This is a genomic window from Polaromonas sp. 39-63-25 (assembly GCF_002278925.1).
Taxonomy (GTDB): Bacteria; Pseudomonadota; Gammaproteobacteria; order Burkholderiales; family Burkholderiaceae_C; genus Polaromonas.
Map to the genome: position 1 here is coordinate 52,064 of NZ_NCJH01000012.1, position 54,170 is coordinate 106,233.

Genomic DNA, 54,170 nt, shown 5'->3' on the forward strand with positions numbered 1-54,170 from the left:
CGAGGACCGCATGCCCGGCCCGCGCGACGTCAAGGTGCTGAAGAACAGCGCGCGTTACGGCCAGCGCCCCGAAGTGAAAACCCTGCGTGTGCTGGGCAACCAGCGCCTGACGCCGGGCGGCACCGTGAAACGGGCGAAACCGAAAAAGCAGCAAAGCGCCAAGAAACGCGCCCAGGGCTGAGCCGGCGGCGGCGTGATCCGACCGGTCCTTGGCCGGCCAGCGAGGCATTTTCCTTTTTTGTCTGGCGCTTCCCCCTTTAGATCGGGTGCCTGCGCCCACAACTGATGGACATGACCACCTTGACCACATTGAACGCATCCAATCCGCTTCTCGATTTCTCCAGCCTTCCCCTGTTTGACCGCATCGCGCCCGAGCATGTGGGCCCTGCGGTCGATGTGTTGCTGGCACAGGCCGAAACTGCGCTGGAACGTGTCACCACGCCGGAGTTTCCAGCGCGCTGGGCGGACATTGCCGGCGTGCTGGACGTGGCCACCGAAAACCTGGGCCGGGCCTGGGGTGCGGTCAGCCACCTCAACAGCGTGGCGGACAGCCCTGAGCTGCGCGCCGCCTACAACGCTGCCCTGCCGCGCGTCACCGAGTTCTGGACCCGACTGGGCGCAGACGAACGGCTTTACGCCAAATACAAGGCCATCGATGTGGCGTCGCTGAACCCCGAACAGCGCCAGGCCCATAAAAATGCCGTGCGCAACTTCGTGCTGTCGGGCGCTGAACTCGTGGGCGCAGCCAAGGAACGGTTTGCCGCCATCCAGGAGCGCCAGGCCGAACTGAGTCAGAAATTCAGCGAAAACGCGCTCGACGCCACCGACGCTTACGCCTACTACGCCAGGGAAGACGAACTCGCCGGCGTGCCGGCCGACGTGGTCCAGACGGCGCGCGCGCAGGCCGAAGCCGAGGGCAAGGAGGGTTACAAGCTCACGCTCAAGATGCCCTGCTACCTGCCGGTCATGCAGTTTGCCGACAGTTCCTCCTTGCGTGAAACCCTTTACAAGGCCTACAGCACGCGCGCCAGCGACCAGTCACCGCCGGAGTTCAGCCGCTTCGACAACAGCGCCGTGATGCAGGAAATCCTCGCGCTGCGGCGCGAGGAGGCGCAACTGCTCGGCTACCGCAATTTCGGCGAGGTCTCGGTGGTCCCCAAGATGGCCGATTCGCCCGAGCAGGTGATCAGCTTCCTGCGCGACCTCGGCCAGCGTGCCAAGCCCTACGGCCTCAAGGACGTGGCCGACCTGCGCACCTTTGCCGCGGAAAAGCTGGGCTTGAAAGACCCGCAGCCCTGGGACTTCACCTGGATTGGCGAAAAACTCAAGGAAGCGCGTTATGCCTTCAGCGAACAGGAAGTCAAACAGTACTTCACCGCCCCCAAGGTGCTGGCCGGCCTGTTCAGGATTGTCGAGACGCTGTTCGAGGTGGCGATCCATCCCGACACCGCGCCTGTGTGGAATCCCGGGGTCGAGTTCTACCGCATCGAGCGCGACGGTCAGCTGGTAGGGCAGTTCTATCTGGACCGTCCGGCGCGCACCGGCAAACGCGGCGGCGCCTGGATGGACGATGTGCGTGCCCGCTGGCTGCGCCCCGACACCGGCACGCTGCAGACCCCGGTGGCCCACCTGGTCTGCAACTTTGCCGACGGCGTGGGCGGCAAGCCCGCCCTGCTGACGCACGACGACGTGACCACGCTGTTCCACGAGTTCGGTCACGGCCTGCACCACATGTTGACCCAGGTGAACGAGCGCGATGTCTCCGGCATCAGCGGCGTCGAATGGGACGCGGTCGAGCTGCCCAGCCAGTTCATGGAAAACTTCTGCTGGGAGTGGGATGTGCTCAAACACATGACCGCCCATGTGGACACCGGTGAGCCGCTGCCGCGCGCCCTGTTCGAGCGGATGCTGGCGGCCAAAAACTTCCAGAGCGGCATGCAGACCCTGCGCCAGATCGAGTTTTCGCTGTTCGACATGCTGCTGCACACCGAGTGGCAACCGGGCGGCGACGTGATGGCGCTGCTGGCCGGCGTGCGCGAGGAATACGCCGTGATCACCCCGCCGCCCTACAGCCGCACCGCGCATACATTCAGTCACATTTTTTCCGGCGGTTATGCGGCCGGGTATTACAGCTACAAATGGGCCGAAGTTCTCTCGGCAGACGCCTATGCGGCCTTCGAGGAAAGTGCACAAAGCGCCACACCTGCAGGTATAAACACCGACGTCGAAGCCCCGTCCAGCCCCGTTAGTCTGGAAACTGGCAGAAAATATCGCCAGGCCATTCTGGAGGCAGGCGGCAGCCGCCCGGCGATGGAATCGTTCAAGGCCTTCCGTGGCCGCGAGCCTTCCATCGACGCGCTGCTGCGGCACCAGGGCATGGCATGAGTGACCTCAAACGGAGCGATGTATGACCTCGAACGCTATCAAATTTGCAGCGATTAGCGCAGTGCTGGTGCTGGCTGCCGGCACATTCTCTTCTCTTTCCCAGGCCCAGCCGGTGTACCGCATCGTCGGCCCGGACGGCAAGGTGACCTTTTCCGACAAGCCGCCCCCAGCCGCGAGCAATGCCAAGGTGACAGCGGCTGGTGCCGACGGTGCCCGCGGCGTCGCCACAGCGTCGCTGCCGTTTGAATTGCGCAAGGTGGTGGGCCAGTACCCGGTCACCCTGTATTCGGGCGAGAACTGCGGCCCCTGCGCCTCGGCGCGTTCGCTGCTGACCACGCGCGGTGTGCCGTTTGCAGAAAAAACCATCGCGACCAACGAAGACGCGCAGGCGCTGCAGCGCATCAGCGGCGACAACTCCCTCCCCTTTCTGACCATAGGCAGCCAGCAACTCAAGGGTTTCTCGGATGCGGAATGGACGCAGTTCCTCGATGCGGCGGGTTACCCCAAATCGTCGGTGCTGCCTGCCAGCTACCGCCAGGCCCCGGCCACCCCCCTGGTGACGGTGGCGCCGACGCCCGCACCGGCCACCACCGCGGCAGCGCGGCCCGGCACGCCGGTCGCACCGTCCACCCCGGTGACGCCCCCGCCGAGCAATCCTGCTGGCATCCGCTTTTAAGAAACCGCGCCGGTGGCGCTCAGCGTGGCAGCCAGCCCAAGCCTGCCGACGTGCCGTCGGGCTGTCCGCCCTTTTTCGGCCTGTATTCGCAGCCGATCCAGCCATCCCAGCCGCAGGCCGCGGACACCTCGTCGATCACACTGAACAGATACGGGTAATTGACCTCCCCGATGTCGGGCTCGTGCCGCTCGGGCACACCGGCAATCTGGAAATGGCCGACGGCCCCCGTCGGCAGGTAGTGGCGGATCTTGGTGGCCACATCCCCTTCGACGATCTGGCAGTGGTACAGGTCCATCTGCACCTTGAGGTTGGACGCGCCGACCTCGGTCACGATCTCGTGCGCATGGTCCTGCCGGTTCAAAAAGAAACACGGCACATCGCGCGTGTTGATCGGCTCGATCAACACGTCGCGCCCGTGTTTCGCCGCTTCGGCCGCCGCCCAGCGCAGGTTGGCCACATAGACCGGCCGCAGGTCCTCGCGCTCCCGCCCTGCGGCGACCAGGCCGGCCATCAGGTGAATACGCGGGCAATCCAGCGCCTCGGCATAGGCCAGGGCCAGCAACACACCGGCGCGGAACTCCGCCTCGCGGCCCGGCACGGCGGCCGTGCCCTTGTCGCCGGCCTGGTCCCAGGCCTGGGCGATGGATGCTGCATCGGTGCCGCCCGGTGGCGCGTTGAACAGCACCTGCTGCAGGCCGTTGCCCTTGAGGCGCGCGGCCAGTTCATCCTTGCTGTAGGCATAAGGAAAAAGAAACTCCACGGCCTTGAAACCGTCTTTCGCGGCCGCCTCGAAGCGGTCCAGAAACGGCAACTCGGGGTACATCATGGACAGGTTGGCGGCGAATTTAGGCATGGTGGTGTTTTAAAATACTATGAAATAGATAGCTGCCAGCGCTTATGAATAAAGGGCTACAGGCCAATTTGACAATAAAAAGCCTACCAGCGGGCGCCGAAGGTCTGGCGCAGTTCGTCGATCTGCGCAGCGCTTAAAGCTTGCACCGGGGCGTCGTCCAGGCACAGCAGCCGGGCGGTTTCCTCGAGTTCTTCCAGCACGGCCATGGCCGCCGCCGGACTGTGGTGCCAGACATTGGGCCCCAGCCGCGCCAGCATCACCGCGCGTAGCGGCGTGCCCTGCCGGCCGTAGCGCGTGATGGCCTGGGCCACCAGCGCCGCCGCCGCCGGGTCGCCCGGGCGGTGGTAGTCGATGACCGGCACATGGCCAACCTTCATGACGAAATAAGGCGTGAGCGCCGGCAGCAACTCCTCGCCCGTGGCGCGCAGGCTCAGCGCCACGCAATGGGTGCTGTGGGTGTGGATCACGCAGCGCGTCGCCGGGTCAAAGACGGAGGCTGCCGCGTAAATGCCGGCATGCAGCGCGATGGTCTTGCTCGCGGTGTCGCCGCTGAGCTGCTTTGCATCGGCGTCCAGTCGCGCCAGCCGCGCCGGGTCCAGAAAACCCAGGCAGGCATCGGTCGGCGTGATCAGGAAACCACCGCCCTCGGAAGCGTCGAGCCGCACGCTGATGTTGCCGGCGGTGGCGTGTACATAACCACGCTCGAACAGGCTTTTGCCGACGCGGCAGATCTCTTCCCGGGCCTGGTTTTCGGTCAATGCAGTCATGCCAGCATCGTAAAGGCTTTGGTGAAGAAGTCGTCGGTGCCGAAGTTGCCGGATTTCAGGGTCAGGTGCAAACCATCGCTGCCTGTGATTTCAGGCAGTGCATGACACCAGGGCACACCAGGATCGATCTGCGGGCCGATCTGCATCTGCGTGATGCCCAGTGCCTGCACGCAGGCGCCCGAGGTTTCACCGCCGGCCACCACCAGTTGCCGCACACCCAGCTGCACCAGACCGCGCGCCACTGCGGCCAGTGTGGCTTCGACCATGGCGCCGGCTTCTTCCACCCCGAGCCTGCCCTGCACGGCCTTCACATCGCCGCTGTCGGCGGTGGAATACACCAGCACCGGCCCCTGCGCCAGCAGCGGCCGGGCCCAGGCCAGCACCTCGGCCGCCACATCGGCACCCGAGGCAATGCGCAGCGGATCAATCGCCAGCGCCGGATGGCCCTGCTTCATGAAGTCCAGCACCTGCCGATTCGTCGCCAGCGAGCAGCTGCCCGACACCACCGCCTGCAGGCCGCCGGCGGCCGGCAAACGGCTGGCCTGCAGCGACGGCGTGATGCCGAAGTTGGCCGGCAGGCCAATGGCCACGCCGGAACCGGCAGTCACCAGTGGCATGCCCTTGAGCGCAGGGCCCAGGCGCAGCAGGTCCTCGTTGGACACCGCGTCCACAACCGCCACGCCCACCCCTTCTGCCTGCAGTTGCGCCATGCGCTCGCGCACCGCCGCCGCGCCGCGCGCCACGACCTTGTGGTCGATCAGGCCGACACGCCGCTCCGTCTGCGACTGCAGCACCCGCACCAGATTCGCGTCGACCATCGGCGTCAGCGGGTGGTTCTGCATGCCGCTTTCGCTCAGCAGCACGTCGCCCACAAACAGATAACCCTTGAACACCGTGCGCTGGTTGTCGGGAAAGGCCGGTGTGGCGATCGTGAAGCCGGTGTTCAGCGCGTCCATCAGCGCCTCGGTCACCGGGCCAATGTTGCCGCGGGCCGTGCTGTCGAAGGTCGAGCAGTACTTGAAATAAATCTGCTGCGCGCCCTGCGCCTGCAGCCAGGCCAGGGCGGCCAGCGATTCGGCAATGGCCTGGACTGCCGACACAGTGCGTGATTTGAGTGCGACCACCACGGCGTCGACCTCGGCGCCCAGCGGCCCGGAGGGCACGCCAATCGTCTGCACCACACGCATGCCGGCGCGCACGAGGTTGTTGGCCAGATCGGTCGCACCGGTGAAATCGTCGGCAATACATCCGAGGCTGATCTTGCTCATGGCTTTTTCGGCAGCTCGATGCCCGGGAAAATTTTGATCACCGCGCTGTCGTCCTCTTTCGCAAAACCGGCCGTCGAGGCCTGCATGAACATCTGGTGCGCCGTCGAGGACAGTGGCAAAGGAAACTTGCTGGCGCGCGCCATGTCGAGCACGATGCCGAGGTCCTTCACGAAAATGTCGACCGCCGACAGCGGCGTGTAGTCGGCCGCCAGCACATGAGCCATGCGGTTTTCGAACATCCAGCTGTTGCCGGCGCTGTGCGTGATGACCTCGTAGAGCGCGGCCGGGTCCACCCCTTCACGCAGGCCCAGCGCCATGGCTTCGGCAGCCGCGGCAATGTGTACGCCCGCCAGCAGCTGGTTGATGATCTTGACCTTGCTGCCGGCGCCCGCCGCTTCACCGAGCTTGTAGACCTTGGCAGCCATGGCGTTGAGCACAGGTTCGGCCTTCGCATACGCTGCCGGCGCACCGGAGGTCATCATGGTCATCTCGCCGCTGGCGGCTTTGGCGGCACCACCGGAAATCGGGGCATCGATGTAAAGCAGGCCCAGGTCGGCCAGGCGTTTTTCCTGGGCCATGGACCAGTTCGCGTCCACCGTGGAGCACATCACAAACACGCTGCCGGGTTTCATGGCCGCCGCACAACCGCCGGGGCCGTACAACACGGACTCGGTCTGCGCCGCATTGACCACCACCGACACGATCACGTCACAGGCCGCCGCCAGCTCGGCCAGCGAGGCGCAGGCCACACCGCCACCTTCGGCAAAAGCCTGCGCCACCCCGGGCCGCACGTCAAACACAAACACCCGATAACCGGCGCGGCGCAGCGATTGCGCCATGCCGCTGCCCATGGCACCGAGACCGATCACACCTGCTACAAGACTCATCCCCTTGCTCCTTCAGCCCAGGTCATTTTTTTGAAATCCGCCACACCCATTCACGTCGCCACGCCGGCCGCCATCAAGCAGCCCATGGCTTGCAGATGCCATAAGGCCGACATGACCCAGAATGAACGACTTATTTATATGGTCATCATACAACTTGCACACCATCCATCACCTCAGGTTTTCCCGAATCGAGACAAGGCGAACGGCTCAGTGCCGGATGGCGTCGGAAAGAAGGGCACTGGCCAGCTGCACACCCTCCTGCTGCCAGAAAGCCGGGTCGGCCTGCTCGATGCGCCGGATCGCGTTGTCCATGTGGCGGGCGGCAGCCTGGCGCGCCAGCAGGGCGTCGCCGGCCTCGATGGCCTGGGTGATGGCTTCGTGCTCCTCGCGCACCTGCCCGGCAAAGTCGGCGCGGCGCGCCTCGTTGGCGCGGGTGACCCGCGTGACGCCGCGCAGGAACTGGCGCAGGTAGTCCAGCGTGCTGATCAGAAACGGGTTTTGCGCCGCGTCGGCAATCGCGCGGTGGTAGTTCACGTCTTCGTCGGCACCGTCGCCGCCGGCCTTGACCGCCTTGTCGAGCGCGGACATCGCCTGGCGGATGCACTTGATATCGGCCGCCGTGCGGCGCTGCGCGGCCAACGCGGCGACCTCGGCCTCCAGCGCGCGGCGCACCTCCACCATCTGGATGACCGCCTGCATGGACGCGGCAGAACGGGTGTCGAAATTCAGCGGCGCAAAGGCGGCCCGCTTCACGAACACCCCGCTGCCCTGGCGCGACTCCACCAGGCCCAGCGACTTCAGGCGGGAGACAGCCTCGCGCACCACCGTGCGGCTGACCGCGAACTGCTCGACCAGCGCGGCCTCGGTCGGCAGCTTGTCGCCCGCCGCCGGCCGGCCGGCGCGGATTTCAGCCGACAGGGCCTCGGCCACCTGTTCCGAGAGGTGAACGCCGGGCGTGATGGACTGGAAGCGGTGGCTCATGATGATCCGGAAAATTTGTCGTACAACTCTACAACATCCGGCAGCCGCTTCCGGGGGTTAAAACACCAGGGTCTTGACGCCGACGTCCGTGCCCAGCAGGCAGACATCCGCCTTCTGGAAGGCAAACACCCCGACCGTCACCACGCCGGGCCACTGGTTGACCTCGGACTCGAAGGCCAGCGGCTCGCTGATCTTCAGGCCGGTCACGTCCAGAATGTGCTGGCCGTTGTCGGTGACCAGCGGCGCACCGTTTTTCAGGCGCAGGGTCGCCGTGCCGCCGAGGGCTTCAAACTGGCGACGGATGCGCTGCGCCGCCATCGGAATGACTTCCACCGGCAAGGGGAACTGGCCCAGCACCTGCACCAGCTTGGACTCGTCGGCGATGCAGACAAACTTGCGTGACTGGGCGGCCACGATTTTTTCGCGCGTCAGCGCTGCGCCGCCACCCTTGATCATGTAGCCCGCGTGGTCGATCTCGTCGGCGCCGTCGATGTAGACCGCCAGTTCCTCGACATCGGCCGCCTCAAACACCGTGATGCCTAGCGCTTTCAGGCGCTCGGTGGAGGCCACCGAGCTCGACACCGCGCCGGCAATCGTGTCCTTGATGCCGGCCAGCGCGTCGATGAACTTGTTGACGGTGGAGCCGGTGCCGACACCGACAATGCTGCCGGGTTCGACATAGGCCAGGGCAGCCTGGCCAACCAGTGTTTTGAGTTCGTCTTGGGTCATGTCGGTCCGCAATGAAAGGGGGTGGATGGGGTTTGCGACAATGGGCTGTCGCACAGAACAACTAGGGCCTGTTTACACTATTTATACAAGATGCGTTGCGAGTCAAAAAGGTCATGCGTGAGGCGCAAAATGCAGCCGGGCTGGAGCCCGGCAAGGCTTTGCAACGCTACGCATGGCCTTTTTGGCCGCAACCCGGAGGGAAGGTGGTGAAAACAACGCCACTCGTTGTTGCACTCCTAGCCCAGCCCGCCAGGCTGAGCGTCGTCGCGCGCCTAGATTGGCGCTGTTTTCACCACCTTCGCACTTGCATAAATAGTGCAAACAGGCCCTGAATTATCCAATGTCCCTGCTCCCCTACGCCCTCGCCCGCCCCTTTTTATTTGGTCTGGACCCGGAAACCGCCCATGAACTGACCATGGCCTCGCTGGCCGGCACGCAGCGCACGCCGCTGGCACTGGCCTACTGTTCGGGCCGGGTGGACGATCCCGTCACGCTGGCCGGCCTGACATTTCCCAACCGTGTCGGACTGGCGGCCGGGCTCGACAAAAACGCACGCTGCATCGACGGGCTGGCCGCCATGGGTTTCGGCTTTGTCGAAGTCGGCACCGTCACGCCGAAAGCACAGCCGGGCAACCCCAAGCCGCGCATGTTCCGCCTGCCGCAGGCCAACGCACTGATCAACCGGCTCGGCTTCAACAACGACGGGCTGGACGCCTTCCTCACCAATGTGCAGAAGTCCGGTTTTCGCAAGCAGAAGGTCAAGCACCCTCTGCTGCTGGGCCTGAACATCGGCAAGAATGCCGCCACACCGATCGAGAACGCGGTGGACGACTACCTGATCTGCCTCGATGGCGTGTACCCGCATGCCGACTACGTGACGGTCAACATCTCCAGCCCCAACACCAAGAACCTGCGTGCGCTGCAAAGCGACGAGGCGCTGGACGCCTTGCTGGGCCGCATTGCCGAACGCCGCGAAACCCTCGCCCGGCAGCATGGCAAACACGTGCCGATTTTTGTGAAGATTGCGCCCGACCTCGACGAGGCGCAGGTCGGGGTGATTGCCGCCACCCTGAAACGCCACGGCATGGACGGTGTGGTCGCCACCAACACGACGCTGAGCCGGGAGGCCGTCAAGGGCATGCCGCACGCCGAAGAAGCCGGCGGCCTCAGCGGTGCGCCGGTGCTGGCCGCCAGCAACCGCGTCATCAGCCAGCTGCGCGCGGCGCTCGGCAAAAGTTTTCCCATCATCGGCGTGGGCGGCATCATGAGCGGCCGGGACGCCGTCTCCAAGATCAAGGCCGGCGCCGACGTGGTGCAGATCTACACCGGACTGATCTACAAGGGGCCTGACCTGGTGACCGAGGCTGCGCTGGCGATCAAGAAAGGCCGCTAGGGCCTGTTCACACTTGCATAAACAGTGTGAACAGGCCCCAGCCCAACAGGGATGGGCGCAACACGCTCATGAATTGATAGCGTCTAGTCCGGCAAACCATCCAGGATTTTTGCCGCTTCGAGCTTGCCCATTTTCCGGAGCCTCGCAATCGCCGGCAGCTGGCTGGCGCGGGGACGGGTCTTGCCGTCTTCCCACTTGTAGACGGACTGCACCGACACGTTGAGAAGTTTTGCGGTCGCGGCAGCGGTCAGCCCGAGCCGGCGCCGCTGGGCGGCCAGTCCCTTGGCGCTGAAGCGCAATCCGCTGCCGGCGCCCTCTTCGGCTTCCTCGGGTGCAGCCGCCTTCCTGCCGGACTTGAGCACACGGCTCAGTTGCTTCTCCAGGGCCAGCACACGCCTTTTCAGGGCGGCGATATCGCTGCGGTATTGCGACGAAGCTTTTTTCAGCGGCTGGGTTTCCGCGCGGGCGTCCTTGCGGGCAACCCGGGATATTTCGGCTTTGAGAACAGTAGCGATATTGGGCACGTCGGGAATCTCCTTGCTGGATGGACGATGACTTCTCCTCCGATTGTAGGAGGCCCGAAAAACCAGCCGTATTGTGGGCTATCCCCCGGACCAGGTGGGGACAGGCGCCCGGGCACCGCAGCGGCCGCTTGCCAGCCTCAGCCGGCGTGCGGGGCGACGGGCTGGCGGCTGCATGATCGCTATATATTCGATAGCTGCCTGCGACCGTCCACCATGGGCTTAAGAGCAATTCGATCATGAAGGACGATACCACCACAGCCAACGCGCAAGGCTGGCGGCTTACCTTCAGCAGGCGCTGCGGCGCGTAGATAGCTGTTCCATCCACCGTCCCCGGCGTGCGTCTGCGCCCGACTCAATCGGGCACAAACTGTTGCTTGAACCGCAACTCGTCCTCGGGCAATTCCAGCGTGACCAACTGGCCCATCTTGTTGTCGGACGTCCGGCAGGCCGCGAACAGGCTGGCCTTGCCCATGAAGTTGTAGCTGTCCATGTCGATCAGCATGTAGGGGTAAGGCACAAACACCTGATGCAGGAAGATGCTGCGGTGCCGGTTGCGCGGCGACGGAAAAAGCTTGTAGTCGTCGGTGGTGATGCTTTTTGCGGTGGCCATGCGGTGTGTTTCAGTAGTGCGGTGGCAGCTCGTCGCCGGCGCGGGTCAGGGTGGTGGCGCCGGCCTCGGGCAGTTGCTGGCGCAGCTGGCTGACTTCGCGCATCAGCAGGTCGATCTGCTGCTGCTGGCGGACGATGACCTGGTTGAGTTCGTCGAGCAGGTCTTCGCCGAAGCTGGCCTTGATCTCCAGATCGGTCAGTCGTTTTTCAATCTCGGTGGCGGTTTGCATACCCCCTATTGGACACGAGTTCGGGGCCCGAATAGCAGCCGATTTCCTACACGCAGATACGCCGGCGTCCTCTGCTGCCTGAGGGGTACCCGGGCCATCATGAACGCTTCACTTCATCGACTGGAACCATCATGAGCATTCTCGGCAAGATCTTCAGCAAAATTTTCCCGTCGGCACAGGCTGCCCAGCCGCCAGCCTCCTCTGGTCCCTCCAGCGATGACGTCGCGGCAGCCGCAGCGGCCGCCGGAGCGGCCAGAGCAGGCGCCGCCACCGCCGCACCGGCCCCGCTGGCGCAGGTCGATGTGGAGGCACTGCTCAACGACATGGCGCAGAAAAACCCGCAAAAACTCAACTGGAAAACCTCCATTGTTGACCTGATGAAACTGCTGGACCTCGACAGCAGCCTGGGCGAGCGCAAGGAACTGGCCAAAGAACTGGGCTACACCGGCGACAGCAGCGACAGCGCCGCCATGAACATCTGGCTGCACCGCCAGGTCATGAACAAGCTGGCCGCCAACGGCGGAACCGTGCCGGCCGACCTGCGGGACTGAACGGGCGTTTCGCGTCAGCCGTCCCTTCAACTTTTTTTTCTGGAACACACACTCATGGGCATTCTCTGGACCATTCTTATCGGCTTCATCGTTGGCCTGGTCGCCAAATTCCTGATGCCCGGGCGTGACCCGTCCGGCTTCATCATCACGGTGCTGATAGGTATCGTCGGTTCGGTGCTTGCCAGCTACCTGGGCGGGGCGCTGGGCCTGTACCAGGTCGGCGAGTCGGCCGGTTTCATCGCGGCCGTGCTGGGCGCCATGCTGCTGCTGTTCATCTACCGCATGGTGAGCGGCAAACGCGGCTGATCGTTACAAGCAAAAAATGGCTGCAGCGCCCGTGTACCGGGCGTGTGCAGCTATTTTTTTGGGAGCAATTCGCCGACCTGGCGGCCGATCGCCAGCGAGCTGGTCAGGCCCGGCGACTCGATGCCGAACAGGTTGACCAGGCCCGCCACGCCGTGCTCCGCCGGTCCCTGGATCAGGAAGTCCCTGGCCGGCTCGTCGGGCGCCTGGATCTTGGGCCGTATGCCGGCATAACCAGCGAGTAGCGCGCCATCGGGCAGGCCCGGCCAGTACTTGCGCACCTCGGCGTAAAACGCGTCGCCGCGGCGCGGGTCCACCACCAGGTCTTCGGGCGAGTCCACCCACTGCACGTCGGGGCCGAACTTGGCCTGACCGCCGAGGTCCAGGGTCAGGTGCACACCGAGCCCGGCCGCTTCCGGCACCGGGTAAATCAGGCGGCTGAACGGCGAACGGCCCGACAGCGTGAAGTAGTTGCCCTTGGCGTAATGGCTGGGCGGCACATGCTGCGCGTCCAGCCCCGCAAAGCGGCTGGCCAGCGCCTGCGCGTGCAGACCGGCGGCATTGACCACGCTTTGCGCCGCCAATTCGGTGCCGTCTTCTGCTACCAGAACAATAGCTGATGGCGCACAGTGCGCCTGGGCCAGCGGCGAATTGAGCACCACCATGCCGCCGGCGTTCTCGAGGTCGCCCTGCAGCGCCAGCATCAGCGCGTGGCTGTCCACAATGCCGGTGCTGGGCGACAACACCGCCGCCACGCAGTCCAGCGCAGGTTCGAGCGCCTGCGCCTGCTCGCGCGTGAGCAGCACCAGGTCAGGCACGCCATTGGCGGCGGCCTTGGCGATGATGGCCTGCAGTTGGGGAATCTGCGACGCATGGGTGGCGACGATCAGCTTGCCGCAGCGGCTGTGGCCGATGCCGCGCTGCGCGCAGTAGTCGTACAGCAGCGCTTTGCCCTCCACACACAGCCGCGCCTTGAGCGAGCCCTGCGGGTAATAAATGCCGGCGTGGATCACCTCGCTGTTGCGCGAGCTGGTGCCGGTGCCGATGGCGTCCGCCGCTTCCAGCACCATCACCTCGCGCCCCTGCAGCGCCAGCGCACGGGCCACCGCCAGCCCGACCACACCCGCGCCTATCACCACCACATCCACGTTGTCCATGAACCTAGAAACCGCAGTTGAACGCGCCCGAGTGGGCCGTCATGGGGTGGGCTGGCAAGGCGCGACAACGCTGCGGGCAGATGCCCGCGAGGAGGAGCAACGCCGCCAGCGCGCCCCAGGGCGGCTCAATCGGGTGCGTAGCGCTGTCACCCCAATGGCGGCGGTTTTCGGGTCTGAAAAAGTAAGTGTTCATGCGGTGTAGCCAGCGACAAGCAAGCGATCAACTGTGGATTCTAGGTTCAATGCTCCTGTTCAAAACCGTCGATGACCTGGACCGCATTGCTGCCCAGCGCCTCGGCCGCATAACCGCCTTCGAGCACAAACACCGTCGGCAGGCCGAGCGCCGCCAGGCGCCGGCCGAGCCGGCCGAAGTCGGCCGCCTGCAGCGCAAAGGTGGAAATCGGGTCATCCGCGAAGGTGTCCAGCCCCAGCGACACCACCAGCGCCTGCGCGCCGTGCCGAGTGATGCGCCGGCACGCCTGCTCCAGCGCCTCGAACCAGGCGCTGGCCGGCGCGCCCGCGGGCAGTGGCAGATTCAGGTTGAAGCCCAGACCGGCGCCCTCGCCCGCCTCGTCGGCATGGCCGAGGTAAAACGGGTACTCGGTCAGCGGGTCGCCGTGCAGGCTGACAAAAAACACGTCGGCGCGATCGTAAAAAATGCTTTGTGTGCCGTTGCCGTGGTGGTAGTCCACATCGAGCACGGCCACCCGGTCTGCGCCGCCATCGCGCAAAGCCTGCGCCGTCACGGCGGCGTTGTTCAGAAAGCAGTAGCCCCCCATGAAGTCGGCACCCGCATGGTGGCCGGGCGGACGGCTGCAGCAAAACACCGCGCCCGCGCCTTCACCGATCAGCGCCGCCGCGCTGGCCGCGGCGTCGGCCCCGGCCTTGGCAGCAAGCCAGGTGCCAGCCGACAGCGGCGATCCGTTGTCCATCGAATACAGGCCCAGGCGTGCAATGAAGTTGGCCGGTTCGATGTCGCTGCGCAGGGTGCGCACCGGCCAGACCGACGGAAAAGGCTGGCGGTCCGCGTTGCCCGGGTCCAGGCTCAGCCAGTCGTCCCAGGCATGCTCGAGAAACGCGAGGTAACGCGCGCTGTGCACCTGGCCCAGCACCGCGCGGCTGTCGACATGCGGCTCGCGCAACGTGTGGCCGCCCTGCAGCAGGCGCTGCTGGACAAAGACGGCACGCGCCGGGGTTTCAAAACAAGGCACACGCTCGCCCCGGAAAAATTCGAAGGCGGGCGCATGCAGGGCGTGTTGGTCGCTGAACAGGGTGATCATGGCAGACGATTATCCGCGAGCCCTGCCCGCCAACGCGGCACTACAGGGTGCGCGGATCGGTGGCCAGCAGCACGTGCACCAGCGACTGCAGGCTGGCCTTCAGAGGCGCAACCCCTTCGTGCATGGCCAGCGTCTGCTCGTCCATGTAGAGCTTGCGGTTGATCTCGAGCTGGATGCTGTGGCGCTGCTGCAGCGGCTCGCCATAACGGCGCACGAGCTCCACGCCCTTGTAGGGGTGGTTGAAGGAAACGCTGTAACCCAGGCCCTGGAGGTGTTCGCACACGAGCCGGGCCAGCGGCTCGCTGGAGGTGGAACCATCGCGGTTGCCGACCACGAAGTCGGCATGCGCCTCGCCCGGGAACTCGGTCGCGTGGCTGGACGCAATGGCCGGCATCGAGTGGCAGTTGAGGTGAATGCTGTAGCCGTGGCGCTGGTGCGCGCTGTCGATGGCCTGGGCCACGGCCGCGTGGTAGGGCTCCCAGCAGCGCGCGATGCGCGCCTGCACTTCGGCCACGCTGAGCGGACGGGCGTAGATGGCTTCGCCGTCATCGGTGGTGCGCCAGATCAGCCCTTTGCCCAGGCGCACCTTGCTCATCACCTTGGTGTCGGTGGACACGGCATCGGGCCAGGGCTCGTCAAACAGGCCGACGTCGATCTCCGAAGTGTCGCGGTTGGCGTCGAGGTAGCTGCGCGGAAAAAAGGCCTCGACCCAGCCCGCGCCCAGAGCGTGGGCGAAGTCGTAGAGCTTTTCGACATGGGTGTCTTCGGCGCGGCGCAGGACCGGCAGCGCGCAGGCGTAGGCGAAGTCGTCGGGGTAGTCGGTCCCGCTGTGCGGTGAATCGAGCACCAGGGCGGTGCTGCCGGGCAGAGAGCGGAGAAATGGGGTCATGGTTTTGATTGTGGTCCTGTCGGCACCCCTGCGGTGGCCATGGTGGCCAAGGCCACGTTGCGGCCGGGGGTGCATGGGACCGGCCCCACAGCGCGCAGGCGCTGCGGGCCGGCTCTTTCCGCTTTACTCGATGCTGATCTTGGCGAACTTCGCGATGCGCTGCATCTTGTCGATTTCCTTCTTGATCTGCGCCGCAAACTCAGCCGGTGTGGTGCCGGAGGCAAACAGCCCCTGCGCAGCCAGCTTGGTGCGCACGGCCGGCTCCTGCAGGGCCTTGACCACGGCCTGCTGGATGCGGTTCACCGCCGCCGCCGGCGTACCTGCCGGTGCAACCAGGCCGAACCAGGACGGGTCGTTGCTGGAAAACAGCGAGAGCTCCGCATAGGTCGGCGTGTTGGGCAGCACGTCCAGGCGTTTGTCCCAGGACACCGCAATGGCGCGCAACTTGCCCGACTGGATGAAAGGTAGCGAAGCGGCCACCTGGTCGAAATACACCATCACCTGTCCGCCGACGACGTCGTTGAGGGCCGGGCCCGCACCGCGGTAGGGAATGTGCACCATGAAGGTGTTGGTCGTGCTTTTGAACAGCTCGCCCCACATGTGGCCGATGGTGCCGTTGCCGGGCGACGCGTAGCTGAGCTTGCCCGGGTTGGCCTTGAGGTAGGCGACCAGTTCGGCAAAGTTCTTCACCGGCAGGGCGGCATTGACCACCACCACGCCGGGCGCCTTGACGAGCTCGGTGACGGCGACGAAATCCTTGATCGGGTCGTAGGGCAGCTTCTTGTAGACAGCCGGATTGACGCCGTGCGTGGACAGGGTCGCCACACCGAGTGTCAGCCCGTCTGGCGCGGCCTTGGCCACCTCGCTCATGCCGATGGAGCCGCCGGCACCGCCGCGATTCTCAACGATGACCGGCTGACCCAGAACGCGCGACAGCGGTTCGGACAACACACGGGCGGTGATGTCCGTCGCGCCGCCCGGAGGAAACGGCACCACCAGGCGCAGCGGTTTGTTCGACTGCGCCCAACCCATTCCCGGGAGTACTGAAGTAGCGGCGAGTGCGATGAGGTGACGTCTTTGCATGGTGAACCTTTTCAAAATGGATTTGTGAATCCATTGTGTAGCAGGAGTGGTGCCAGACGGCCGGAGCCACCGGTGAAGTCTTCGACTTGGTTAAGTCCATATTGGAATGAACTTGATTTAAAATCGGGCCATGAAACGCCTCCAGCCGCCGATTCACCTGCTTCGCGCCTTCACCACCACCGCGCGTTTCGGTAGCGTCTCGCGCGCCAGCGAAGCCTTGCACCTGTCGCAAAGCGCCGTCAGCAAACAGATCAGCGAGCTCGAGCAGCTGACCGGCGTGCTGCTGTTCGAGCGCATCCGCCAGCGCCTGACGCTGACCCCGGCCGGAGTGCGTTACGAGGCCGCCGTGCGGCCGGTGCTGGCGCAGCTCGAAGCCGCCACGCTGGAGCTGATCACCAGCGGCGACGGCGGCGGCGCCCTGCACCTGTCCACCCTGCCCACCTTCGGCGCCAAATGGCTGATACCCCGCCTGCCGGCCTTCCAGCGCCAGCATCCGCAGATCGAGCTGCACTATGTGCCCTATGCCCAGGGCTACGACTTCCAGCGCGAAGACCTAGACTGCGCGATTCTGTTCGGCAACGGCAGTTGGCCCGGCGCCCGGGCCGACTACCTGACCGGCCGTGAAGTCGTGTTGATCGCCCCGCCGGGGCTGCCGGCGCAACCGCCGCTGCGCCAGGCCCAGGACATCACCGGCTTCACCCTGCTCCAGCATGTGAGCGTGCCGCACGCGTGGACCCACTGGTGCGCAGCACACGGCGTCAGCGGCGTCAACACGCTGATGGGCCCGCAGCTGGACCAGTACCACAGCCTGATACGCGCGGTGCGGGCCGGCATGGGTCTGGCGCTGGTGCCGCATTGCCTGGTGCAGGACGACATTGCCGCCGGCCTGGTGGCCACGCCGCTGGACGACGGCTACAGGGACGACATGGGTTACTACCTGTGTTACCCCGAGTCGCGCAGCCACCTCAAGCCGCTGGGCGCCTTCCGTCAGTGGCTGCTGGGCGAAGTCGGCAAGGCGACGCCCGCCAGCGCGGCCGAACCCCGCTTGCTATCAAATAAAGAGCTGCCATCGCCCGCCCCATAAGGGCTGGAGCCTCATTTTGCTTGTAAAAGAGGCGGCACCGGTGGCGCCAGCATTTCCTGCAGCAACCAGGTGCCGGCGCGGCCCAGCGGCCGCTGGCGCGACCAGACGGCGTCCACCGGCACCCGTTGCGGCCAGCCGCGCGCGGCCAGCTCGGTGAGTTTGCCGACGGCAAAACGCGTGACCATCCAGCGCGGAATCGCGGCCCAGCCAAAACCCAGCACCGCCATTTCCAGCAGCATCAGGTAGCTGGGCGCCGACCAGGAACGGCGCGCCGCCGGCATGACCTGGTCAGCCCGCCCCAGGTAGGTGTCCAGCCGCAACTCGCGGTGCCGGGCCAGCAGCTCGGGCGTGATGTCCGTTTTGCCGGCCAGCGCATGGCTGGTGGCGACAAACAGCGCGATCTCGGACTGCTCGGCAATAGTGGCCGAACCGATGTCAGGCGGGTACGCCCCCTGCGCGCCGACCACGCCGATGTGGGCACGCCCGGTCTGCACCAGCGACACCAGGTCGCCGTGTTCGGCAATCAGGCACTCAAACTCCAGGTCCGGAAAACGTTGCTCGAAGGCGGTCAGCATGTCCTCGAAGCGGTCCGACTGGTAGGTGTCGGACCAGACCACGCTGAGCCTGGCTTCGAGGCCGCCGCCCAGCTGGCTGGCCGACAGGTCGAGCCGGTCGCTGGCGGCCAGGATCTCCTGCACCTTGCCCAGCATCACCCGGCCGTGTTCGGTCAGCGCGGGTTTGCGGCTGCTGCGGTCGAACAGGGAGAGGCCCAGGTCGATCTCGAGGTTGGCAATCGCCGTGCTCACCGTGGACTGGCTTTTGCCGAGCTTGCGCGCAGCGGCCGAGAAAGAGCCCAGTGCGGCGGCTTCGGCAAAGGCGGTCAGGGCTTCGGGGGAATGGCGCATGGCGGTTATCTATCTGTTTTGTAGATATTAGAAAACTTTAATGTATTGGAAATAGCGATAAAAATCGAGTCCTTGCCATTTCCACTCCCCCATTCCCCTCACTCCGTCATGAACCCCAGCCTCCAGAAGTCCGTCAAGGAACGTTTTTTTCACGCCCTCGGTTTCGAGGTGCTGGCCATCGCCCTCTGCGCGCCGCTGGGCGCCTGGCTGCTCGGCTACTCGCTGGCCCACATGGGGCTGCTGACGCTGATGATTTCGCTGATCGCCATGGCCTGGAACATGGTGTTCAACGCGGTGTTTGACCGTGCCCAGCGCCGCCTGGGTTTCCCTCGCACGCTGGCCGCGCGGGCCGTGCATTCGGTGCTGTTCGAGGTCGGCCTGATCCTGGCCGTGGTCCCGCTAGCCGCCTGGTGGCTGGACATCGGGCTATGGCAGGCCTTTGTGCTGGATATCGGCATCGTGCTGTTTTTTCTGCCCTACACCTTTGCCTTCAACTGGACCTACGACCACCTGCGCGACATCGTCGTGGCCCGCCACCTGCGAAAAAAAGCGCTGCCCGCCGCCTGATGCGCCCGGCCGGTCAGGCTGCGCGGTCCGGCACCAGCTCGCTGGTGTGCGCCACTTCAAAACGCCCCGCGCCACCGGCGCTGCGGTAATCCCAGCGTTCGAGCCGACCCCGCAGCGGATGGTCGGCGGGATCGCACAGCAGCAGGTTCACGGAATTCGGCGCCTCGCGCCGTATGCGCGAGGACAGCGCGGTACCGGCCTGCACACACCAGAGGCGCCGTTGCAGGCCGTCCACGCAGGAGGACAGTTCGCAGACATAAGGCAGGTGGATGTGGCCGCCCATGACGATGTCCGCGCCGGCAGCGGCCCAGGCGCGCACCGCCGGCTCCCAGCCGCGCAGGCGGTCGTGCTCGTCCTCAGCACGCAGCACATACACCGGCTGGTGCACCACCACCACGCGCAACTGCCCGGGCCCGGCCTGGCGCAGGCGCGCGGCCACCCGTTCGATCTGGCTGGCCGACACCTCGCCATTTTTGTGTCGCCAGCGGCGTGTGGTCTTCACCGTGCTCAGTTGCAGCCAGGCGGTGTCCAGCACCGGCTCCAGGCCGGGCCCGAAGTCCTGCAGGTAACGCGCATAAGGCGTGACCAGCCGCTGCCAGGGGTTGAACAGCGGGATGTCGTGGTTGCCGGGCAAGGCCAGCATCTGGGGAATCTGCAGGCGTTCACAAAACGCCCTCGCCGCGCCAAACTGCGCCGCCGTCGCACGTTGCGTGATGTCGCCCGACAGCACCAGCACGTCGGGGCGCTGCTGCCGCGCCAGCTCCACCAGCGCGTCCATCACCGGCGGCTGCGCCGTGCCGAAATGGGGGTCGGAGATCTGCAGCAGCTTGTTCATCAGGCCACTTCCACCCGGTCAGCCGGCGCGGGAACCATCAGCAACAGGGGTTGGTCGGCCACCTCGAACACCAGCGGTGCCTCCATCCAGCTGACTTCCCCATCGGTGGCCACCTTGACGCGCCGGCGCCCGCGCGGGGTGACGGTCAGGCGGCGAAACGAAAAGCTGTGGATGTTGTCCGCATCGCCGAGCCGCCCCAGCAGGCCGCGCAGCAGCAGGCCGAACAGCGCCAGCGTGCCGATGGGACGCACCACCACCCCGGCCAGTTGGCCATGCACCACGGCATTGGCGTCTTTTTCGTCAATGCCCACACGAGTGAGTTGCAGGTGGTTGTTGCCGACAAACAGCGTCGGTGTGCGCAGGGCGGCCACCTGGCCGGCCGATTCGATCTGCAGCTGAAGCTGGCGGCGCGTCTGCAGCAGCGAGGCCATGCCCGAAACAAAAGCCACCAGACGGCTGCGGCCGAACTGCTGCTTCCAGGCTTCCCTGTCCTCCAGCAATTGCGGGTACAGGCCCAGACTGGCATTGACCAGAAACAGCCTGCCATTGACCTGGCCGACCTGGACCGGCGACACGCTGGCGCCGACCAGGGCCCTGGCTGCCGCCTCGGTTTCCTGCGGGATCGCATGGACGCGTCCGAAATAATTGAAGGTGCCCTGCGGCAGGACGCCGAAGGGGCAACCGCTGCCCAGCACGGCGCGGGCCACGGCGTTGATGGTGCCGTCCCCGCCCGCAGCCACCACCACGCCGCCCCGGGCCTTGGCCTGGCGGACAGCGCGGCGCGCCACCTCGTCGATCTGGTCGGCTGCATCAATCGGCAGGAACTCGAACTCGCGGCCGGCCTGCGTGAATACGCGGGCCATCACGGCCTGTTCATCGTCGGTGTTGTGGTGGCCCGAGCCGGCATTGATGACTATCAACAGCGGGCCCCGGCGCGCGGCGTCCTGCGCCAGAAAGTGAACATTCATGCCCACCAGCTTACGGACCGGCCCGGTTTGCGTCTGTCAGGCAAACACCCTTCCGGAAGTGTCCGGTACGGCCGAACGGGCCGCCCGCCGGAGGGCAGGTCATCACTTCATCTGCACGGAGCCCGACACATTGACCAGCACGGTGCTTTTGCCGGCTTCGACCGGAATCGCCGAGTCCGACATCGCGGACTTGGCTTCCATGGCCATCACGCGCGGACGGATGGGGCCCTGGTCATTGGCATTGATGGAAACTTCACGCAGCGTGTAGCCGGAAAAACCGAAACCCCGCGCAATCTCGCCGGCCTTGGCCTTGAAACGCTCGATCGCCTGCGCCTGCGCATCCCCCTCGACACGGGCACGGGCCTCGCGGCTCAGCGCAAAACCGACATTGCCCAGGCTCAGGGTCTGGACCTTGCCGGCCGCCGCCGTGATACGCGCAAAATCCCGGCCCTCCAGCACCATCTCCGTGCTGCCCTGCCAGCCATTGATCTTGCCGTCCTTGCCATAACGCGGGTACAGGCTGAAGTTGCCGGTGCGCACATCCATCAGGCCAGGCTGGGCGGTTTTTCTGGCCTCGGCCAGCGCCGCCTCCAGGGCCAGCTTGAGCTGGTTTTGCACCGTGGCGGCATCGCTGCCGTCCCGGGTGGTCGTCATTGCGATGGACAACAGGTCCTGCTGCACTTCGACGGCCGCGCTGGCCGACAGCTGAGCAACGTTTTGCAGCGGCGCATAAGGTGCAGGCTGGTTTTGGGCAAACAGGCCTGTGCTTGCGGCCAGGAGCGCGCAGGCGGCAAAGAGTTGGGCGGTTTTTTTCAAGGGATCACTTTCAGTTGAATTAAAAAGCAGCTGGCACGCGAAACAAGCCGCGCCACCGGCGAAACGATAAGTGGTTTTTGAGGTCCGGCTTGTCAGCATCTGCCGCCAATGGTTGCCATCCAAAGACCCAAGCGTGCCATTGGTTCGCATCTCTCCCTTATCGCGCTTGCCCGCAACTGCAACTTCTGTAACAGTCTGTCAAAGTGCACGAAAAATCTCGAATCCGCGTTTTTAGCCCGCAGAATTGGCTCTGTTACAAATTACGATCGCCTTATGACACAAGCTAGCAATTCAACCCGCGCTGACAAGATCCTGATTCTTGACGACGATGCCCGCATCCGCGACCTGCTGCGCCGCTACCTGACACAGGAAGGCTTTGAAGTCATCCTGGCCGAGGACAGCAAGGCCCTGAACCGCATCATGATGCGCGACGCCGTGGACCTGATCGTGCTCGACCTGATGATGCCCGGTGAAGACGGCCTGTCCATCTGCCGGCGCCTGCGCGCCGCCAACGACCGCACCCCCATCATCATGCTGACGGCCAAGGGCGAGGACGTGGACCGCATCGTCGGCCTGGAAGTCGGCGCCGACGACTACCTGGCCAAGCCTTTCAACCCGCGCGAACTGCTCGCGCGCATCCATGCCGTGCTGCGCCGCCGCCCCGCGGTCGAAGTGCCGGGCGCACCATCGAGCGAGCAGGAAGTGGTCAATTTCGGCCCCTTCAGCTTCGACATGGGCTTGCGTACCCTGCAGAAAAACGGCGAGGAGCTGCCCCTGACCACCGGGGAATTCGCCATGCTCAAGACGCTGGTGCGGCATCCGCGCCAGCCGCTGTCGCGCGAAAAGCTGGCGCAACTGGCACGCGGCCGGGAGTTCGAGCCCTTTGACCGCAGCCTGGACGTGCAGGTCTCGCGCCTGCGCAAGCTGATCGAGGTGGACGCTGCCGTGCCCCGCTACATCCAGACCGTGTGGGGCATAGGCTACGTCTTCGTGCCGGACGGCACGAGCTAAAGCGAAAGCGCCACTTGCTGCCGGACGCCAGACTCCCCTCGGGCTGACCGGGCCGACCCACCTCTCCCGTTCTCCCGTTCTCCCGTTCTCCCGAGTCCCCGAATGCAAGGCACACGCGCCGCACACCTGGAAACTGCCCCCGCCGCACTGGAAACCGCACCGGCGCCGCTGGAGATGCGTCCGCGCGTCGGCCTGAGCCTGTTCTGGCGCACCTTCCTGTTCCTGTCGCTGCTGCTGATTGGCTGCATCATCGCCTGGCTGCAGACCTTCCGGGCGCTGGAGTTCGAGCCGCGTGCCGTGCAAAGCGCCAAACAACTCGCCTCGCTGGTCAACCTGAGCCGCGCGGCGCTGAAATACTCCGACGCCATCACCCGGGTCTGGCTGATCAAGACCCTGGCCGAGGAGGAAGGCGTGCGCATCTCGCCGCGCGAACCGCGCGACAAGTTCGAGCACTTTGTCAACGATCCCTTCAGCGAGCGTATTGGCGACGAACTGACGGCCCGCATGGGCGAAGGCACGGTGGTGGCCAAATCCGTCAACGGGCAACCAGGCCTGTGGGTCGGGTTCAAGATCGACGGCGACGCCTACTGGCTGCTGACCGACCCTTCGCGGCTGGGGCCCCTGCAGGGCGGCACCTGGCTGATCTGGCTGATCACGGCGGCCATCCTGTCGCTGGTCGGTGCCGCGCTGATTGCGCGCCTCATCAACCGGCCGCTCAAGCAGCTGTCGTTTGCGGCCAGCCGCATGCGCGACGGTGACTTCGACGCCAGCCTGCTCGACGAGCAGGTAGCGACCAGCGAGATCCGCGAGGTCAACATCGGGTTCAACCGCATGGCCGAGCAGCTCTCCAAAATCGAGGAAGACCGCGTCATCATGCTGGCCGGCATTTCGCACGACCTGCGCACCCCGCTGGCGCGGCTGCGGCTGGAAACAGAAATGAGCGTGGCCGATCCGGAGGCCAGGGCCCACATGGCCGCCGACATCACCCAGCTCGACGCCATCATCGACAAGTTCCTGGACTACGCCCGGCCCGACCCGCCGCAACTGGCGTCGGTGTCGCTCAATGCCATCATCGAGGCGGCCGTCTATTCGGTGGGCGAATACGCCGACATGCGTGTCAATGTGTCGCTGCCGGGCCAGATTGTGGTGCTGGCCGACGAGGTCGAACTGTCCCGCGTGATTTCCAACCTGCTGGAAAACGCGCGGCGTTATGGCAAGACGCCGGAGACCGGCATCGCCATGGTCGACATTGCAGCCAAGGAACGCGACCAGTGGGTGCTCATCAAGGTGCGCGACCACGGCACCGGCGTCGCGCCGCAGGCCCTGAACAACCTGACCAAACCCTTTTTCCGCGGCGACGCGGCCCGCACGGCGGCCACCGGGGCCGGGCTGGGCCTGGCGATTGTCGAGCGAACCCTGCACCGCATGGGCGGCGTGTTCGCGCTGGCCAACACCAGTTCGGGCGGACTGGCTGCGCACATCAAGTTAAGGAGGGGTTGACCCCCACGCCTGTCTGCCCCCTCTCCCCCCCGGGAGAGGGTTGGGGTGAGGGCCCGCGCCTCGCAAGACCCGCTCGGCCAGGGGTGGCACACGCTGTAGCCCTCACCCCTGCCCTCTCCCAAGGGGAGAGGGAGTCGGCCACCTGTGAATGAAACAGGGTTCCAGCCCTTTTCGGGCGGTCGCAAGCAGCTACTAAAACAATAGCACCACAGCACGCGCTTCGATGCTCAACCCCTGCCCCACCGGCCCCAGCTTCTCGGCCGTCTTGGCTTTCACGTTGACCCGGCCGGCCTCCAGGCCCAGGGTTTGTGCGATGCGCTCGCGCATGGCCGGAATGTGGCTGGCCAGCTTCGGCGCCTGCGCGATCACGGTACTGTCGATGTTGCCGATGCGAAGTCCGCGTTCAGCCAGCAGGCGACCGGTCTCGCGCAGCAGCAGCACCGAATCCGCGCCCTTGAAGCGAACATCGGTGTCGGGGAAATGGCTGCCGATGTCGCCGAGCCCGGCGGCGCCCAGCAGCGCGTCGATGATCGCGTGGATCAGCACGTCCGCATCCGAGTGGCCCAGCAGACCGGTGCTGTGCGGCATGGTCACGCCGCCAATGATCAGCTTGCGGCCCGGCACCAGCGCGTGCGTATCCCAGCCTTCACCGATGCGGAATGGAGCCCCAACGCTCTCCCCACGTTTGGAGTCAGCTGGGTTCGGTGCTGGTGTCATCAGATAAAACTTTCTGTGCAGCTTTCGGTGCGGCGGGTTTGCGCACCCGCGGCTTGGCCGGCGTCCGGCTTTTGATCAGGGCTTCGGCCAGCAAGAAATCTTCCGGCCAGGTGACCTTGAAGTTGTGGGCACTGCCGCGCACCAGCTGCGGCGCCACGCCGGCCGCTTCCATGGCACTGGCTTCGTCAGTCACCGGCTCGCCCAGGGTTTGCGCCATCTTCAGGGCCTGCGTCAGGGCGCCCAGACGGAACATCTGCGGCGTTTGGGCCAGCCATTTGTCCGAGCGGTCCACGGTGGCGACCACGCGTTCGTCCCGGCCCTGCTTGAGCGTGTCGGGTACCGGCTGGGCCAGCAGGCCGCCCACCGGGTCGCAGTGGCAGGCGTCGATCAGGCGGTCGATCAGCGCGGGCGTAACCAGGCAACGCGCGGCATCGTGGACCAGCACCCAGTCATCGAGTTCGGCGCCGCTGGCGGCCAGTTGCTCCAGCCCATTGAGCACACTGGCGGCGCGTGTGGCGCCGCCGCAGGGCGCCACCTCATAGCCGGTGGCGGTCTGCCCGCTGAAAAAATCGTCGCCAGGCGCCACCACCACGAGGCAGGAATCAATGCGCGCCACCGCGGCAAAAGCCTGCAGTGTGTGCCGCACCATGGGCAGGCCGGCTATCGGCTGGTACTGCTTGGGCAAGGCCGCGGCTGCGCCCTGTGCCGCGTTGTCACCCATGGCGCGCATGCCCTGACCCGCGCATGGAATCAGCGCAAAAAAGCGGGGAACCAGGGATTTCGGCGGGATCGGCGTCATGGCTTGATCATAGATTCTAAAATCGGGGCGTCAAAGGCCAGCCAGGGCCGTTCACACCCCACTCTGCACCGTTTGGGGTGTTTTCCTTTTTTCCGCCGCTTTCCTGTTACCTTATTCCGACTGTTTCATGGATCTACCCAAACTGCTCCCTGGCAAACGCTACACCCTGCCGCAACCCGCTGGTTCCGCCGATGCCCTGTTGCTGGCGCAGCTGGGCCTGAGGGAAAAAGCGGCCGGCCGGCTCACGGCCATCGTCACGGCGGACGCCGCCACCGCGCAACGCCTGCTCGACGAACTGGCGTTTTTTGCACCGGCCCTGCGCTGCGCCCTGTTTCCCGACTGGGAAACCCTGCCCTACGACACCTTCTCGCCGCACCAGGACCTCATCAGTGAACGCCTGGCCACCCTGTGGCGCATCAGCCAGCACGACAAGGAGACCGGCGCCGACGTGGTCATCGTGCCGGCCACCACGGCGCTGTACCGCCTGGCGCCGCCGTCCTTCCTGGCCGGCTACACCTTTCATTTCAAAGTCAAGCAAAAGCTCGATGAGGCCAAACTCAAGAGCCAGCTGACCCTGGCCGGCTACACCCACGTCTCGCAGGTGGTCAGCCCCGGCGAATACGCGGTGCGCGGCGGCCTGATCGACCTGTTTCCCATGGGCTCGGCCGTGCCCTACCGCGTGGACCTGTTCGACGACGAGATCGACTCCATCCGTACCTTCGACCCCGACAGCCAGCGCAGCCTGTACCCGGTGCCTGAAGTGCGGCTGCTGCCGGGCCGCGAGTTCCCGATGGACGACGAGGCGCGCACCAAGTTCAGGAACCGCTGGCGCGAACTGCTGGACGGCGATCCGACCAAGAGCCGCATCTACAAGGACATAGGCAACGGCGTGGCGACGGCCGGCATCGAGTACTACCTGCCGCTGTTTTTCGACGACACGGCGACCGTGTTCGACTACCTCGGCAGCGACGCCACCGTGGTGCTGCACGGCGACCTGGAGCCGGCCTTCCAGCGTTTCTGGCAGGACACCAAGGACCGCTACCGCCTGGTACGCGATGCGCCGGACCGCCCGGCCCTGCCGCCGGAAGCGCTGTTCCTCGGCACCGAGCAGTTTTACGCACGCGCGAACGAATATGCGCAGCTGGCCATCCGCCCGGCGGTCGAGGACGTGGCCGACAACGCGAACTTCCAGAAACTCGGCGAGATGTCGGTGGTGCGCGGCGCGGAAGATCCGCTCGCACGGCTGAAGGCACACATCCGCAACACGCCGCAGCGGGTGCTGCTGCTGGCCGAAAGCGACGGCCGGCGCGAAAGCCTGCTCGACTTCCTGCGCGCCAGCAGTGTCAGTCCGCCGGCCTTTGATTCGCTGGAAGACTTCCAGCACAGCAGCGAAAAACTCGGCATTGCCACCGCGGCCCTGAACACCGGCTTCAGCTGGCTGGCCGGTGACATTGACTTCGTCACGGAAACCGAGCTGTTTGCCGCAGGTGTCGTCACCCGGCGGCGCAACCGCAAGCAGGAACAGGTCAGCGATGTCGAGGCACTGATCAAGGACCTGTCCGAGCTCAATGTCGGCGACCCCGTGGTGCACAGCGCCCACGGCATAGGCCGCTACAAGGGCCTGGTCAACATGGACCTGGGCCAGGGCAACACCGAGTTTTTGCACCTGCAGTACGCCGACGACGCGACGCTGTATGTGCCGGTCAGCCAGCTGCAGCAGATCAGCCGCTACACCGGCGTCAGCGCCGACGAGGCCCCGCTGCACCGCCTGGGCAGCGGCCAGTGGGAAAAGGCCAAACGCAAGGCCGCCGAACAGGTGCGCGACTCGGCCGCCGAGCTGCTCAACATCTACGCCCGCCGCGCCGCGCGCGAAGGCCACGCCTTCCGCTATTCGCCCGACGACTATGAAAGTTTTGCCAACGACTTCGGCTTCGAGGAAACCGCCGACCAGCGCGCCGCCATCCACGCCGTGATCCAGGACATGATCAGCCCGCGCCCCATGGATCGCCTGGTCTGCGGCGATGTCGGTTTCGGCAAGACCGAGGTGGCGCTGCGCGCGGCCTTCATTGCGATCACCGGCGGCAAGCAGGTCGCGCTGCTGGCGCCCACCACCCTGCTGGCCGAGCAGCATTACCAGACGCTGGTCGACCGCTTCGCCAAATGGCCGGTCAAGGTCGCCGAGATGAGCCGCTTCCGCTCAGGCAAGGAAATCACCGCCGCGATCAAGGGCATCGCCGACGGCAGCATCGACATCGTGGTCGGCACGCACAAGCTGCTGAGCCAGGACGTGAAGTTCCAGCGTCTGGGCCTGCTCATCATCGACGAGGAGCACCGCTTCGGCGTGCGCCACAAGGAGGCCATGAAGGCCATGCGCGCCGAGGTCGATGTGCTGACGCTGACCGCCACGCCGATTCCGCGAACCCTGGGCATGGCCCTCGAGGGCCTGCGCGACCTCAGCGTGATCGCCACCGCGCCGCAGCGCCGGCTGGCGATCAAGACCTTTGTGCGCAGCGAAAGCAACGGCGTGATCCGCGAGGCGGTGCTGCGCGAGCTCAAGCGCGGCGGTCAGGTCTACTTCCTGCACAACGAGGTCGAGACCATCCAGAACCGGCGCGAAAAACTCGAGGCCCTGCTGCCCGAGGCGCGCATCGCCGTGGCGCACGGCCAGATGCCGGAGCGCGAACTCGAAAAAGTCATGAAGGACTTTGTGGCGCAGCGCTACAACCTGCTGCTGTGCTCGACCATCATCGAGACCGGTATCGACGTGCCCAGTGCGAACACCATCGTGATGAGCCGCGCCGACAAGTTCGGCCTGGCGCAGTTGCACCAACTGCGCGGCCGCGTCGGGCGCAGCCACCACCAGGCTTATGCCTATCTGATGGTGCCCGACATCGAAGGCCTGACCAAACAGGCGAGCCAGCGGCTCGAAGCCATCCAGCAGATGGAAGAGCTCGGCTCGGGTTTCTATCTGGCCATGCACGACCTGGAGATACGCGGCACCGGCGAGGTGCTCGGCGAAAACCAGAGCGGCAACATGATGGAGATCGGCTTCCAGCTCTACAACGAGATGCTCAACGAGGCCGTGGCCTCGCTCAAAGCCGGGCGCGAGCCCGACCTGCTGGCGCCGCTCAATGTCAGCACCGAGATCAACCTGCATGCGCCGGCCCTGCTGCCGAGTGACTACTGCGGCGACGTGCATTTGCGCCTGTCGTTCTACAAGAAACTCGCGACCGCCAAAAATACCGACCAGATCGACAGCCTGCTCGAGGAAATCGTGGACCGCTTCGGCAAGCTGCCGGCGCAGGCGCAGACCCTGATCGACGTGCACCGCCTGCGCGTGATCGCCAAGCCTTACGGCGTGGTCAAGGTCGATGCGGCGCCCACCTTGATCAACATCACTTTCAGGAAGGACCCGCCCATCGATTCGATGGCCATCATGCACCTGATCCAGAAGAACAGACACATCAAGCTGGCCGGCAACGACAAGCTGCGCATCGAACGCGAACTCAAGGAACCCAAGGACCGGGCGCAAATGGTTCGCGACGTACTGAAATCACTCGGACAACCCAAAACCACCACGGAAGCCACGCCCGCATGACCCCTGCTGAAACCCTCCCAGGCCTAGCCGTCAAACTCACCACGCCCGACCTCAAACTCGGCGACTTCAAACTGATCGCCTTCGACATGGACTCGACGCTGATCAACATCGAGTGTGTCGATGAAATTGCCGACGCCGCCGACCGCAAGGCCGAAGTGTCCGCCATCACCGAAGCGGCCATGCGCGGTGAAATTGCCGACTACAAGGAAAGCCTGCGCCGGCGTGTGGCCCTGCTCAAGGGCGTCAGCGTCGACAGCATGGACGAGGTCTACCACCAGCGGCTCAAGCTCAACCCCGGCGCCGCCGAACTGGTGCATGCCTGCAAGGCGGCCGGCCTGAAGGTGCTGCTGGTCAGCGGGGGCTTCACCTTTTTCACCGACCGTGTGCGTGACGAGCTCGGTATCGACTACACGCGCTCGAACGTTCTGGAAATCGAGAACGGCCTGCTGACCGGCCGCATGGTGGACCAGCCCTGGGGGGACATCTGCGACGGCGAGGAAAAGAAAAAAATGCTGCTGCAAACCTGCGCCATGCTCGACATCGCTCCCGCCCAGGCCATCGCCATGGGCGACGGCGCCAACGACCTGCCCATGATGGGGGTGGCCGGCCTCTCGGTGGCCTACCACGCCAAGCCGAAGGTGCGCGAACAGGCCATGGTCGCCATCAACGAGGGCGGGCTCGACCGCCTGCTGGAAGTGTTCAGCCAGCCAGCCGGCACAGCGGCCCCGCAACAGGCCTGAAGCGGCTAGCCTATTGAGCGTTTCAAAACTCAGGACAGTCGGAACGCTCAATCCCTCACCCCGACCCTCTCCCAGAGGGCGAGGGTGAGAGCAGTCCAATTCACTGTCGTGTATTTGGAAAAAATCTATAGCCTGTTTGGGCTACAGCAGGGCGGGCTGAACCAGCGCGTCCTGTGTCTGGAGCCTCAACGGCAGGCGCACCGTGAAACAGGTGCCTGAACCGGCCGGGCCCACCAGGCTGCTGACTTCAATCGTGCCACCGTACAGGTCCACCGCGTTCTTGACAATGGCCAGGCCCAGGCCGGTGCCGGGAATGGCGCCGACATTGCTGGCGCGGTGAAAGGACTCGAACAGGTGGGTGATTTCATCGGCGGGAATGCCGATGCCGTTGTCCGACACTTCCAGCACCAGTTGCCGGTCCGCCAGAAAAACTCGGCACAGCACCACCCCGCCCAGCGGCGAATACTTGACGGCGTTGGACAGCAGGTTGCCCAGGATGTGCCTGAGCAGTTTTTCGTCGTGCAGCCCCGCCCCACCGTCGGCCGCAAACAGCAGGCGCAGCTCGCACGGGCTGCCAGGGTGCAGCGCGCGCGCCTCCTGCACCAGCTGCTGGCAGAGTTTTTCGAGGTCCAGGGGCCGCGGTTCGAACTCCAGCATCTGCGCCTCGGCCTTGCCGATCAGCAGCACGCGGTCGAGCATGCGGGTCATGCGTTGCACACTGGCCGCAATGGTGTCGAGCACTTCCGCCTTCTCGGTGGCGGGCAGGCGCTCACCATAATGTTTGAGGATTTCCCCCGACGACAGGATGCTGGCCAGCGGCGTGCGGAACTCGTGACTGGTCATGGCCACAAAACGGCTGCGCAGTTCGTTGAGTTCCCGCTGCCGCTCCAGCGCCTCGCGCGTGTCCTGTTCCGATTTCTTGCGCTCGGTGATATCCAGGAAAGTCCAGATCACCCCGGCCTCCGGCTCAAGCGGCCGCAGGCAGTTGCCGCCCGCCTCCACCCAGAAAAGCTCGCCGTTGCGCCGCTGAAACTGCTGCTCGCAGGTGTAGCTGCCGGTGCCTCTCAGGGCTTCGCGCGCACGCTGCCCGAAGTTTTCCCACGCGGCTGCGTCCGTGTGCAGTCGCAGGGCCGACTGGCCGATCAGGTCCTCGCGCGGATAGCCCATCATCTCGGCGAACTTGGCGTTGACCCACTCCAGCCTGCGCGACACGGACAGCACAATGCCCACCAGCGCGCTGTTCAGGATGGCTTCCCGCTCCGACGAGGTACGTATCAGCTCAGCTTCCAGCTCCTTGCGCCGGGTGATGTCCGTCATCACCCACACCGTGCCCTGCGTCAGGTCGCGCGGGCTGACGGCCTTGCCGGACAGCGAAATCCAGATGTGTGAACCGGTGTACTGGCGGACCTGGATCTCGGTTTCGTAAGCCCGGCCCTCCCGGATGCAGGCTGCCACCTCGCCCCCGACGCGCAGGTAGTCCGCGCGCGACAGGTAAAACGGCTCCATCGAGGTCAGTGGCTGGTCGCCGGCGGCAAAAATTTCGAGCATGGCCTGGTTGGCCCAGCGAAAGCGCCCTTCCGGCGTCAGAAACGCAATGCCGACGATGGAGTTGGCCAGTATGGTTTCGCGCTCCTGCAGCACCGCGCGGTAACGCTCCTGCGACTGGCGCAGGGCTTCGACCGTGGCCTGGTCGGCCTGGCTGGCGGCCTGGGCCTGTTCTTTTTCGGCCAGCGCTACATTGATGCGGTCGGCCAGCGCAAACGAAAGCAGCACCATCTCGAGCGCCGAACCGATCAGCAGGGCATTGGAGGTCAGCAGGTTGGTCGGCAGGATGCCCGTGTTGTGGAGCACAAAGGTCGCCACCCCCAACAACAACACCGCCCACGCCGTCAGGAAATAACGTGCGCCGGGAAATTTCTGCAGCATGCTGAACACGCCGGCCAGCACAACCACGGGAACACTGACGACAGCCAGCCCGGTCACCATCCACGTCGAAACCGTGTAGGGCAGCAGCAGCGCGACCAGCAGCGCCAGCAGCCAGGCGCCGGTCAGGGCCAGCATCACGCGGTTGATGCGCGGCATGCGCACGGCACTGTTGAGGAAGTTGCGTGCGAACAGGAGCCCGAAAGCGGCCGCCGTGGCCATGCCCACCGGCGGCGACACACCGTTCCACCAGGTCTGTCCAGGCCAGAGCAACTGCCCGCCCAGTCCCGTCAACGCGGCCTGCGACACGGCCATGCCACCGACAAAACCGACATAAATCAGGTAGGCCCGGTCGCGCACCGAAAAATACAGCAGCAGGTTGTACAGCAGCAGACCGATCAGCAGGCCAAAGTAGAGGGCGAGCAGCGCGTACTCCCGCTGGTCGTGCTGCCACAGTGCCCCGGCCTGCCACAGGTGGGTCGGAACCGACAGCGTTCCCTGCGACTGCACACGAAGGTAAAGCGTGGTTCCAGCGCCGGGCTGCAGCATCACCGGCAACACATGGTTGCGGTGCGGCACGGCCCGGCTGGCAAAGGGCAACAGGTCCCCGCCGCGCTGGTGTTCAAACCCTCCGCGGGGAGTCGCCGTGTAAAGGTCCAGCTGGTCGATCGCCGGATAGGCGACCTCCAGCAGCCACGGCGCCGGTGTATCGGTCTGCGCCTGCAACGTGATGCGCAGCCAGAAGGCCGACGAGGTCAGGCCGAAGTTGGTGGCTGACCCGCTCTGGGCCACCGTTTTGAAGCGCGCCTGCTGCGCCGGCTGCAGCACCTCGTCCAGCGACAGCTGGCCCCCTGGGTCTTCCAGCACCATGAAGGCGCGGGACAGAGTGTAGCTGCCCTGCTGGCCGATCATCAGCGCGCCGTCCTGTGCATGCAGCAGCGGGGAGATCAGCAGCGCCAGCATCAGCGGGAAACCGCGCAACCACGCACGCGGGCGGACAAGGAATCGGAAGCAAGGGAGGTCAGGCATGAGCGTGGCGGAAAGCCCCTTTTTGGCGCCCATTATCCACCGCACACGCGCCAGCGAGCGCTGGCGAATCCTGCCTATGGACAAAACCCCTGGGGCTGGTTAGTGTGACAACAGACCCCGAAGGAAATACACCATGGCCCTGGACCACGCGCAACCGCTCGACATCATCAATGTGCAGCCCCTCGCCGGCAAGCTGCAGGATGTCAAAACCCACAGCCTGCTCAAGACCGGGAAACTGCAGTTGATGCGCCTGGTGCTGGCGGCCGACCAGAGCGTGCCCGAACACCAGGTGCCGGGCGAAATCACCATCCAGTGCCTGGAGGGGCAAGCCGTGGTCAGCACCCCCGGACTGTCGCGCACGCTGGGTGCCGGTGAACTGATGGCCTTGTCCGGCGGCGAACCGCATGCGCTGAAAGCCACCACAGCCGCCTCGCTGCTGGTCACCATTTTGCTGAACCCATGAATCGCTGAAGCCAGGCGCCCGCGTCGCGAAGACCGGAATTCTTTGGAATGCTATTTATTTGATAGCTGCTTGCGCTTGCGGGAAAAAGGCTGCGAGGACTTTTTGGCAGAAACTGTGAACATGCGCCCCGCAAGCCCAGGCATTAGTCATCGAGCCTGCGGGAACGGCACGTCACGGACGGTTTTGGCCATGCAGTTGGCGAAGGTGCAGGCGCCGCCTCTGCAAAAAAGTCTAGTTCAACAGGCCGAACGCCAGCTGCAAGTGGGCCGCTTTCAGGCGCGCGTGGGCCGCGTCCAGCGCGGCGAAGGCCGCGTCGATGGCTCGCCGGTCGGGCACCGGTGCGCGCAGCAGCATCTCGTAGGTTGCCCGTAGAAAATCGTAGTCAGCCAGGGCAACGGTGGGACGCATGTGAGAAGTGGTGAGGGGTGCCTGCATTTCATCTCCGGCTTGCTGGATCCACAGTGCAGGGTCCGCTGATCCGGCCCCTTCGTGCCATTCATTGTGAGCAAGCCAGAGCACTGACGACATAGGTCAACTCAATCTCCGGTTGTCGGAGACCACCTACCCGCCAGCCATCGTGCGGCCACGGCGTCAGTCCAGGCGAATGTCGTCAAAGCAGTCCTGCACAGGGGGCTTTCAGCAGGTGACCGGTCGGCCGTGGCGTGGTGCCACGATTGCAGGCACCCGGGGATCAGCGGGTCATGGGCCACGGGCGCGCCAAGGCTGCTACAGCGGACGCAGATGGGTCGGTGGGTCGAAGTCGCCCATCGCCAGCTTGAAGCGGATATGGGCTTCATCCATGGCCACCATCGCGTCGTTGACCGCCTTGTAGTCGGGCGGGTCCATGCTCAGAAAACGCATGTAGTCAGCCCGCGCCTCGTCATAGTCGGCCAGGGCCTGCTGGGCTTTCGTGAGGGGAGCAGACATGGCCGGTTAAATGGCGGGCTGAACCGTACCGGGCTCTTCCGGATGCGCCGGGGCGGGCACGGGACCGAGGTCAGGCTCGACCGGAAATTCAACAGGCGCAGGCACGGTTTTGCCGCCAGGCGACAGGGGCTCACCATTTTCGGAAGGATGGGGGCGATGGGTGGCCGACATGGGGGGGGGTCAAAACGGAGCGATCCAGGCGTTCACCGGAACCTCCGCAGTAGCCAGGGCGACCACGGCGGCGATGCCCACGAACACCGCCAAAACATAAGCTACCAACGACCCCAGCACACGCCGGGGCGGTGTGCTGGAGAACCAGGCAGGCTGGTGATGGTGGGTGTCTGAATGGATGACCATGCTGTGATCTTCCATGCAACGCACCACTCCCGCCATAGGCGAAATCTGAAAAGCACTGTCAGCGCCGGCTGACAAGGCGAGCCCACGGCAAGCGCCACGTGCCGTTCATCGCTTCTTTTTTGATCGCTGCCTGCGCAATCCCCACAGGGGCTGGAGGCGGATTTGTCTGCATAGACAGTACCACCGGGCGGTGAAAACCTGGGACTAGAGCTTGGGAATACGCAGCGTCTTGCTCAGCATCAGGGTGCCGGACAACACAAACAGCAGCGACAAGGGATGCAACGCCCAGGGGCCAGCCATCCAGACACCGCCGTAGATCTGGTCACCCAGGCGGTCCTGCCAGGCCGCCACGGCCAGCAAGGCGGTCAGCAGCACGCTGGTCGGAATCGGTGTGCCCTCGAAATAGGCCACCTTGGCGGCTCCCGCCGACAGCGTTTCGGCCGTGACGTTGTACCGTGCCAGCCGGCTCACGCCGCAGCAGACGAAATAGATCAGCGCAATCCAGTCCCAGCCGCCACGCAGGCCCGCCGCAAACGCCAGTGCGGCCGGCGCCACCCCAAAGGAAATGATGTCCGCCAGCGAATCGAGCTCCCGCCCCAACGCCGAATGCTGGCTGCGCCAGCGCGCCACGCGTCCGTCGAGCACGTCAAAAATAAATGCGGCGGGCGCCATGGCCGCCGCCGTATAAAACCAGGCCTTGGCCCCCTCGACCGCATACAGCATGGCCAGGAAAACACCCGCAACGCCGCAGGCCGCATTACACAGCGTGAGGAAGTCAGCGAGGTGGAACTCCCGCAGCATGGAGAAATGTCTGGGCTTGTCAGTCAAGGGTGCCTGCTTTCATTGGGGGCATGTCGGAGGCAATTCTGCCGGACTTATTTCTGCGGGACGGGGACCGGGACCGGGACCAGCAGCACCGGCGCACTGGTCTGCGGCTCGATGCGAACCGATGTGGCGCCAGCCGGCACGACCACGGTTTCGACTTCGCGAATCACCCCGCCGCCGGCGACACTGCCGCTGGCGTTGCCATAGCCGATCACACGGGCTTGGCAAGCCGCGCGGTCTTCACCCGTGAGCGCTTCGCAGCGCAGGCGGGCGTTGGCTTCGAACTGGGCGCCGCTGTTGTCGAGCTTGCCGCTGCGTTTTTCGGCAGCGGCATTGTTCACTTCCCTGAGACAGGTGGCCTGGTCCTGCTGGGACCGGCCCTCCATACAGGCGGCGCGCTCCTTCTGCGTATTGCCCGAGGCGTCAATGCCCGTGGTGCCGGTCGCCGTGATGGGCGCCTGCGCCAGCGCAGCCCCCATCAGCAGGGACAGCCCCAAGCCGGCCCATGCGTTGCGCGCGCGAAATGTGGGGTTGGTTTTGATCATGTTGTTCTCCTGAACGGTGAAAGATGCCCCAGTCTAGGAAGACGGACGCACCCGACCTGAGGGAGATCACGCCCGCCGGACAGCGCCACGCACGCGACTGTCTGTAGGACGGGTCTTTCAGCGGCCGAAAAAAAAGGCGGCCATGGCCGCCTGGACAGGCTCTGGGGGGTAGCCCCTGCCAACGGATTACCTGGCGCGCGGGCCGTCGGCTGGCATGGTGAACGAGTCTTCCCATGCGGTCGCGAAACGACCCGGCTTGTCACTGGTCGTGAAGGACCCGGTGCCATCCGGGTTGAAGCCGACAGGGCGGCTCTTTTCCCGGGGGTCGGTGTCGGCAGCCTGTTTGTCCTTGAGCTCCTTGAGGGCGGCGGCCTTGGCGGCGCGCACCTTTTCACTGGTGAACTCGTCAAGCGCCGCATGAAAGCTGCTGTCGCCGCCACGGGTCTCCTCGGCTTCGGCCTCCGACATCGGAACCTCGCCCAAAAACGCCGCCCGCATGGCACCGCCCGCAGGCAGACTGCTGCTGCGCACCGTGGTGTAGCCGATGCCGCATTCCAGCAACAGGCTTTCCTTCATGTCCTTTTGCGCCCTGGTCAGGCCCCGTTTGCCTGGCACATCGACGCAGCCGACCACCTTGCCGTCCAGCGTGCAGACAGTGAAGCTGCAGTAAACACCCTCCAGCAACTCGTGCCAGTGCTGGTCCTTGTTTTCGGGCCGGTTTTTGGTACTCGGAATCGTGAAGCGCATGACCGGCACCTTGATCATCACCGCATGGTCCGCAAAAGCCGTACGCAGCCACTTCCACACCTCCTGCTCCTCGCTGGTCATCAGGCCGCGGGCATTGAGCAGCCAGCGCGCCGGCAACCGCAGCTTGCGCTCGACGCGGCGGCGTGACCAGCTCCAATGCGCCAGAATCCCCAGACCGACGCCCAGCAAAAGGCCCAGCGCGGTCATCAGCCATGTGGATAGGTTCACGGTATCTCCTTCTTGTGTGGGCACGCTGCCGGACGCAACCCTGCGCCTGGCAGCCAGCATAAATCACAAACACCCCGCCGGTCAAAACACGGCGTCCGGAACAGTTACCAAATGAAGCGCCGAAGCACCGCGCGCAGCGCTTTCGCAAGTGCTGCCGGCCACAGCTGAGCATCACTCAGGGGATGCCGCATTTCGTGTCCATCAGGAGCGACCTGCCCGCGCGTCGTGATGGGCCACTGGCTCGGGGCACTCATGCTGGAGGGCGCCGCGACGCAGATGCATTTTGTGAAGCAGGATGCTGGCGCCGGCCGCAGACGGCAGCAGCAAAGCGCATAAACCCAGGGGTTCCGTCAAATCATTGAACACGCGCCCACGCCCTCTTTCGGGGAGTCTAACCAAATCCCGGGAGAAAGATAACTTTTCTATCTAAAACAATTTATTTTTATCCAAAACACGCCAATCCCGTCCAAACGGACCCTGGTGGAACCCGGGCCGGTGGTAGTCAGCGGATTGCGCCAGTCGCCGGGGCTAGCGGAATTTTTTGGTGAATTCGCGCACGACGCCGATGATCTCGGCAGTGCCCAGGGGACGGATGGGGTAGCGCACATTGAGCGGCTTGAGGAACAGCTCGCCACCGTCCTTGATGAGCTGCTTGAAGGTCGTCTGGTTCTTGCCGTTGAGAGCGATCACATAGTCGCCCGGCACGGCCTGCATTTCGGGCTCCACAATCAGCAGGGAGCCTTCGGGGAAGGAGTCGAGGCTGTCGCCAACCATGCTGTCCCCCTGAACACGCAACGCAAAGGTGTGCCGCTTGATGGCAACGGTCACCGGCACCATTTCCAGCCCGTCCTTGGGACTGAAGTTGTCAATGACCGTGTAATTTCCGGCCTGTACTTCGGAGATCAGAGGCACTTCAGCCCTCACGTCAAAGCCCGGGCTGACGTTGGAACCGCCAGACATCAACTCGGCCACGGAAACGCCAAGCAGCTCTGCCACCCTGCGCTGGTTGGAACGTTTTGGCGCGGTGCCGCCTGGTCTTTCCCATTGTTGTACGGCCCCGCGGCTGACACCTGCAGCGTCAGCAAACTGCTGCTCGCTCATGCCCAGCCGCTTGCGGCCTTCCCTGATTAGTGTGTGAACGCTCATAGTCTATAGGTTAGGCCTCGGCCTCGATAGAAAATTTGTCTCTCGATAGATAATTTAGCGTTCACGCGGAACGCAGCTTCGGTGCTGATTGACCGTGAAAGGGCCTGAAACAGGCGCTGCGGCGGCGCCTTCCAAACAAGCTCTGTGCGTAGCCTGTTGTTCTTCTTCTTGATTCTTCTTGGTATTACTGAAGGATCTGGGTATGAAATTACATAAAAAAAGGTCTTCAAAACCCTGTCAGTCTTTTTTATTAATTGCTGAAAAGTATGAAATGCCACCCCAGAATGCCGCCCAAGACAGGACGCTAACTGTCCTTGAGCAAAAACTGCATGCTGGTTCCCGCCAGTTCCAGCACGTCGTTGTGGGCCAGCGGCACCGCATCGGCCCCTATCGGCTGGCCATTGAGCGTCGGCGGGACCTCACCCGCCATGTGGGCCACGTAGTAGCCGTAGCGCCGGTGGGAGACGGCCACGACGCTGACATCGGGCTTGCCGAAAGTGGTCACCGCCTTGACCACAGGCATCTCCAGTCCGGCCGAAGAGCCCGAGAGCACCTTGAAGCTGGCGTGCAGCGCGCCGCTCCCCCCCGGCGCGGCATGGCCATCGAGCTTCATCGCCGCGGTCTCGTGGTAGCCGGAATCCTCCGAAGCCGAGAGGTACTGGATCCTGAAGTTTCCGATGGCGATGATGTCGTTGTCATGCAGCAATTGCCGTGACTTGATCATCTTGCCGTTGATATAGGTGCCGTTGGTGCTGCCCAGATCTTCGACATACACATCGGCCAGGCCCTCCAGTTCAAATACGCAGTGCTCGCCGCTGACCACCAGGTTGTTGAACACAATGTCGTTGTGCGGCCGCCGGCCCAGCGTGGTCCGGTCCTTGTGCAGGTAGACATGCTTGATTTCGACACCCTCGACCGATGCAATCAATTGCGGCATAAGGCCTCCCGGCTGCGTCCAGACTGCCGCGGTGCGCCCTTTGCGCAACGGCCTGGCCATCGTATGCCTGGCGCTGCCAGGAAACAAGCCCCCCGGGTCAGCGCTTGCGCAAGGGTTCCAGCAGGCCGCCCAGCCCGTTGTGATCGATTTCCAGCATCAGCGCCAGCAGCCGACCGATTTCATTCCTGGGAAAACCTTCGCGGGCAAACCACGCGAGGTAATTGCCCGGCAGGTCGGCAATCAGCCGCCCCTTGTATTTGCCAAACGGCATCTCGCGCGTCACCAGCAGTTGCAGGTCTTCAGGCTTCATGCGCCCGCGCGCTTGACGGTCCAGCCCTGTTTGGTGAGCCAGTCCACCACCAGCGCGGCATGGTCACCCTGCACTTCGATCACGCCGTCCTTGACCGTGCCGCCGGAACCGCAGGCCGTCTTGAGCTGCTTGCCGACGAGAACGAGCGCCGCGTCCTGCAAGGCCAGCCCCTTGACCAGGGTCACGCTTTTGCCCCCGCGGCCCTTGGTCTCGCGCGACACCCGGACAATGCCGTCGGACGGGGGCAAGGGCCGCGTCTGGCGGCACACGCACTGGGCCAGCGCCTTGCGGCAAGCCGGGCACATGCGCCCCGCGTCGGTCGAATAAACGAGTCCGCCGGGGCTTGAATGACTTTTCATGGAATTCACCGATGTGAGGAAAACGGCCTCAGAGCCCATCGCCCCGAGCGCCACCGGCTATCGTACAGCGATGCGGGCAGGCTCCCGGCTTACCGGCGCATGCTCAGATGTGCCCGACAGGCTGCGGGGTGTGCCGCAAGTGAAGAGACAGGCCCAGCGCCTCCATGTGGTTGCCGTCGCGGCCCAGAATGGTTTCGGCCAGCGGCAGGAAATATTCCTCCTCGAAACGCGCATGCGAGGAATAGGCGTGAACCAGTTCCTCCACGGCATCCAGATCCAGGTCGACAGACTGGGACTTGACCACGGCCTTGACAACAGGCTCCAGCTTTTTCCACATCGCCTCAATCTGGCGGTGCTCCGCAGTCAAACGTTGCACCATGGCCTGGACCTCCCCGGCTTCCCGGCCCCGGCCGGCGCTGCGCAACACGGCGGGAAACAGCTCACGCTCCTCGTCTGCATGGTGCTCGTACACCGCGTGGTGGAACAGGGCCAGCGTGTCGGTGGCGATGGTTCGCGCCTGCGCCGCAGCCGCCTGGAGCGCAGGCAACTCCTCGAAGGCCTGAAGCTTCGACAGAATGCCCAGATGGCACTGGGAAAAACCGGTCAGTGGCTCGCTGGAATGGCCCGGGTCGTGCGCGGCAGAATGGGTTGTCATGCCGCCAATATAGGGGGGCGTCTGTGCGTCCGGCTTGATGCACATCAATAAAGCGGCCGCCCACCTCCGCAAGATAAGGGCCTGTTCATCTTCATCAGACAAGGCCCCCATGTTCAAGAACATTCTTCTGGCGACCGACGGTTCCGAGGCATCGGCCCACGCGGCCCAACTCGCTGTCAATCTGGCGCGCACACACGGCGCCAAACTCACCGCCCTGTATGTCGTGGACCCCTACCCTTACCTGAGCATCGGCGAGACCAACCCGCTGGGCGTTCAGGCCTACATGGCTGCGGCCCAGCAACACGCTGCGCAGGCCCATGCCAAGGTCGCGGCGCTGTGCGGTGCGCCGGGCGCGGGGATCCAGCTCGAAGCGCGGATGGCCGAGAATGTGTCGGCCGCCAGCGGCATTGTCCAGACGGTCAAGGACGAAGGCGCGGACCTCGTCGTCATGGGCTCCCACGGCCGCACCGGCATCGCCCGCCTCATGCTGGGCAGCGTGGCCTCCAAGGTGGCGGCCGAGTCGCCGGTGCCGGTGCTGATCGCGCGCTAGGCGGCTTGCGGCTGCGGCCACCTACCAGCCGATGGCCTTGGGCAGCCACAGCGCGATCTGCGGATAGAAGAACAGCAGCAGCAGCGCCAGGAACTGCATGGTGATGAAGGGAATCACGCCCTTGTAGATGTCCTTGATCGTCACCTCGGGCGGCGCCACCCCCTTGAGGTAGAACAGGGCCCAGCCGAAAGGCGGCGTCAGGAAGGACGACTGCAGGTTCACCGTGATCAGCATGGCCAGCCAGACCGGGTCCACGCCCTGGGCCAGCAGCACCGGCAGGAACAGGGGCACGGCGATGTAGCTGATCTCGATCCACTCGATGAAGAAGCCGAGCACGAAGATCAGGACCATCATGAACCAGATGTCGCTGTTCACGCCGCCGGGCAGCAGGTCGAACATCCTGGTGATCAGGTCTTCACCATGCAGGCCGCGGAAGGCCAGCGCAAACACCTGCGCCGTCATCAGGATCAGCATCATGATGGCGGTGATCTTGCTGGTCTCCAGCGCCGCCTCCTTCAGGACCTTCAGTGTGAAACGGCCCGAGAAGAGGGTGATCAGCACGGCGCCCACCGCCCCCATGGAAGCTGCCTCGGTCGGCGCGGCGATGCCACCGACGATGGAGCCCAGCACCGCCACCACCAGCATGATGGGCGGCACCACGACTTTCCAGAAGCGGATCCAGAGCTGGCGGCGCGAGACGCCGTCGCGCTCGGCCTGCGGGATCGGCGGCATCAGGTCCGGCTTGAGCCAGCCCAGCACCAGCAGGAAGATGATGTAGACCGCCGACAGCAGCAGGCCGGGGCCCACCGCGGCCGCGAACAGCGTGCCCACCGAGAGCTGCATGATGTCCGACAGCAGGATCAGGATCAGGCTGGGCGGAATGATCTGCCCCAGCGTGCCCGAGGCGCAGATCGCGCCGCAGGCAATGCTCTTGTTGTAACCGCGCTTGATCAGCGTGGGCAGCGTCAGCAGGCCCAGGGTGATGACGGTGGCGCCCACGATGCCGGTGGTCGCGCCCATGAGCACGCCGAACAGGATGATGCCCACGCCCATGCCGCCGCGCACGCCGCCTGCGATGTGGCCCATGACGTCGAGCAGGTCGTCGGCCAGGCGCGATTTCTCCAGCATCACACCCATGAAGACAAAGAGCGGAATGGCCATCCACTGGTAGCCGGCGACGATGCCGTAGAAACGCGCCGGCAGCAGGCTGAACAGGCCGTCGCCGAAGCCCAGGTAGCCGAAAATGAAACCCACGGTGGCCAGTGTCGTGGCCACCGGCACGCCCAGCATCAGCAGGGCAAAGAAGCCCACCAGCATCAGGATGGCATAGGTCTGCGGTTCAAACATGGCCGCCCTCCTTTGCTTGCGCACGCTCGTGGAAGAGACGGATCAGCGCCGCCACCGTCTGCAGGGCCACCAGGCCATAACCGATCGGGATCAGCGACTTGACGATCCAGCGCAGCGGAATGCCGCCCGGATCGGGCGAGCTCTCCTGGATGGCGTAGGCCTGGCCCACGTAGGCGATCGACACCTTGATGAAGATCAGCGCCACCGCCAGCAGAAGCAGCAGTGAGATCACGTCAACGATGAACTTCTTGCGCGCCGTGTATTGCGCGTAGAACAGGTCCACCCGCACGTTGTCGCCCCGCTGCAGGGCGTAACACATGCCCAGCAGGATGAGCGCAGCCAGCAGGTGCCACTCCAGTTCCTGGGCCCAGACCGAGCCGAAGCTGAAGGCGTAGCGCAGCAGGACATTGACCGCAACCAGTCCGATCATGGCAAGGGCCACCCAGAGGGTGGCCCGCCCAATGACATCGATCAGCGATTCAATCTTCTCCATCACGGAGGTGATCGCTTTGTTTGACATGCAATACCTTTCTCAAGGACCTCAGCAAACCCCTGCCCGTTCGGGCGGAGCTTGCCGAAGTCCCTTTTATTGTTGGCCATGCGCTTAGCCGGGCTCAGCGCAAACGGGGTGGCGTGAGCCCTCGCTTAACCTCGCACCTTGGTGTGGTACTGCTCTTCGCTGACCTCGACCCAGCGGTCGTACTTGGCCTTGAAGCCCATGTAGGAGTCGTGCACCTTCTTGACCAGCGGGTCCTTGGCCACGGCCTCGGCCAGCACCTTCGCGGTCTCGGCGCGCAATGCCGCGATCACCGAATCCGGCAGCGGCTTGGCAATGACCTTCTGGTTCTTGACCAGGTCTTCCATGGCCTCGGCGTTGGCCTTCTGGCACCAGCCTTCACTGATGACGTTGCAGGCGGCCGCGGCGTTGCTCACGATGGCCTGCAGGTCCTTGGGCAGCTTGTCCCAGGCGGCCGTGTTGATCAGCAGCTCGGACACGGTGGCCGACTCGTGCCAGCCGGTGGTGTAGTAGTACTTGGCCGCCTTCTGCAGGCCCAGGCGGCGGTCCTGGTAGGGGCCGACGAACTCGGCCGCGTCGATCACGCCGCGCTCCAGGGCGGGGAAGATCTCGCCGCCGGGCAGCACCTTCACGTCCACGCCCAGGTTGGCGTAGACCTTGCCGGCCAGGCCGGGGATGCGCATCTTCAGGCCCTTGAGGTCGGCCACGCTCTTGATCTCCTTCTTGAACCAGCCCGTCATCTGCACGCCGGTGTTGCCGCAGGGCATGGCCACCATGCCGAAGGGTGCGTAGACCTCATTCCACAGGTCGATGCCGCCGCCGTCATACAGCCAGCCGTTCATGCCCTGGAAGTTCAGGCCGAAGGGCACGGCGGTGAAGTACTGGGCGGCAAAGGTCTTGCCGGTCCAGAAATAGCTGTTGGCGTGGTTCATCTCCACCGTGCCGGCACGCACGGCATCAAAACCCTCGAAGGCCGGAATAAGTTCACCAGCGCCGAAGACCTGGATCTTCAGTCGGCCGCCGGACATGTCGGCGATACGTTTGGCCAGGTCGGTCGCGCTGCCCGGGCCATCCATGTAGAAGGGCGAGCCCTTGGGGTAGGCGCTGGTCATTTTCCAGCTGAAATTCTGCTGGGCGCGGGCGATCATGGGAAAGCCGAGCGCGGTTCCGGCAGCGGCGGCGACGGAGGCTTTGCTGAGCAGTGAACGTCTTGTGGAGGTCATGCGATATTCCTTGGAGTAGAGAAGCTGATGAGACAGCACCTGCTGCGCAAACGGGATGATTGCGCCAAGGGTTGGCATGCAAACTACGTGCCACGGAAAAGTACAAGAACAAGCGACTTTTCAGGGTGTAGTGGACTCACTACGACCTGTAGACAAGGCCCGGCCGGTGGTTGTCAACTCCGATGCGGTGCTGTCCTAGCGGCGCCCGCGCAGCAGCGGCCTGAACATCAGCAGGCCCAGGGCCGGCCCCAGTGCGAGCCAGGGCAACACCACCGGCAAGGGCCAGGCCTGCGTGGCCCCCACGAACAGTTCGATGCTGAGCACCGAGATCGCAAAGCCGATGCAATTGGCAAACGTCAGCACGCTGCCGGCCACCGCAGGCGGCGCGTTCTGCGCGGTCAGGGTGGAGAACTGCGGCGAGTCGCCCGACACCGTCACCCCCCAGAGCAGCATCCAGGCCATGAACCACGGCAGCGGCGCGGCCAGCATCACCGGTGCCGCCACGCAGCAGGCGCCGCTGATGGCCAGCTGCAACTGCGCCACGCGTGCGCTGCCGAAACGCCGCACCAGCAGGCCGCCACCCACACAGCCGGCGCTGCCTACGGCAATGATCCAGAAGGCCGCAACACTCACAGACGTGCCCGCCAGCCGGGTCGCCACAATCAGCGGCACCAGCACAAAAAAAGCATAGAGCTCCCACATGTGGCCGAAGTAGCCGAACACCGACGCGCGCAGGCGCCGGTCGGTCCAGATCAGGCCCAGCGCCCGTGGCGTGATGCGCGCACCGCGCACCAGATGCGGGCTCTCGGGCACCAGCCAGGCCGTTGCCACGCCGCCCAGCGCCGCCAGCAGCGACACACCCAGCACCACCGCCTGCCAGGGCGAGCCGCCCCCGGCAAACGCCGGCAGGCCCGCATCACCGGCCAGCGCGCGCAGGCCGTGGGGCAAGGCCGTGCCCAGCACCAGCGCGCCTATCAGCACCCCCATCACCGCGCCCAGGCGTTCGCGGTACCAGCTCGCCGCGATTTTCATGCCCACCGGGTAAATGCCGGCCAGCAGAAACCCCACGCCAAAACGCAGCGCCAGCAGCAAGGTGAAGTCACCCTGCACCGAGACCGTGGCGGCATTGAGCGCCGCACCGAGCAGCGAGCAGATCAGGAACACGCGCGAGGGCGCAAAGCGGTCGGCCAGCATCAGCAAGGCAAACACCAGCGTGCCCGCCACAAAACCGAGTTGCACGGCCGAGGTCAACATGCCCACGGCGCCCGGCGGCAAGCCCCAGGCCCGTTGCAGGTCAGGCATGACGGCATTGACCGCAAACCACAGCGAGGTGCCGGCAAACTGCGACAGCACAATGACCGGCAGGATACGCCGGGGAACGGCGCCCGTCATCAGCGGAACCTGACGGTCAGGCCGGCCAACGGCGCATCAAACGCCGCCGTCCAGGTCTCGCCCGGCGCCACCGGCCAGGCGTCCGTCCAGGTGCCGGTGGTCACCAGGTCGCCCGGTTGCAGCTCGGGCGCACCGGGGCAGCTGCGCAGCTCGGTCAGGAAATGCTGCAGCGCATGCAGCGGGCCGTCGAGCACATTCGCGCCCACGCCCTGGTCCATCTGCCGGCCGCCGCAGGACAGCGTGATGCGTGCCGCCGCCAGGTCCTGCTCCAGCGCCTGCGCGTCGCGGGCCAGCCCGGCCACCGGCACACGCGTACCGACCAGCAGGCGCGCGTGCAGCGCCCCGTCGGCCACGGTGTCGGCCGCCACGAACTTCCAGCCGGGCTGGTGCGACTGCACGATCTCGAAACCGGGCGCGACCCACGCGATGCAGGCAAACAACTCGTCGAGTGAGGCATTCGCCGGCGGGGTGGCGGCGATACCGAAGACCGCTTCCGGTTCCAGCCGCGGCTGGCAGGTGCCCGCCAGGGACACCTCGCCCTCCCCTTCGCAATACGACAAGGTGCTGTCCCAGACCGTGCCCCAGATCGGTCCATACACCTGGTAGCGCGGCCAGATGCTGCGGTTGGTAAAACCCACCTTGTAGCCGCGCGGCTGTTCACCGCGGTTGATGCGCAACTGCCGCACCGCCAGCGCGCGCTGGTAGGCCTCGGGCACGTCCAGGCCCGAAGCGGCGGGCCAGAAACCGGCATGGTCGTAGTGGTGAAGAAGTTGCTCGGGCGTCATGGCGTCGAGCTTAACGCCGCTGGCCGGATTCCACCTGCCAAAGGATTACATGCCAAAACAGCCTCCAACCCAATAGACACGGACGCAAGCAGCTATCATTTTTGATAGTCAGCAAAAGAGGATGGCGAGCAGGGCCGGGTCTTCCACCAGGTTCAGCATCGCGTAGCCGCCCAGGCGGTAGGTGATGTAGACGGCCTGCGCCATCAGCTGTTCAAGCGCCATCATCGCTTAGCGGCGACCACTCACGCCTTGGTCTGCGCGGCCTTGCGGTCGGCCACGACTTTCTGGGCCGAGGGCCGCTCGCCGATGAGCTTGACGTAACTCTTGTAGTCCACCCCGCCGGCCAGCAGCAGGTCTTCGCCAAACGCGATCTTGCTGGCCATGCCCACCAGCGGCAGGCTGGCAAAGGCGGCGCAGTCAGCCTGGGTGAAGGTGTCGCCGGCCACATAGGGCGAAAACTTCGCCAGCTTTTTGAAGGCGGCAATGTTGGCTTCCAGTTGCTTGCGGATGCGGGCCAGGTTGCCTTCGCTCAGCGGCTCGGCGCCGAAAAAGGCCGCACCATACAGCTGGCGCGCGACGATTTCCAGGTGCCAGTCGATGAAGGTCGTGAGCTCGCGCACCTTGGCGGCGGCAAAGGCATCGGCCGGCAGCAGCGGCGGCTGCGGGTAGGCGGTCTCGATGTAGTCCAGGATGGCCTGGCTTTCGCAAAGCCCGCCCTGCGCCGTGCGGATGAAGGGAATCTTGCCCAGCGGCGAGGCGCCCAGAATCGCCTCGTCCTTGCTGTGCGTGGCGGCGTGCTCTTCGGCAAAAGGCACACCTTTTTCAAGCAACGCGAGTTTGACCTTGTTGTAGTAGTTGGAAACGGGAAAGCCGCAAAGGGTAAGCATCGAAGAGTCTCCTGAGTTGATGGCGCCAAGTTTATCGCCGCCCCGCGAGGCCTGCGTGCAACGGGGGTGACAGCCTCGCCGCCGCCGGGCTCCCGAGGGCGCCGGGGCTGTCTGTGTGACATCTGCCGCCTTCTCCTCCATTTGAAGGACGACAACGCGCAGCGCCAGCGCGACGATTTCCCCCCCATCCACTTCATTGACTGGAAACACCATGAGCAACTACTTCTGGGACGAAACGCAAATGAAGGCCGCCGGCGCCAACCCGACCATCCTGGCGATCGGCGACTCCTGGTTCTGGTACCCCTTCTTCGGGGGCAGCCTGACCAACTACCTGGGCCAGATCGTCGCGCCCAAAAGCCACGTCATCCTGGCCAAGGGCATGAACGGTGCCGAAGCCTTTGACTACGTGGACGGCAAATACGCCGACAGCGTGCGCAGCGCGCTCAAGCTGTACGGCGCGGGGCTCTCGGCCGTCTTCCTCAGCGGGGGCGGCAACGACTTCGCCGGCTTCAACGACATGCGGCCGCTGCTCAAGGACAGCTGCTCGGGCGAAACCACGGCCAACGGCTGCTTTCGCGGCGGGGCGCAGGGCCTGCCGGGGTTTCTGGAGCGCATGGACACCTACTACCGCAAGCTGATCGGTGTGGTCTACACCCGCACCACCCTGGACTGCCTGATCGTCATGCACACCTACGACTACGCGATCCCGGACGGCAAGGGTGTGTTCGGCAAGGACGGCTGGCTGCAACCCGCGCTGACAGCCGCCGGCGTCAAGCCCGAGCTGCACCAGGCCTGCGTGGTGCACCTGCTGGACGCGTTCTACAAGGTGCTGGACAACATCACGAAAATGGACCCCGCCCACCTGCACGTGGTGGACAGCCGCGGCACGCTGGGCCCCGGCGACTGGGCCAACGAGTTGCACCCCAAGGGCTCGGGCTTCAAGAAAATAGCCACGCAGTGCTGGAAACCCGCGCTGAAAAACATCGGGCTGGCCTGAGCGGCCCCAAGCTGCTTGAGCCTGCCTGGCTACGGCCGGTCGGGAAACAGCGGCGTCAGCAGGCGCACGGCAATGTTGAAGCCGTCGCCGGCAGGCGTCACGCGCACCACCTGCGCCTCGCAGGTCAGCGGGTGCACCCGGCCCGCACCGGGAAACTCCAGCACCAGTTCCATGCTGGCGCCAACTTCATAGCTGCGGTCCGACTGGAAGTACAGCCCGGTCGCACTCAGGTCATGGGTGGCGCCCTCGTCGCCCTCGATGGTCAGGCGCAAGGCCACGCCAAAACGCTGTGCGGCCCGTTGTTCAAGCAACGTGGCCTTCTGTTCGCCACCGGCGGTTGTTTGCATGGTCCTGTCCCTGAAGATGCCCGAAAACGGGCGTAGCTGCCACTTTAGGCCATGAGCGCGCCCCGTGTGTAGGCACGCCCGCAGGCCGCGTGTGGGACAGCGGACCCAATGCGCCACCCCGACCGCCAGCATTGAAGATCAGATTAGCCTCCAGCCCAATACTGACGGGCGCCACCAGCTATCAGCTTGATAGCAAGTTGAGACCGGACGGATGACCCTATCTGCAAAGCTGGTCCTCGCAGGGCACGCCGTCGTGGTCGCCGTCCATCTTCGTGCCGGGGCAGTTTTTCAGGAAGTACGTGGCTTCGGCGCAGGAGGTCATCTGCGAGCAATGCTGCCGGCCGTCACAGACATAGGAAGGCGTCGCGGCGCGCGAAGGCGCCAGATCGAGCAAGGGTTGGCTTGCAGGGGAAGCCGCTTCACTGGCGCGACCGGCCGGGGCCGCCTTCTGGTAATACGCATACCCCTGCCAACCCAGCGCCGCCACCAGCAGCAGGCCCACCACCGACTTCAGACCGCTGCCGGGCGAGTTGCCCGAACGACTGACCCGCACGGGGCGATGGCTGCGGTCGGGCTGGTACGCGGCCTGCTGCGCACCAACACCCTGCACATTCACCGCACGCTTTTTTCCCTGAGGGTTGAGCGCCACCTCGAAGGTCAACGCCTCGTTCAGCACCGGCCGGCCACCGCGCCGATATTCGGAAATGTGGACAAAGATGTCCTGCCCGCCCTGGCTGGGGCTGATGAAGCCAAAACCCTTGTCGTCGTTCCAGCTTTTGAGGGTGCCTTCGAAGCGCATGGGCGAGACCTTAGGGTGTTCGATTCATCAATGTGGGATGACAGTGCAGACGAAAGATTTACTGATCCTGGAGTCATTCAACAAACAGGGAGTCCAACTGATCATCGTTCGAGCCTGTGCCGGCGCCCCGAAACGGTCAGTTCTGAGAACTGGAATGTTGTTATTTCGACTGGCTAACGCTAGGCGGCGGAGCCAAATGTGGTGGCGATGGCGTAGTAGCTGCTGCCGCAGGAGTGTGCCCAGCCACAGGCTCGCTCATTGAAACAGATGGAGTGCCTTTGAGATTGCTCGATGCGATTATCCAAATCGATAGCGCTGCAATCACGATAAGGGCAAGTGCGAGCCACCTTGCCGCACGATAGGCAAATTCCCCTTTTTTAACCCGCTCCCATTCCGCTTTTAATACCTCGCGCGCTTGCTTAGCAGCGATCTCAATTCCGGACAGTACCTTGTCAACGTCGTCTGTAGTGCCGCTAAAGTACTCGCTCACAAAGGTGGAGCTTTCTGTCATGAGAGACTCCAGCTTGATGTGAGGCTTTTTGATTTCGTTCAGTCGAAGTTTAATTCGATAGGAGCATTCAGCGACTTGGTGACGCAGTCTGGCCGTTGTTGCTTCGTCGATGGGCATGGGATTCTTAAACTCCAGCCTACTTTCCTGAATAGCCCGAGTACAGGTCCTGCTGGCCGAGAAGAAGTTTGCTAGGTCTTCCCGTAAACCATCAATCCAAGCTTGCCGAAATTCGGATATCTTGTTTTCCTTGTTGACTATCAGAGTAAGCGCAGCAATCGCGCCAGCCATAAACGCGGCTGCGAGCGTCACCATCGGCACTAGTGCGGCAGGGTTGTATTCCATTCTCGTCCCCTCAAAATCTTACTGGCAAGATCGGCGAAGTATGTGCCAGCGGTGAATCGCTCTGGCGCGGTCTGCCAGTTCAGCGCCGGCAGAAGGCCGAATATTTGGAGCGCGGTAAATAGTCCAGCAACGGCGCGGGTGGTACACAGTATCGCGGTCAATAATCAGTGGCAGTGACGATACCCAGTCTTACGGTCAACGTGGCAGCCGTCTTTGTCGGTGCCGCCTGAGTGGGCCAGCACCAAGCCAGCGGCCAGCAACAGGGCAATCGCAAGAATTTTTTTCATTGGTGTCTCCTGAAAAGTCCACGGGCCGCGTGGGCGCGGTTATTTCCCTTTTACCAAAGCGTACTGTTCTTCCATTCGGACGTAGTAGACGTCGCCCGTCCACCGGTTCTGCATATAGGCAGCGCCAATGCTCTCTCCCCCATCAATCGGCGTGATCTCCCATCGGAACATCCAGCCAAGGCCAAACAGAAGTACCAAGACCACTGTCGCTATCAATTTCATGGTCAGTCTGGCGTTGGCTGCTTTATTGGTTTCATATGCCATTCGCACTTCGTGATCATGCTGGGACCAACCGCCAGGACCCGGGACCTGAGGCAAAGAAGACATCGACTTTTCATTCACAGTTTTCTCCTTTCAGCTTGGGCAGCACAACTCGTAGCTTCATCCCCCGTTTAGATAAGGCGAGGACCACAAATACAACAGACGCCAAGTATGAAGCTCGGCTTACAGGGCGTCATCCTGCAATCAGACTAGACCGCCCCATTCTTCTTCATGGCGCGGCAACACTCAAGCCGATCCAGTCATCTGAAAACAGCCCCTAAGCCTGCCAAACCCCATACCCCAACTCACGCAGCGCAATCCCCAACTCCACCTCCATGTCGCGCGCGCCCTCATACGGCATGGGGTTGTACATGGCGTACAGGCCGGGCAGCAGGCGCACCCCCCACTTCTGCACATACACGTTGGACTGGATGCCGGCCTTGTGTTTGTCAAAACGCACATCGGGGTCCAGCCCGGTCATGCCGACGTACACAAACGGTTTGCCGAGCTGGTAGTCGGGGTTGGCGCGGCGAAAGCGCCCCACGTTCCAGACCTCGTCGGACAGCTCGATCACGTAGACGTGGTAGTGGTGGCTGCGTGGTGTGCGCGGCGGTTTTTTGGCGCGCGGCTTGGCCGGGGCGGCGTCGGCCGCATCGCCCGCTACGGCCGGCGGGCTTTTCTTTCGGGGGGTCTTTCGGGGCGCGGTAGCCATGGTGGCTGAAGTATGCGGCAAGCGGCCGGGTGCCCGGGGCGCTACCAAATAAATAGCTGATCGCGCCCGTGTATCAAGGGATGGAGGCTGATTTTGTTGCAAGAAACCGGCGAATGGGCCTCCACGAATCAAGTCCGGTACGGCCCTTCAGCGGGTTCCGAGTGCCAGTTTTTCTTCTTCAGCTGTTTCGCTGCGCGTCGCGCCGGCGCAGCGCCCAGGCGAAGAACACACCCTCGGCCGCCATGACGGCGCCGCCCAGCGCCACCACCGCACCGGTGCCGATTTGCGCAATCAGGCCGGCGGCGACCACCACACCAATCGACTGGCCCAGGAACAGGAAGGAAGCGAACAGCGAGACCGCCGTGCCGCGCGCGTGCGGCGCCATCTGCGTGGCGTTGGCCTGCATGGTGTTGTGGAACATGAAAAAACCAAACCCGGCCAGCAGGCTGGCAGGCACGGCGGGCAGCCAGTGCGGCGTGAAAGCCAGCACCAGCGCGCACACCCCCACCAGGATGCCGCCGAGCAGCACCAGCTTTTGCTGGCCAAAGCGGCGAATCATGTGACGCCCCACCGCCATGTACATCACGCCGCCCAGGCCGAACAGCGCCACGATGGTGCCAGCCAATGACAGCGACAGCCCCAGCGAGCGGTGCAGGTGCGAGGCCCAGATAGCCAGCACGCCAAAACCCGCCGCCCCTTCGACCAGCGCCATCAGCAGCACCACACGCGACCACGGGCCGGTGATGATGAGCCGCGCCTGTTTCACAAAACCGGGCCGCGCGCCCTGCGGCGCCGCGGCTGCCACCGCCGGTTCAGCCGGCTCTTCAGCCGGGGCCGCCTGCTGCCGGCGCCAGTCGCCCCACAGCAGCAAGCCCACCACGCCGAACAGCAGCGTCAGAAAGGCAAAAGCCCAGCGCCAGCCGAGTGCGTCCGTCAGCAGGCCGCCGGCGAGCTGGCCGCCGACAATGCCCAGCGTGCTGCCCAGGCCGGTGCGCGTGAGCATTTCCTGCAGCTGGTCGGACGGCACGGTGTCGCCGACCCAGGCCATGGTCAGCGGAATCAGCGCGGCCGCGCCCAGCGCCATCAGCAGGCGGGCCCATACCAGCATGTCCAGGCTGGTGGCCAGCGTGGCCGCGACGCTGCCCACGCAGCAACCCAGCGTGGCAAAGGTGACGATGCGGAACTTGCCGAAGCGGTCGCCCAGCGGGCCATAGAAAAGCTGCGCCACGCCGTAGGTCACCGCAAACACCGACACCACCAGCGCCGCCTGCCCCAGGCTGACGGCAAACACGCGCGACAGCTCGGGCAGCATGGCGTCGCAGATGCGCTGCGCGGCCATGCTGGCAAAGGTGGCCAGCGACAGCAGCACGATGGAGCGGCGCGTGGCCGCGGACAAAGGGGCGGAAACAGGGGCAGAAACGGGAGTGGTGGTCACGAAGCGAAGGGGTTGGTTGACGCGCTGCAAGCGTCATGGGCCAGGCGCCGGCCCATTGTAGGCAGGACCCGGCCTGCGCGCTTGGGGCGCGGGCGCCCTGCTATTCATTCAAGCGCCACATCCGCTTCTCCGTTCGCCCTGAGCCTGTCGAAGGATCGAAGGGCCCTTCGTCAAGCTCAGGACAGGCTTCGACAGGCTCAGCCCGAACGGTGAGGCGTCTTGACGGTGTGGCGTCTTGAGAACTACGGAAACATCACTAACGAACCTGGCCGGGCGGCAAGGGGGTGTACTGCGGCGCGCGTTCACCCTGCGGCAGGCCGATCACCACGCCGGGCTGCGCCGCACCGCCGCTACCCGACATCGGGCGGGCGCCGGGAATCGGCTCCCAGCGCGGGTCGCCGCCCGGCGGGGGTGGCGCGGTGCCCGGTGGCGGACTGTAAACAGGCGGGTTATAGGACGGTTGCGGGTTGGCCTGCGGCGGCGGCGGGGTGTAGCTAGGCATGGCCTGCTCTTCGGCCGGCGGCTGCCGGGGCGTGACCGGCTGCGACGGAGACGGGAACAGCCCGCGCAGCCAGTCGTGCACCTGGTCAACCACCGGCTCGATCACCGGCTCGGACCGGCCACTGCCGCGCGGCGCATCGAAACGCGCGTTGGTGTCCACCACCCGGCTGCGCAGCGCCTGCTGGAAAAAATCGCCCACGATGGGCAACGCGCTGTGGGCGCCCTGACCCCAGTAGTCGCTGAGCGTCACGCGGTTGTCGTTGAAGCCGACCCAGGCGCCCGCCACCAGTTGTGAATGCATCAGCACAAACCAGCCGTCTGTGTTGTCCTGCGTGGTGCCGGTTTTGCCGGCCACGTCTGCCTGGATGCCGAAGCGCGAGCGGATGCCGGCACCGGTGCCGCTGTCGATCACGCCGCGCATCACGTCCAGCAGCACCTGTGCTGATGGAATGGACAGGGCCTGTTCGGGCACCGCGGTATGGAAGGTTTGCAGCACCTTGCCATTGCGGTCTTCCACGCTGGTGATCAAGAGCGGCTCGATGTAGCTGCCGCTGTTGGCAATGGTGCTGTAGGCCGACACCATTTCCTTCAGGGTCACCGGGCTGGTGCCCAGCGCCAGTGAGGGCACCACGTCGAGCTTGCTTTGCCGCACCCCCATGGCCTGCGCCAGGCTGGCCACCTTGGCCGGGCCCACGCTCTGCATGACCTGGGCGGTGATGGT

General features: G+C 64.7%; 60 protein-coding genes (2 of these 60 running past the window's edge). 15 read left to right on the forward strand and 45 right to left on the reverse strand.

Translation table 11 applies throughout. The features are described from left to right. From B7X65_RS15560 to B7X65_RS15570, 3 genes are all read left to right on the forward strand, one after another. Window positions 1-181 carry the 3' portion of a YhbY family RNA-binding protein gene (locus B7X65_RS15560; protein WP_293595209.1) on the forward strand. It extends 296 nt beyond the left edge of the window, so the window shows 181 of its 477 coding nt (coding positions 297-477); its start codon lies beyond the left edge, outside the window; the stop codon is at window positions 179-181. A gap of 119 nt (window positions 182-300) precedes the next feature. Next, complete coding sequence (locus B7X65_RS15565; protein WP_293595210.1) at window positions 301-2,385, forward strand: M3 family metallopeptidase; 2,085 nt, start codon at window positions 301-303, stop codon at window positions 2,383-2,385. A gap of 22 nt (window positions 2,386-2,407) precedes the next feature. Beyond that, entirely contained in the window at window positions 2,408-3,061 is a 654-nt protein-coding gene (locus B7X65_RS15570; RefSeq protein WP_293595211.1) for a glutaredoxin domain-containing protein, read from the forward strand. A 19-nt stretch (window positions 3,062-3,080) separates the two neighbouring features. Here the strand turns inward: B7X65_RS15570 and otnI are convergent, their stop codons facing one another. The 6 genes from otnI to rpiA all read right to left on the reverse strand — a co-directional run bounded on the left by otnI (window position 3,081) and on the right by rpiA (window position 8,546). Continuing rightward, window positions 3,081-3,914 carry a 2-oxo-tetronate isomerase gene (gene otnI / locus B7X65_RS15575; protein ID WP_293595212.1) on the reverse strand — a complete coding sequence of 278 codons (834 nt, stop codon included), beginning with the start codon at window positions 3,912-3,914 and terminating at the stop codon, window positions 3,081-3,083. An 83-nt stretch (window positions 3,915-3,997) separates the two neighbouring features. Beyond that, window positions 3,998-4,672 (reverse strand): aldolase, encoded by a 675-nt coding sequence (locus B7X65_RS15580; protein WP_293595290.1) that lies wholly within the window; start codon window positions 4,670-4,672, stop codon window positions 3,998-4,000. A 5-nt stretch (window positions 4,673-4,677) separates the two neighbouring features. Further along, window positions 4,678-5,949 carry a 3-oxo-tetronate kinase gene (gene otnK / locus B7X65_RS15585; RefSeq protein WP_293595213.1) on the reverse strand — a complete coding sequence of 424 codons (1,272 nt, stop codon included), beginning with the start codon at window positions 5,947-5,949 and terminating at the stop codon, window positions 4,678-4,680. Then, a complete protein-coding gene (gene ltnD / locus B7X65_RS15590) occupies window positions 5,946-6,836 on the reverse strand; it encodes an L-threonate dehydrogenase (protein ID WP_293595214.1) in 891 nt (296 codons plus the stop codon). The genes otnK and ltnD overlap by 4 nt, the downstream gene beginning before the upstream one ends. Before the next feature lie 207 nt (window positions 6,837-7,043). Then, entirely contained in the window at window positions 7,044-7,817 is a 774-nt protein-coding gene (locus tag B7X65_RS15595; RefSeq protein ID WP_293595215.1) for a FadR/GntR family transcriptional regulator, read from the reverse strand. A 57-nt stretch (window positions 7,818-7,874) separates the two neighbouring features. Beyond that, window positions 7,875-8,546: a ribose-5-phosphate isomerase RpiA gene (rpiA, locus tag B7X65_RS15600; protein ID WP_293595216.1), complete on the reverse strand. Its 672-nt coding sequence runs from the start codon at window positions 8,544-8,546 to the stop codon at window positions 7,875-7,877. A 340-nt stretch (window positions 8,547-8,886) separates the two neighbouring features. Between rpiA and B7X65_RS15605 the strand changes: the two genes are divergently transcribed. Then, window positions 8,887-9,939 (forward strand): quinone-dependent dihydroorotate dehydrogenase, encoded by a 1,053-nt coding sequence (locus B7X65_RS15605; RefSeq protein ID WP_293595217.1) that lies wholly within the window; start codon window positions 8,887-8,889, stop codon window positions 9,937-9,939. 83 nt (window positions 9,940-10,022) lie between these two features. Here the strand turns inward: B7X65_RS15605 and B7X65_RS15610 are convergent, their stop codons facing one another. The 3 genes from B7X65_RS15610 to B7X65_RS15620 all read right to left on the reverse strand — a co-directional run bounded on the left by B7X65_RS15610 (window position 10,023) and on the right by B7X65_RS15620 (window position 11,302). Then, complete coding sequence (locus tag B7X65_RS15610) at window positions 10,023-10,463, reverse strand: helix-turn-helix domain-containing protein (RefSeq protein ID WP_293595218.1); 441 nt, start codon at window positions 10,461-10,463, stop codon at window positions 10,023-10,025. A gap of 352 nt (window positions 10,464-10,815) precedes the next feature. After that, window positions 10,816-11,073 carry a hypothetical protein gene (locus B7X65_RS15615; protein WP_293595219.1) on the reverse strand — a complete coding sequence of 86 codons (258 nt, stop codon included), beginning with the start codon at window positions 11,071-11,073 and terminating at the stop codon, window positions 10,816-10,818. Window positions 11,074-11,083: 10 nt separating this feature from the next. Continuing rightward, entirely contained in the window at window positions 11,084-11,302 is a 219-nt protein-coding gene (locus B7X65_RS15620; protein ID WP_293595220.1) for a SlyX family protein, read from the reverse strand. Window positions 11,303-11,433: 131 nt separating this feature from the next. On the opposite strand from B7X65_RS15620, the gene B7X65_RS15625 reads away from it, so the two are divergent. Together B7X65_RS15625 and B7X65_RS15630 are read left to right on the forward strand one after the other, a co-directional pair. Further along, window positions 11,434-11,853 (forward strand): DUF3597 domain-containing protein, encoded by a 420-nt coding sequence (locus tag B7X65_RS15625; RefSeq protein WP_293595221.1) that lies wholly within the window; start codon window positions 11,434-11,436, stop codon window positions 11,851-11,853. 54 nt (window positions 11,854-11,907) lie between these two features. Continuing rightward, window positions 11,908-12,159, forward strand: a complete 252-nt coding sequence (locus B7X65_RS15630) for a GlsB/YeaQ/YmgE family stress response membrane protein (RefSeq protein ID WP_096671385.1) — start codon at window positions 11,908-11,910, stop codon at window positions 12,157-12,159. Between the two features lie 50 nt (window positions 12,160-12,209). On the opposite strand, the gene B7X65_RS15635 is transcribed toward B7X65_RS15630, so the two are convergent. From B7X65_RS15635 to B7X65_RS15650, 4 genes are all read right to left on the reverse strand, one after another. Further along, window positions 12,210-13,313 carry an NAD(P)/FAD-dependent oxidoreductase gene (locus B7X65_RS15635; RefSeq protein WP_293595222.1) on the reverse strand — a complete coding sequence of 368 codons (1,104 nt, stop codon included), beginning with the start codon at window positions 13,311-13,313 and terminating at the stop codon, window positions 12,210-12,212. A gap of 239 nt (window positions 13,314-13,552) precedes the next feature. After that, window positions 13,553-14,593: a histone deacetylase family protein gene (locus B7X65_RS15640; RefSeq protein WP_293595223.1), complete on the reverse strand. Its 1,041-nt coding sequence runs from the start codon at window positions 14,591-14,593 to the stop codon at window positions 13,553-13,555. Window positions 14,594-14,633: 40 nt separating this feature from the next. Continuing rightward, on the reverse strand, window positions 14,634-15,482 hold the full coding sequence (locus B7X65_RS15645) for an N-formylglutamate amidohydrolase (protein WP_293595224.1): 849 nt from the start codon (window positions 15,480-15,482) through the stop codon (window positions 14,634-14,636). 123 nt (window positions 15,483-15,605) lie between these two features. Continuing rightward, complete coding sequence (locus B7X65_RS15650) at window positions 15,606-16,565, reverse strand: tripartite tricarboxylate transporter substrate binding protein BugE (RefSeq protein WP_293595225.1); 960 nt, start codon at window positions 16,563-16,565, stop codon at window positions 15,606-15,608. Between the two features lie 130 nt (window positions 16,566-16,695). Here B7X65_RS15650 and B7X65_RS15655 point away from each other — a divergent pair, with 130 nt between their 5' ends. Beyond that, the gene (locus B7X65_RS15655; RefSeq protein ID WP_293595226.1) at window positions 16,696-17,649 is read left to right on the forward strand and encodes a LysR substrate-binding domain-containing protein; all 954 of its coding nucleotides are present in this window, start codon (window positions 16,696-16,698) and stop codon (window positions 17,647-17,649) included. 11 nt (window positions 17,650-17,660) lie between these two features. Here the strand turns inward: B7X65_RS15655 and B7X65_RS15660 are convergent, their stop codons facing one another. Beyond that, window positions 17,661-18,554 (reverse strand): LysR family transcriptional regulator, encoded by an 894-nt coding sequence (locus tag B7X65_RS15660; protein WP_293595227.1) that lies wholly within the window; start codon window positions 18,552-18,554, stop codon window positions 17,661-17,663. Window positions 18,555-18,662: 108 nt separating this feature from the next. Here B7X65_RS15660 and B7X65_RS15665 point away from each other — a divergent pair, with 108 nt between their 5' ends. Beyond that, a complete protein-coding gene (locus tag B7X65_RS15665; RefSeq protein ID WP_293595228.1) occupies window positions 18,663-19,121 on the forward strand; it encodes a multidrug/biocide efflux PACE transporter in 459 nt (152 codons plus the stop codon). A gap of 13 nt (window positions 19,122-19,134) precedes the next feature. Here the strand turns inward: B7X65_RS15665 and B7X65_RS15670 are convergent, their stop codons facing one another. The 3 genes from B7X65_RS15670 to B7X65_RS15680 all read right to left on the reverse strand — a co-directional run bounded on the left by B7X65_RS15670 (window position 19,135) and on the right by B7X65_RS15680 (window position 21,740). Continuing rightward, entirely contained in the window at window positions 19,135-19,956 is an 822-nt protein-coding gene (locus B7X65_RS15670; protein ID WP_293595229.1) for a metallophosphoesterase, read from the reverse strand. Further along, window positions 19,956-20,924: a diacylglycerol kinase family protein gene (locus B7X65_RS15675; protein ID WP_293595230.1), complete on the reverse strand. Its 969-nt coding sequence runs from the start codon at window positions 20,922-20,924 to the stop codon at window positions 19,956-19,958. The genes B7X65_RS15670 and B7X65_RS15675 overlap by 1 nt, the downstream gene beginning before the upstream one ends. A 102-nt stretch (window positions 20,925-21,026) precedes the next feature. Next, window positions 21,027-21,740 carry an SIMPL domain-containing protein gene (locus B7X65_RS15680; protein ID WP_293595231.1) on the reverse strand — a complete coding sequence of 238 codons (714 nt, stop codon included), beginning with the start codon at window positions 21,738-21,740 and terminating at the stop codon, window positions 21,027-21,029. Between the two features lie 273 nt (window positions 21,741-22,013). On the opposite strand from B7X65_RS15680, the gene ompR reads away from it, so the two are divergent. Both ompR and B7X65_RS15690 read left to right on the forward strand, forming a co-directional pair. After that, a complete protein-coding gene (gene ompR, locus B7X65_RS15685; protein ID WP_077594572.1) occupies window positions 22,014-22,751 on the forward strand; it encodes a two-component system response regulator OmpR in 738 nt (245 codons plus the stop codon). A 102-nt stretch (window positions 22,752-22,853) separates the two neighbouring features. Next, window positions 22,854-24,251 carry an ATP-binding protein gene (locus B7X65_RS15690; RefSeq protein ID WP_293595232.1) on the forward strand — a complete coding sequence of 466 codons (1,398 nt, stop codon included), beginning with the start codon at window positions 22,854-22,856 and terminating at the stop codon, window positions 24,249-24,251. A gap of 192 nt (window positions 24,252-24,443) precedes the next feature. On the opposite strand, the gene ispF is transcribed toward B7X65_RS15690, so the two are convergent. Together ispF and ispD are read right to left on the reverse strand one after the other, a co-directional pair. Further along, window positions 24,444-24,968, reverse strand: a complete 525-nt coding sequence (gene ispF, locus B7X65_RS15695) for a 2-C-methyl-D-erythritol 2,4-cyclodiphosphate synthase (RefSeq protein ID WP_293595233.1) — start codon at window positions 24,966-24,968, stop codon at window positions 24,444-24,446. Then, entirely contained in the window at window positions 24,943-25,767 is an 825-nt protein-coding gene (gene ispD / locus B7X65_RS15700) for a 2-C-methyl-D-erythritol 4-phosphate cytidylyltransferase (protein WP_293595234.1), read from the reverse strand. The genes ispF and ispD overlap by 26 nt, the downstream gene beginning before the upstream one ends. Before the next feature lie 127 nt (window positions 25,768-25,894). Here ispD and mfd point away from each other — a divergent pair, with 127 nt between their 5' ends. Continuing rightward, window positions 25,895-29,365: a transcription-repair coupling factor gene (gene mfd / locus B7X65_RS15705; protein ID WP_293595235.1), complete on the forward strand. Its 3,471-nt coding sequence runs from the start codon at window positions 25,895-25,897 to the stop codon at window positions 29,363-29,365. After that, window positions 29,362-30,105, forward strand: a complete 744-nt coding sequence (gene serB / locus B7X65_RS15710) for a phosphoserine phosphatase SerB (protein WP_293595236.1) — start codon at window positions 29,362-29,364, stop codon at window positions 30,103-30,105. Before mfd ends, serB begins: the two co-directional genes overlap by 4 nt. A gap of 141 nt (window positions 30,106-30,246) precedes the next feature. On the opposite strand, the gene B7X65_RS15715 is transcribed toward serB, so the two are convergent. Further along, complete coding sequence (locus tag B7X65_RS15715) at window positions 30,247-33,057, reverse strand: 7TM diverse intracellular signaling domain-containing protein (RefSeq protein ID WP_293595237.1); 2,811 nt, start codon at window positions 33,055-33,057, stop codon at window positions 30,247-30,249. Between the two features lie 133 nt (window positions 33,058-33,190). Here B7X65_RS15715 and B7X65_RS15720 point away from each other — a divergent pair, with 133 nt between their 5' ends. Then, window positions 33,191-33,520, forward strand: a complete 330-nt coding sequence (locus tag B7X65_RS15720) for a cupin domain-containing protein (protein WP_293595238.1) — start codon at window positions 33,191-33,193, stop codon at window positions 33,518-33,520. Window positions 33,521-33,751: 231 nt separating this feature from the next. Here the strand turns inward: B7X65_RS15720 and B7X65_RS15725 are convergent, their stop codons facing one another. The 11 genes from B7X65_RS15725 to B7X65_RS15775 all read right to left on the reverse strand — a co-directional run bounded on the left by B7X65_RS15725 (window position 33,752) and on the right by B7X65_RS15775 (window position 40,556). After that, on the reverse strand, window positions 33,752-33,928 hold the full coding sequence (locus B7X65_RS15725) for a hypothetical protein (protein ID WP_293595239.1): 177 nt from the start codon (window positions 33,926-33,928) through the stop codon (window positions 33,752-33,754). Window positions 33,929-34,246: 318 nt separating this feature from the next. Beyond that, window positions 34,247-34,447, reverse strand: coding sequence for a hypothetical protein (locus B7X65_RS15730; RefSeq protein ID WP_293595240.1), 201 nt, complete (start codon window positions 34,445-34,447; stop codon window positions 34,247-34,249). Between the two features lie 180 nt (window positions 34,448-34,627). Further along, on the reverse strand, window positions 34,628-34,804 hold the full coding sequence (locus B7X65_RS15735) for a hypothetical protein (protein WP_293595241.1): 177 nt from the start codon (window positions 34,802-34,804) through the stop codon (window positions 34,628-34,630). A 204-nt stretch (window positions 34,805-35,008) separates the two neighbouring features. Further along, window positions 35,009-35,605, reverse strand: a complete 597-nt coding sequence (locus tag B7X65_RS15740) for a CDP-alcohol phosphatidyltransferase family protein (protein WP_293595291.1) — start codon at window positions 35,603-35,605, stop codon at window positions 35,009-35,011. Window positions 35,606-35,679: 74 nt separating this feature from the next. Continuing rightward, on the reverse strand, window positions 35,680-36,174 hold the full coding sequence (locus tag B7X65_RS15745) for a hypothetical protein (protein ID WP_293595242.1): 495 nt from the start codon (window positions 36,172-36,174) through the stop codon (window positions 35,680-35,682). A gap of 186 nt (window positions 36,175-36,360) precedes the next feature. Beyond that, a complete protein-coding gene (locus tag B7X65_RS15750) occupies window positions 36,361-37,149 on the reverse strand; it encodes a DUF2726 domain-containing protein (RefSeq protein ID WP_293595243.1) in 789 nt (262 codons plus the stop codon). A gap of 528 nt (window positions 37,150-37,677) precedes the next feature. Then, window positions 37,678-38,295 (reverse strand): S24 family peptidase, encoded by a 618-nt coding sequence (locus tag B7X65_RS15755; protein WP_293595244.1) that lies wholly within the window; start codon window positions 38,293-38,295, stop codon window positions 37,678-37,680. 304 nt (window positions 38,296-38,599) lie between these two features. Beyond that, the gene (locus tag B7X65_RS15760; RefSeq protein ID WP_293595245.1) at window positions 38,600-39,232 is read right to left on the reverse strand and encodes an FHA domain-containing protein; all 633 of its coding nucleotides are present in this window, start codon (window positions 39,230-39,232) and stop codon (window positions 38,600-38,602) included. A 97-nt stretch (window positions 39,233-39,329) separates the two neighbouring features. After that, the gene (locus tag B7X65_RS15765; RefSeq protein WP_293595246.1) at window positions 39,330-39,542 is read right to left on the reverse strand and encodes a DUF3820 family protein; all 213 of its coding nucleotides are present in this window, start codon (window positions 39,540-39,542) and stop codon (window positions 39,330-39,332) included. Further along, window positions 39,539-39,901, reverse strand: a complete 363-nt coding sequence (locus B7X65_RS15770) for a translation initiation factor Sui1 (RefSeq protein WP_293595247.1) — start codon at window positions 39,899-39,901, stop codon at window positions 39,539-39,541. The genes B7X65_RS15765 and B7X65_RS15770 overlap by 4 nt, the downstream gene beginning before the upstream one ends. A 103-nt stretch (window positions 39,902-40,004) precedes the next feature. Continuing rightward, window positions 40,005-40,556, reverse strand: a complete 552-nt coding sequence (locus B7X65_RS15775; RefSeq protein WP_293595248.1) for a hemerythrin domain-containing protein — start codon at window positions 40,554-40,556, stop codon at window positions 40,005-40,007. Window positions 40,557-40,665: 109 nt separating this feature from the next. Between B7X65_RS15775 and B7X65_RS15780 the strand changes: the two genes are divergently transcribed. Further along, window positions 40,666-41,106: a universal stress protein gene (locus B7X65_RS15780; RefSeq protein WP_293595249.1), complete on the forward strand. Its 441-nt coding sequence runs from the start codon at window positions 40,666-40,668 to the stop codon at window positions 41,104-41,106. Between the two features lie 21 nt (window positions 41,107-41,127). On the opposite strand, the gene B7X65_RS15785 is transcribed toward B7X65_RS15780, so the two are convergent. From B7X65_RS15785 to B7X65_RS15810, 6 genes are all read right to left on the reverse strand, one after another. Beyond that, the gene (locus B7X65_RS15785) at window positions 41,128-42,453 is read right to left on the reverse strand and encodes a TRAP transporter large permease subunit (protein WP_293595250.1); all 1,326 of its coding nucleotides are present in this window, start codon (window positions 42,451-42,453) and stop codon (window positions 41,128-41,130) included. Further along, window positions 42,446-42,973, reverse strand: a complete 528-nt coding sequence (locus tag B7X65_RS15790; RefSeq protein ID WP_293595251.1) for a TRAP transporter small permease subunit — start codon at window positions 42,971-42,973, stop codon at window positions 42,446-42,448. Before B7X65_RS15790 ends, B7X65_RS15785 begins: the two co-directional genes overlap by 8 nt. A gap of 125 nt (window positions 42,974-43,098) precedes the next feature. Further along, window positions 43,099-44,193, reverse strand: a complete 1,095-nt coding sequence (locus B7X65_RS15795) for a TRAP transporter substrate-binding protein (protein WP_293595252.1) — start codon at window positions 44,191-44,193, stop codon at window positions 43,099-43,101. 195 nt (window positions 44,194-44,388) lie between these two features. Beyond that, entirely contained in the window at window positions 44,389-45,585 is a 1,197-nt protein-coding gene (locus tag B7X65_RS15800) for a nitrate/nitrite transporter (protein ID WP_293595253.1), read from the reverse strand. Continuing rightward, window positions 45,585-46,370 carry a hydratase gene (locus B7X65_RS15805; RefSeq protein ID WP_293595254.1) on the reverse strand — a complete coding sequence of 262 codons (786 nt, stop codon included), beginning with the start codon at window positions 46,368-46,370 and terminating at the stop codon, window positions 45,585-45,587. The genes B7X65_RS15800 and B7X65_RS15805 overlap by 1 nt, the downstream gene beginning before the upstream one ends. 242 nt (window positions 46,371-46,612) lie before the next feature. Continuing rightward, window positions 46,613-47,257 carry a glutathione S-transferase gene (locus B7X65_RS15810; protein WP_293595255.1) on the reverse strand — a complete coding sequence of 215 codons (645 nt, stop codon included), beginning with the start codon at window positions 47,255-47,257 and terminating at the stop codon, window positions 46,613-46,615. A gap of 211 nt (window positions 47,258-47,468) precedes the next feature. Between B7X65_RS15810 and B7X65_RS15815 the strand changes: the two genes are divergently transcribed. Beyond that, window positions 47,469-48,254, forward strand: a complete 786-nt coding sequence (locus tag B7X65_RS15815) for an SGNH/GDSL hydrolase family protein (RefSeq protein ID WP_293595256.1) — start codon at window positions 47,469-47,471, stop codon at window positions 48,252-48,254. A 29-nt stretch (window positions 48,255-48,283) separates the two neighbouring features. Here the strand turns inward: B7X65_RS15815 and B7X65_RS15820 are convergent, their stop codons facing one another. The 8 genes from B7X65_RS15820 to B7X65_RS15855 all read right to left on the reverse strand — a co-directional run. After that, window positions 48,284-48,601, reverse strand: coding sequence for a PilZ domain-containing protein (locus B7X65_RS15820; protein ID WP_293595257.1), 318 nt, complete (start codon window positions 48,599-48,601; stop codon window positions 48,284-48,286). 217 nt (window positions 48,602-48,818) lie between these two features. Then, on the reverse strand, window positions 48,819-49,400 hold the full coding sequence (locus tag B7X65_RS15825; RefSeq protein WP_293595258.1) for a cold shock domain-containing protein: 582 nt from the start codon (window positions 49,398-49,400) through the stop codon (window positions 48,819-48,821). 160 nt (window positions 49,401-49,560) lie between these two features. Beyond that, on the reverse strand, window positions 49,561-50,253 hold the full coding sequence (locus B7X65_RS15830; RefSeq protein WP_293595259.1) for a hypothetical protein: 693 nt from the start codon (window positions 50,251-50,253) through the stop codon (window positions 49,561-49,563). A gap of 164 nt (window positions 50,254-50,417) precedes the next feature. After that, window positions 50,418-50,540 carry a YHYH domain-containing protein gene (locus B7X65_RS15835; RefSeq protein ID WP_293595260.1) on the reverse strand — a complete coding sequence of 41 codons (123 nt, stop codon included), beginning with the start codon at window positions 50,538-50,540 and terminating at the stop codon, window positions 50,418-50,420. Window positions 50,541-50,579: 39 nt separating this feature from the next. Then, window positions 50,580-50,882, reverse strand: a complete 303-nt coding sequence (locus B7X65_RS15840; protein WP_293595261.1) for a hypothetical protein — start codon at window positions 50,880-50,882, stop codon at window positions 50,580-50,582. Between the two features lie 196 nt (window positions 50,883-51,078). Continuing rightward, entirely contained in the window at window positions 51,079-51,375 is a 297-nt protein-coding gene (locus tag B7X65_RS15845) for a hypothetical protein (protein WP_293595292.1), read from the reverse strand. Between the two features lie 316 nt (window positions 51,376-51,691). Further along, window positions 51,692-52,948: an MFS transporter gene (locus tag B7X65_RS15850; RefSeq protein WP_293595262.1), complete on the reverse strand. Its 1,257-nt coding sequence runs from the start codon at window positions 52,946-52,948 to the stop codon at window positions 51,692-51,694. Between the two features lie 256 nt (window positions 52,949-53,204). Further along, window positions 53,205-54,170, reverse strand: the 3' end of a protein-coding gene (locus B7X65_RS15855; protein WP_293595263.1) for a transglycosylase domain-containing protein. Its footprint extends 1,497 nt past the window's final position; the window shows 966 of its 2,463 coding nt (coding positions 1,498-2,463); its start codon lies off the right edge, out of view; it ends in the stop codon at window positions 53,205-53,207.

Excerpts from the sequence above, each read along its gene's own strand:
- B7X65_RS15570 (WP_293595211.1), top strand. The coding sequence starts at position 2,408 with ATGACCTCGAACGCTATCAAATTTGCAGCGATTAGCGCAGTGCTGGTG.
- otnI (WP_293595212.1), bottom strand. The coding sequence starts at position 3,914 with ATGCCTAAATTCGCCGCCAACCTGTCCATGATGTACCCCGAGTTGCCG.
- otnK (WP_293595213.1), bottom strand. The coding sequence starts at position 5,949 with ATGAGCAAGATCAGCCTCGGATGTATTGCCGACGATTTCACCGGTGCG.
- ltnD (WP_293595214.1), bottom strand. The coding sequence starts at position 6,836 with ATGAGTCTTGTAGCAGGTGTGATCGGTCTCGGTGCCATGGGCAGCGGC.
- B7X65_RS15595 (WP_293595215.1), bottom strand. The coding sequence starts at position 7,817 with ATGAGCCACCGCTTCCAGTCCATCACGCCCGGCGTTCACCTCTCGGAA.
- rpiA (WP_293595216.1), bottom strand. The coding sequence starts at position 8,546 with ATGACCCAAGACGAACTCAAAACACTGGTTGGCCAGGCTGCCCTGGCC.
- B7X65_RS15605 (WP_293595217.1), top strand. The coding sequence starts at position 8,887 with ATGTCCCTGCTCCCCTACGCCCTCGCCCGCCCCTTTTTATTTGGTCTG.
- B7X65_RS15615 (WP_293595219.1), bottom strand. The coding sequence starts at position 11,073 with ATGGCCACCGCAAAAAGCATCACCACCGACGACTACAAGCTTTTTCCG.
- B7X65_RS15620 (WP_293595220.1), bottom strand. The coding sequence starts at position 11,302 with ATGCAAACCGCCACCGAGATTGAAAAACGACTGACCGATCTGGAGATC.
- B7X65_RS15625 (WP_293595221.1), top strand. The coding sequence starts at position 11,434 with ATGAGCATTCTCGGCAAGATCTTCAGCAAAATTTTCCCGTCGGCACAG.
- B7X65_RS15630 (WP_096671385.1), top strand. The coding sequence starts at position 11,908 with ATGGGCATTCTCTGGACCATTCTTATCGGCTTCATCGTTGGCCTGGTC.
- B7X65_RS15635 (WP_293595222.1), bottom strand. The coding sequence starts at position 13,313 with ATGGACAACGTGGATGTGGTGGTGATAGGCGCGGGTGTGGTCGGGCTG.
- B7X65_RS15640 (WP_293595223.1), bottom strand. The coding sequence starts at position 14,593 with ATGATCACCCTGTTCAGCGACCAACACGCCCTGCATGCGCCCGCCTTC.
- B7X65_RS15645 (WP_293595224.1), bottom strand. The coding sequence starts at position 15,482 with ATGACCCCATTTCTCCGCTCTCTGCCCGGCAGCACCGCCCTGGTGCTC.
- B7X65_RS15650 (WP_293595225.1), bottom strand. The coding sequence starts at position 16,565 with ATGCAAAGACGTCACCTCATCGCACTCGCCGCTACTTCAGTACTCCCG.
- B7X65_RS15655 (WP_293595226.1), top strand. The coding sequence starts at position 16,696 with ATGAAACGCCTCCAGCCGCCGATTCACCTGCTTCGCGCCTTCACCACC.
- B7X65_RS15660 (WP_293595227.1), bottom strand. The coding sequence starts at position 18,554 with ATGCGCCATTCCCCCGAAGCCCTGACCGCCTTTGCCGAAGCCGCCGCA.
- B7X65_RS15665 (WP_293595228.1), top strand. The coding sequence starts at position 18,663 with ATGAACCCCAGCCTCCAGAAGTCCGTCAAGGAACGTTTTTTTCACGCC.
- B7X65_RS15670 (WP_293595229.1), bottom strand. The coding sequence starts at position 19,956 with ATGAACAAGCTGCTGCAGATCTCCGACCCCCATTTCGGCACGGCGCAG.
- B7X65_RS15675 (WP_293595230.1), bottom strand. The coding sequence starts at position 20,924 with ATGAATGTTCACTTTCTGGCGCAGGACGCCGCGCGCCGGGGCCCGCTG.
- ompR (WP_077594572.1), top strand. The coding sequence starts at position 22,014 with ATGACACAAGCTAGCAATTCAACCCGCGCTGACAAGATCCTGATTCTT.
- B7X65_RS15690 (WP_293595232.1), top strand. The coding sequence starts at position 22,854 with ATGCAAGGCACACGCGCCGCACACCTGGAAACTGCCCCCGCCGCACTG.
- ispF (WP_293595233.1), bottom strand. The coding sequence starts at position 24,968 with ATGACACCAGCACCGAACCCAGCTGACTCCAAACGTGGGGAGAGCGTT.
- ispD (WP_293595234.1), bottom strand. The coding sequence starts at position 25,767 with ATGACGCCGATCCCGCCGAAATCCCTGGTTCCCCGCTTTTTTGCGCTG.
- mfd (WP_293595235.1), top strand. The coding sequence starts at position 25,895 with ATGGATCTACCCAAACTGCTCCCTGGCAAACGCTACACCCTGCCGCAA.
- serB (WP_293595236.1), top strand. The coding sequence starts at position 29,362 with ATGACCCCTGCTGAAACCCTCCCAGGCCTAGCCGTCAAACTCACCACG.
- B7X65_RS15715 (WP_293595237.1), bottom strand. The coding sequence starts at position 33,057 with ATGCCTGACCTCCCTTGCTTCCGATTCCTTGTCCGCCCGCGTGCGTGG.
- B7X65_RS15720 (WP_293595238.1), top strand. The coding sequence starts at position 33,191 with ATGGCCCTGGACCACGCGCAACCGCTCGACATCATCAATGTGCAGCCC.
- B7X65_RS15725 (WP_293595239.1), bottom strand. The coding sequence starts at position 33,928 with ATGCGTCCCACCGTTGCCCTGGCTGACTACGATTTTCTACGGGCAACC.
- B7X65_RS15730 (WP_293595240.1), bottom strand. The coding sequence starts at position 34,447 with ATGTCTGCTCCCCTCACGAAAGCCCAGCAGGCCCTGGCCGACTATGAC.
- B7X65_RS15735 (WP_293595241.1), bottom strand. The coding sequence starts at position 34,804 with ATGGTCATCCATTCAGACACCCACCATCACCAGCCTGCCTGGTTCTCC.
- B7X65_RS15740 (WP_293595291.1), bottom strand. The coding sequence starts at position 35,605 with ATGCTGCGGGAGTTCCACCTCGCTGACTTCCTCACGCTGTGTAATGCG.
- B7X65_RS15745 (WP_293595242.1), bottom strand. The coding sequence starts at position 36,174 with ATGATCAAAACCAACCCCACATTTCGCGCGCGCAACGCATGGGCCGGC.
- B7X65_RS15755 (WP_293595244.1), bottom strand. The coding sequence starts at position 38,295 with ATGAGCGTTCACACACTAATCAGGGAAGGCCGCAAGCGGCTGGGCATG.
- B7X65_RS15760 (WP_293595245.1), bottom strand. The coding sequence starts at position 39,232 with ATGCCGCAATTGATTGCATCGGTCGAGGGTGTCGAAATCAAGCATGTC.
- B7X65_RS15765 (WP_293595246.1), bottom strand. The coding sequence starts at position 39,542 with ATGAAGCCTGAAGACCTGCAACTGCTGGTGACGCGCGAGATGCCGTTT.
- B7X65_RS15770 (WP_293595247.1), bottom strand. The coding sequence starts at position 39,901 with ATGAAAAGTCATTCAAGCCCCGGCGGACTCGTTTATTCGACCGACGCG.
- B7X65_RS15775 (WP_293595248.1), bottom strand. The coding sequence starts at position 40,556 with ATGACAACCCATTCTGCCGCGCACGACCCGGGCCATTCCAGCGAGCCA.
- B7X65_RS15780 (WP_293595249.1), top strand. The coding sequence starts at position 40,666 with ATGTTCAAGAACATTCTTCTGGCGACCGACGGTTCCGAGGCATCGGCC.
- B7X65_RS15785 (WP_293595250.1), bottom strand. The coding sequence starts at position 42,453 with ATGTTTGAACCGCAGACCTATGCCATCCTGATGCTGGTGGGCTTCTTT.
- B7X65_RS15790 (WP_293595251.1), bottom strand. The coding sequence starts at position 42,973 with ATGTCAAACAAAGCGATCACCTCCGTGATGGAGAAGATTGAATCGCTG.
- B7X65_RS15795 (WP_293595252.1), bottom strand. The coding sequence starts at position 44,193 with ATGACCTCCACAAGACGTTCACTGCTCAGCAAAGCCTCCGTCGCCGCC.
- B7X65_RS15800 (WP_293595253.1), bottom strand. The coding sequence starts at position 45,585 with ATGACGGGCGCCGTTCCCCGGCGTATCCTGCCGGTCATTGTGCTGTCG.
- B7X65_RS15805 (WP_293595254.1), bottom strand. The coding sequence starts at position 46,370 with ATGACGCCCGAGCAACTTCTTCACCACTACGACCATGCCGGTTTCTGG.
- B7X65_RS15810 (WP_293595255.1), bottom strand. The coding sequence starts at position 47,257 with ATGCTTACCCTTTGCGGCTTTCCCGTTTCCAACTACTACAACAAGGTC.
- B7X65_RS15815 (WP_293595256.1), top strand. The coding sequence starts at position 47,469 with ATGAGCAACTACTTCTGGGACGAAACGCAAATGAAGGCCGCCGGCGCC.
- B7X65_RS15820 (WP_293595257.1), bottom strand. The coding sequence starts at position 48,601 with ATGCAAACAACCGCCGGTGGCGAACAGAAGGCCACGTTGCTTGAACAA.
- B7X65_RS15825 (WP_293595258.1), bottom strand. The coding sequence starts at position 49,400 with ATGCGCTTCGAAGGCACCCTCAAAAGCTGGAACGACGACAAGGGTTTT.
- B7X65_RS15830 (WP_293595259.1), bottom strand. The coding sequence starts at position 50,253 with ATGGAATACAACCCTGCCGCACTAGTGCCGATGGTGACGCTCGCAGCC.
- B7X65_RS15835 (WP_293595260.1), bottom strand. The coding sequence starts at position 50,540 with ATGAAAAAAATTCTTGCGATTGCCCTGTTGCTGGCCGCTGGCTTGGTG.